Origin of the sequence: Bacillus sp. DHT2, from assembly GCF_026241455.1 — a bacterium.
Classification (GTDB): domain Bacteria; phylum Bacillota; class Bacilli; order Bacillales; family Bacillaceae_G; genus Bacillus_A; species Bacillus_A pseudomycoides.
In genome coordinates this window covers 1-57671 of sequence record NZ_JAPHWH010000007.1, presented here as the reverse complement: position 1 = coordinate 57671, position 57671 = coordinate 1, and the positions used below count along the sequence as shown (strand labels likewise).

Annotated in this window: 51 protein-coding genes and 1 pseudogene (1 of these 52 running past the window's edge); 41 read left to right on the top strand and 11 right to left on the bottom strand. The window is 37.9% G+C overall.

Features of this window, described 5'->3' with window-relative positions; genetic code table 11:
* The 10 genes from ORL93_RS17465 to chbG form a co-directional block, all read left to right on the top strand.
* A protein-coding gene (locus ORL93_RS17465; protein ID WP_003202011.1) for a PTS sugar transporter subunit IIB crosses the window boundary here: on the top strand, positions 1-256 show its 3' portion. It extends 47 nt beyond the left edge of the window; only the last 256 of its 303 coding nucleotides appear in the window; its start codon lies beyond the left edge, outside the window; it ends in the stop codon at positions 254-256.
* A 14-nt stretch (positions 257-270) separates the two neighbouring features.
* Complete coding sequence (gene celB, locus ORL93_RS17460; protein ID WP_265959320.1) at positions 271-1572, top strand: PTS cellobiose transporter subunit IIC; 1302 nt, start codon at positions 271-273, stop codon at positions 1570-1572.
* Between the two features lie 9 nt (positions 1573-1581).
* Positions 1582-1899 carry a PTS lactose/cellobiose transporter subunit IIA gene (locus ORL93_RS17455; RefSeq protein WP_018765139.1) on the top strand — a complete coding sequence of 106 codons (318 nt, stop codon included), beginning with the start codon at positions 1582-1584 and terminating at the stop codon, positions 1897-1899.
* Between the two features lie 133 nt (positions 1900-2032).
* Positions 2033-2482 carry a LytTR family DNA-binding domain-containing protein gene (locus ORL93_RS17450; RefSeq protein WP_018765138.1) on the top strand — a complete coding sequence of 150 codons (450 nt, stop codon included), beginning with the start codon at positions 2033-2035 and terminating at the stop codon, positions 2480-2482.
* Positions 2483-2486: 4 nt separating this feature from the next.
* Positions 2487-2900: a DUF3021 domain-containing protein gene (locus tag ORL93_RS17445; protein ID WP_265959319.1), complete on the top strand. Its 414-nt coding sequence runs from the start codon at positions 2487-2489 to the stop codon at positions 2898-2900.
* A 542-nt stretch (positions 2901-3442) separates the two neighbouring features.
* Positions 3443-3745, top strand: coding sequence for a PTS sugar transporter subunit IIB (locus ORL93_RS17440; RefSeq protein WP_018765137.1), 303 nt, complete (start codon positions 3443-3445; stop codon positions 3743-3745).
* Positions 3746-3762: 17 nt separating this feature from the next.
* Positions 3763-5070: a PTS cellobiose transporter subunit IIC gene (gene celB, locus ORL93_RS17435; protein ID WP_003202026.1), complete on the top strand. Its 1308-nt coding sequence runs from the start codon at positions 3763-3765 to the stop codon at positions 5068-5070.
* A 181-nt stretch (positions 5071-5251) separates the two neighbouring features.
* Positions 5252-5575: a PTS lactose/cellobiose transporter subunit IIA gene (locus ORL93_RS17430; RefSeq protein ID WP_003202028.1), complete on the top strand. Its 324-nt coding sequence runs from the start codon at positions 5252-5254 to the stop codon at positions 5573-5575.
* A gap of 3 nt (positions 5576-5578) precedes the next feature.
* Positions 5579-6904, top strand: a complete 1326-nt coding sequence (gene celF, locus ORL93_RS17425) for a 6-phospho-beta-glucosidase (RefSeq protein ID WP_018765136.1) — start codon at positions 5579-5581, stop codon at positions 6902-6904.
* A gap of 54 nt (positions 6905-6958) precedes the next feature.
* On the top strand, positions 6959-7663 hold the full coding sequence (gene chbG, locus ORL93_RS17420; RefSeq protein WP_018765135.1) for a chitin disaccharide deacetylase: 705 nt from the start codon (positions 6959-6961) through the stop codon (positions 7661-7663).
* Between the two features lie 210 nt (positions 7664-7873).
* Here the strand turns inward: chbG and ORL93_RS17415 are convergent, their stop codons facing one another.
* On the bottom strand, positions 7874-9034 hold the full coding sequence (locus ORL93_RS17415) for a chromate transporter (RefSeq protein ID WP_265959318.1): 1161 nt from the start codon (positions 9032-9034) through the stop codon (positions 7874-7876).
* Between the two features lie 225 nt (positions 9035-9259).
* Between ORL93_RS17415 and ORL93_RS17410 the strand changes: the two genes are divergently transcribed.
* Positions 9260-9685 (top strand): CHRD domain-containing protein, encoded by a 426-nt coding sequence (locus tag ORL93_RS17410; protein ID WP_018765133.1) that lies wholly within the window; start codon positions 9260-9262, stop codon positions 9683-9685.
* 43 nt (positions 9686-9728) lie between these two features.
* On the opposite strand, the gene ORL93_RS17405 is transcribed toward ORL93_RS17410, so the two are convergent.
* The 3 genes from ORL93_RS17405 to ORL93_RS17395 all read right to left on the bottom strand — a co-directional run bounded on the left by ORL93_RS17405 (position 9729) and on the right by ORL93_RS17395 (position 14511).
* Entirely contained in the window at positions 9729-12404 is a 2676-nt protein-coding gene (locus ORL93_RS17405; protein WP_265959317.1) for a sigma-54-dependent transcriptional regulator, read from the bottom strand.
* A gap of 102 nt (positions 12405-12506) precedes the next feature.
* Complete coding sequence (locus ORL93_RS17400) at positions 12507-13241, bottom strand: polysaccharide deacetylase family protein (protein ID WP_018781276.1); 735 nt, start codon at positions 13239-13241, stop codon at positions 12507-12509.
* A gap of 199 nt (positions 13242-13440) precedes the next feature.
* Positions 13441-14511, bottom strand: coding sequence for a glycosyltransferase family 4 protein (locus tag ORL93_RS17395; protein ID WP_003202041.1), 1071 nt, complete (start codon positions 14509-14511; stop codon positions 13441-13443).
* Positions 14512-15155: 644 nt separating this feature from the next.
* On the opposite strand from ORL93_RS17395, the gene ORL93_RS17390 reads away from it, so the two are divergent.
* Together ORL93_RS17390 and wecB are read left to right on the top strand one after the other, a co-directional pair.
* Entirely contained in the window at positions 15156-16481 is a 1326-nt protein-coding gene (locus ORL93_RS17390; RefSeq protein ID WP_018765130.1) for a UDP-glucose dehydrogenase family protein, read from the top strand.
* Positions 16482-16939: 458 nt separating this feature from the next.
* Positions 16940-18058: a non-hydrolyzing UDP-N-acetylglucosamine 2-epimerase gene (gene wecB / locus ORL93_RS17385; protein ID WP_265959316.1), complete on the top strand. Its 1119-nt coding sequence runs from the start codon at positions 16940-16942 to the stop codon at positions 18056-18058.
* Positions 18059-18127: 69 nt separating this feature from the next.
* Here wecB and ORL93_RS17380 read toward each other — a convergent pair whose 3' ends face one another.
* Together ORL93_RS17380 and ORL93_RS17375 are read right to left on the bottom strand one after the other, a co-directional pair.
* A complete protein-coding gene (locus tag ORL93_RS17380) occupies positions 18128-19234 on the bottom strand; it encodes an LCP family protein (RefSeq protein WP_265959315.1) in 1107 nt (368 codons plus the stop codon).
* Between the two features lie 27 nt (positions 19235-19261).
* A complete protein-coding gene (locus ORL93_RS17375; protein ID WP_097794518.1) occupies positions 19262-19903 on the bottom strand; it encodes a YigZ family protein in 642 nt (213 codons plus the stop codon).
* A 240-nt stretch (positions 19904-20143) separates the two neighbouring features.
* Here ORL93_RS17375 and ORL93_RS17370 point away from each other — a divergent pair, with 240 nt between their 5' ends.
* From ORL93_RS17370 to ORL93_RS17300, 15 genes are all read left to right on the top strand, one after another.
* On the top strand, positions 20144-20986 hold the full coding sequence (locus tag ORL93_RS17370) for a DegV family protein (RefSeq protein ID WP_006096565.1): 843 nt from the start codon (positions 20144-20146) through the stop codon (positions 20984-20986).
* A 380-nt stretch (positions 20987-21366) separates the two neighbouring features.
* Positions 21367-21681 carry a winged helix-turn-helix transcriptional regulator gene (locus ORL93_RS17365; protein ID WP_016112543.1) on the top strand — a complete coding sequence of 105 codons (315 nt, stop codon included), beginning with the start codon at positions 21367-21369 and terminating at the stop codon, positions 21679-21681.
* A 275-nt stretch (positions 21682-21956) separates the two neighbouring features.
* A complete protein-coding gene (locus ORL93_RS17360; RefSeq protein WP_265959314.1) occupies positions 21957-23276 on the top strand; it encodes a C40 family peptidase in 1320 nt (439 codons plus the stop codon).
* Between the two features lie 326 nt (positions 23277-23602).
* Positions 23603-24949: an ATP-dependent helicase ComFA gene (locus ORL93_RS17355; RefSeq protein ID WP_265959313.1), complete on the top strand. Its 1347-nt coding sequence runs from the start codon at positions 23603-23605 to the stop codon at positions 24947-24949.
* On the top strand, positions 24949-25653 hold the full coding sequence (locus ORL93_RS17350; RefSeq protein ID WP_265959312.1) for a ComFC family protein: 705 nt from the start codon (positions 24949-24951) through the stop codon (positions 25651-25653). Before ORL93_RS17355 ends, ORL93_RS17350 begins: the two co-directional genes overlap by 1 nt.
* Before the next feature lie 126 nt (positions 25654-25779).
* On the top strand, positions 25780-25977 hold the full coding sequence (cspC, locus tag ORL93_RS17345) for a cold shock protein CspC (RefSeq protein WP_265959311.1): 198 nt from the start codon (positions 25780-25782) through the stop codon (positions 25975-25977).
* A 661-nt stretch (positions 25978-26638) separates the two neighbouring features.
* On the top strand, positions 26639-27181 hold the full coding sequence (gene hpf, locus ORL93_RS17340; protein ID WP_003201824.1) for a ribosome hibernation-promoting factor, HPF/YfiA family: 543 nt from the start codon (positions 26639-26641) through the stop codon (positions 27179-27181).
* Positions 27182-27595: 414 nt separating this feature from the next.
* Positions 27596-30106, top strand: a complete 2511-nt coding sequence (gene secA / locus ORL93_RS17335; protein ID WP_006096559.1) for a preprotein translocase subunit SecA — start codon at positions 27596-27598, stop codon at positions 30104-30106.
* 334 nt (positions 30107-30440) lie between these two features.
* Positions 30441-31542 (top strand): peptide chain release factor 2 gene (prfB, locus tag ORL93_RS17330; protein WP_265959310.1). Its coding sequence is split into 2 segments (ribosomal slippage): positions 30441-30512 and positions 30514-31542, totalling 1101 coding nucleotides; the frame shifts between segments, so codons are not numbered across the junction.
* 454 nt (positions 31543-31996) lie between these two features.
* Entirely contained in the window at positions 31997-32320 is a 324-nt protein-coding gene (cccB, locus tag ORL93_RS17325; protein ID WP_097794512.1) for a cytochrome c551, read from the top strand.
* Between the two features lie 887 nt (positions 32321-33207).
* On the top strand, positions 33208-33894 hold the full coding sequence (gene ftsE / locus ORL93_RS17320; protein ID WP_003209063.1) for a cell division ATP-binding protein FtsE: 687 nt from the start codon (positions 33208-33210) through the stop codon (positions 33892-33894).
* Positions 33884-34777 (top strand): permease-like cell division protein FtsX, encoded by an 894-nt coding sequence (ftsX, locus tag ORL93_RS17315; RefSeq protein ID WP_018765117.1) that lies wholly within the window; start codon positions 33884-33886, stop codon positions 34775-34777. Before ftsE ends, ftsX begins: the two co-directional genes overlap by 11 nt.
* Positions 34778-34895: 118 nt before the next feature.
* Positions 34896-36332: a S41 family peptidase gene (locus ORL93_RS17310; RefSeq protein ID WP_445012672.1), complete on the top strand. Its 1437-nt coding sequence runs from the start codon at positions 34896-34898 to the stop codon at positions 36330-36332.
* 190 nt (positions 36333-36522) lie between these two features.
* Positions 36523-37707, top strand: a complete 1185-nt coding sequence (locus tag ORL93_RS17305; RefSeq protein ID WP_265959308.1) for a PDZ domain-containing protein — start codon at positions 36523-36525, stop codon at positions 37705-37707.
* A gap of 90 nt (positions 37708-37797) precedes the next feature.
* A complete protein-coding gene (locus ORL93_RS17300) occupies positions 37798-38109 on the top strand; it encodes a heavy metal-binding domain-containing protein (protein ID WP_265959307.1) in 312 nt (103 codons plus the stop codon).
* 342 nt (positions 38110-38451) lie between these two features.
* Here ORL93_RS17300 and ORL93_RS17295 read toward each other — a convergent pair.
* The 4 genes and pseudogenes from ORL93_RS17295 to ORL93_RS17280 all read right to left on the bottom strand — a co-directional run.
* Positions 38452-38802, bottom strand: a pseudogene (locus ORL93_RS17295) (ATP-binding cassette domain-containing protein); the annotation flags it as partial.
* Between the two features lie 283 nt (positions 38803-39085).
* A complete protein-coding gene (locus ORL93_RS17290) occupies positions 39086-39619 on the bottom strand; it encodes a flavodoxin family protein (RefSeq protein WP_265959306.1) in 534 nt (177 codons plus the stop codon).
* A 6-nt stretch (positions 39620-39625) separates the two neighbouring features.
* Positions 39626-39994 (bottom strand): MerR family transcriptional regulator, encoded by a 369-nt coding sequence (locus tag ORL93_RS17285; RefSeq protein WP_006096551.1) that lies wholly within the window; start codon positions 39992-39994, stop codon positions 39626-39628.
* Between the two features lie 51 nt (positions 39995-40045).
* The gene (locus ORL93_RS17280) at positions 40046-40939 is read right to left on the bottom strand and encodes a LysR family transcriptional regulator (protein WP_003201848.1); all 894 of its coding nucleotides are present in this window, start codon (positions 40937-40939) and stop codon (positions 40046-40048) included.
* A gap of 302 nt (positions 40940-41241) precedes the next feature.
* Between ORL93_RS17280 and ORL93_RS17275 the strand changes: the two genes are divergently transcribed.
* The 3 genes from ORL93_RS17275 (at position 41242) to ORL93_RS17265 (ending at position 43739) form a co-directional block, all read left to right on the top strand.
* Positions 41242-42264 carry a YeiH family protein gene (locus ORL93_RS17275; protein ID WP_003201850.1) on the top strand — a complete coding sequence of 341 codons (1023 nt, stop codon included), beginning with the start codon at positions 41242-41244 and terminating at the stop codon, positions 42262-42264.
* 105 nt (positions 42265-42369) lie between these two features.
* Positions 42370-43131 carry a MerR family transcriptional regulator gene (locus ORL93_RS17270; RefSeq protein WP_265959305.1) on the top strand — a complete coding sequence of 254 codons (762 nt, stop codon included), beginning with the start codon at positions 42370-42372 and terminating at the stop codon, positions 43129-43131.
* Positions 43128-43739 carry a hypothetical protein gene (locus ORL93_RS17265; RefSeq protein WP_265959304.1) on the top strand — a complete coding sequence of 204 codons (612 nt, stop codon included), beginning with the start codon at positions 43128-43130 and terminating at the stop codon, positions 43737-43739. Before ORL93_RS17270 ends, ORL93_RS17265 begins: the two co-directional genes overlap by 4 nt.
* A gap of 19 nt (positions 43740-43758) precedes the next feature.
* Here ORL93_RS17265 and bcaP read toward each other — a convergent pair whose 3' ends face one another.
* Positions 43759-45168, bottom strand: coding sequence for a branched-chain amino acid transporter BcaP (gene bcaP / locus ORL93_RS17260; RefSeq protein ID WP_018781292.1), 1410 nt, complete (start codon positions 45166-45168; stop codon positions 43759-43761).
* A 212-nt stretch (positions 45169-45380) separates the two neighbouring features.
* On the opposite strand from bcaP, the gene ORL93_RS17255 reads away from it, so the two are divergent.
* From ORL93_RS17255 to trxB, 10 genes are all read left to right on the top strand, one after another.
* On the top strand, positions 45381-45809 hold the full coding sequence (locus ORL93_RS17255; protein ID WP_265959303.1) for a DUF4362 domain-containing protein: 429 nt from the start codon (positions 45381-45383) through the stop codon (positions 45807-45809).
* Positions 45810-46105: 296 nt separating this feature from the next.
* Positions 46106-48082 (top strand): excinuclease ABC subunit B, encoded by a 1977-nt coding sequence (gene uvrB / locus ORL93_RS17250; protein WP_265959302.1) that lies wholly within the window; start codon positions 46106-46108, stop codon positions 48080-48082.
* Positions 48083-48087: 5 nt separating this feature from the next.
* On the top strand, positions 48088-50958 hold the full coding sequence (gene uvrA / locus ORL93_RS17245) for an excinuclease ABC subunit UvrA (protein ID WP_006096545.1): 2871 nt from the start codon (positions 48088-48090) through the stop codon (positions 50956-50958).
* 319 nt (positions 50959-51277) lie between these two features.
* A complete protein-coding gene (locus ORL93_RS17240) occupies positions 51278-51652 on the top strand; it encodes a phage holin family protein (RefSeq protein ID WP_018765105.1) in 375 nt (124 codons plus the stop codon).
* A gap of 162 nt (positions 51653-51814) precedes the next feature.
* Positions 51815-52744 (top strand): HPr(Ser) kinase/phosphatase, encoded by a 930-nt coding sequence (gene hprK, locus ORL93_RS17235; protein ID WP_016112515.1) that lies wholly within the window; start codon positions 51815-51817, stop codon positions 52742-52744.
* A gap of 23 nt (positions 52745-52767) precedes the next feature.
* The gene (gene lgt, locus ORL93_RS17230; RefSeq protein WP_003201869.1) at positions 52768-53580 is read left to right on the top strand and encodes a prolipoprotein diacylglyceryl transferase; all 813 of its coding nucleotides are present in this window, start codon (positions 52768-52770) and stop codon (positions 53578-53580) included.
* Between the two features lie 65 nt (positions 53581-53645).
* Positions 53646-54284, top strand: coding sequence for a pyrophosphatase PpaX (ppaX, locus tag ORL93_RS17225; protein WP_003201871.1), 639 nt, complete (start codon positions 53646-53648; stop codon positions 54282-54284).
* 21 nt (positions 54285-54305) lie between these two features.
* On the top strand, positions 54306-54827 hold the full coding sequence (locus tag ORL93_RS17220) for an acyltransferase (protein ID WP_003201873.1): 522 nt from the start codon (positions 54306-54308) through the stop codon (positions 54825-54827).
* Between the two features lie 131 nt (positions 54828-54958).
* Entirely contained in the window at positions 54959-56470 is a 1512-nt protein-coding gene (locus ORL93_RS17215) for a tetratricopeptide repeat protein (RefSeq protein WP_003201874.1), read from the top strand.
* A gap of 77 nt (positions 56471-56547) precedes the next feature.
* The gene (gene trxB / locus ORL93_RS17210; RefSeq protein WP_018781296.1) at positions 56548-57504 is read left to right on the top strand and encodes a thioredoxin-disulfide reductase; all 957 of its coding nucleotides are present in this window, start codon (positions 56548-56550) and stop codon (positions 57502-57504) included.
* Positions 57505-57671: the final 167 nt, after the last annotated feature.

Sequence of the window (57671 nt, the reverse complement as noted above, 5' to 3'; positions counted from 1 at the left end):
TGTAACGAAAATGGAGAAAGCGGCACAGGCAAAAGGGTTAGAAGTAAAAATTTGGGCTGTATCGGGTTCGGAAATACGGAATCATATTGATGAAGCGGATGTGCTCTTGCTTGGACCTCAAGTGCGTTATTTATTACCGAAGATGAAGGAAATGTGTGAAGAAAAAGGGATACCTGTTGATATTATTCACTCTGTACATTATGGGCTTTGTAACGGAGAAGCCGTATTAGAGGCAGCATTGTCAATGAGAGCATAAGGAGAGTGGAGTAGATGGTCCGGTTTTTAGAGAAATATGTTATGCCAGTAGCAGGGAGAATTGCGCAGCAGCGGCATTTACAAGCAATTCGTGATGGGATTATTTTAACGATGCCTTTCTTAATTATCGGTTCATTTTTTCTTATTATCAGCGCTTTACCAATACCTGGATATAACGATTTTATGGAAAGTTTATTTGGAGGGAATTGGCAGAAGGCGTTAGGGTATCCAGTTAGCGCAACATTTAATATAATGTCTTTAATAGCTACTTTTGGAATCGCTTACAGATTGGGAGAACAATATAAAGTAGATGCATTAGCAGCAGGAGCATTGTCACTTGTATCCTTTTTACTAGCAACTCCATTTCAAGTGACACATATTATACCTAGTACGAAGGAAAGTGTAGTAGTAGATGGGGTTATACCTGCTGCATTGATGGGGAGTCAAGGGCTATTCGTGGCGATGATTATAGCACTTATATCTACCGAAATTTACAGGTTTATTATCCAGAAGAAGATGATTATTAAAATGCCGGAAACGGTTCCACCAGCTGTAACACGTTCATTTACTGCACTCATTCCAGGTTTTATCGTTGTGACGGTTGTTTGGATTCTGCGCTTAATTTTGGAGCAAACCACTTTTGGTAGTATTCATAATATTGTAGGGCAGCTTCTGCAAGCTCCGCTTAGTGTACTTGGAGCAAGTCTTTTTGGCGCGGTGGCAGCGGTTATTGTTGTTCATGTGCTTTGGGCATGTGGGATTCACGGGGCCGCAATTGTAGGCGGTGTTATGAGCCCGGTTTGGTTATCATTAATGGATCAAAATCGTATTGCTTTTCAGGCGGGGCAAGATGTCCCAAACACGATAACAGCACAATTCTTTGATTTGTGGATCTACACAGGTGGATCTGGTGCAACGCTTGCACTTGTTGTAGCGATGTTATTATTTGCACGGAGTCAGCAATTAAAAAGTTTGGGTCGGCTATCAATCGCACCAGGTATTTTTAATATTAATGAAATGGTCACGTTTGGAATGCCAATTGTACTGAATCCACTTTTGCTCATTCCATTTATACTTGTTCCTGTCGCTATGACATTTGTTTCTTATTTTGCAATGGAATGGGGGCTTGTTGCTCGGCCAAGCGGTGCGGCAGTACCGTGGACTACACCAATTCTTTTTAGTGGATATTTAGGGTCGGGTGGGAAAATTTCAGGAGTTTTCTTGCAAATTGTTAACTTTATACTTGCATTTTTGATTTATTTACCGTTCTTGAAAATGTGGGATAAACAAAAAGTAGCCGAAGAAAAAGGGGAGTAGGCAATTAAGATGGATATATTAGAGACGCAAGCCTTTCATTTAATTTTACATGGGGGAAATGCGAGAAGTTGTGCGATGGAAGCCATTGATTATGCAAAGCGCGGAGAATTTCAAGAAGCGGAGGCGAAATTGCAGGAGGCCTTACAAGAACTACAAGAGGCACATCGTTTACAAACGAATTTAATACAGAGGGAAGCTGGGGGGGAAAAGACAGAGATTACACTGCTCATGGTTCATGCGCAAGATCATTTAATGAATGCGATTATGGTGAAGGAATTAGCGAGTGAATTTGTAGAGTTATATAAGAAAATGTTAGCGAAAGAATGAGGCCTTGCGTATGCAAGGTTTTTTTATGTTTGAAAAAGAGTCAGTTATGACGTAAAGAATACCACTTATGTACCAATCTATTTCTTTTTTTGAAATATATGTAACAATAAGGGCGTAAGGGAGGTGGAAGGCAGTGAAAATTCACCTTGAATTAAATCCATCACAAGATGAGATAGAGATTATTGTCAAAGCAAAAGAAGTGACAGATGAAGTTCAGCAACTTTTAAAAAGGATAGAAGGGGGGAATGTGAAGCAAATTGTTGGAGTATTGAAGCAACAATATTATTTGTTAGAGCCAAAAGATATTTATTGGTTTTATACAGAGGGGCGAAAGGTAATGGCTCAAACGATGAAAGGAAGTCTTGAAGTGAAATCTCGTTTGTATGAGTTAGAAACAAAATTACAGGGTGATCGCTTTGTACGATTTTCAAAGTCTACACTCGCTAACTTGCAACATGTAATAAACTTTGAAATGTCATTTAGCGGCAGTATGTGTGCACACTTTTCAAATGGAATGAAAGAATACGTTTCAAGAAAATATGTACCGTTTATTAAAGAAGCTTTGAATATGGGAGGAGGCTAGGAATATGGTTACTTTGTTTGATAGGATAGGTGCCAAGGTTATCGCAGGAATGGCGATGGCGATGCTTTATAGCTTATTGTTTTTAGGAATTGGTTATGTAAATGGAATGGATGTATTAGAGACAAAAACACTGCTTACTCACCTTGTAGCATCAAATATTGTAGGGCTGATTTTCTCGTTTGCTTCCTTTGTATTTGAGAAAGAAGAATGGGGCATTTTAAAGCAAACAATCATTCACTTCATCATTTTATTAGGCACATTTTTACCGACTGCAATTTGGGTTGGTTGGGTTCCAAATCATCTCGTTCCGCTTCTCATTTGCACAGGTAGCTTCATCGTTATTTACTTCATTATATGGTTTGCGATGACAATTTATTGGAAAAAGAAAATTGAGGGATTGAATAATAGCTTGAAATAAAGGAATCGAAATGAAGTAGGCCATTTAGTGAAAATCATATTGTTTTGGTGGAGTTCAATGATAAATCGAGAGTCGGTTTAATCACATTTAGTCTTGTATGAATCATAACAGTACCATCAGTGAATCCACTGATGGTACTGTTATGACTGAAAGTCCTCGTTTTTCATAGTTGACATACATGAGTTCTTTCCTCTTAATTTATCCTTTTGTATATTGAAAAATATAATTCCCATAAATTTTTTCTTATTACAAAGAAAATGAATGTTTTTTATAAAAATATTTTATTTTATGTTTTAAGCACAACTAGACAACTAAACACTAATCTATTTTCATACAGATATGTGTTACAAGCGTGTTGTTTTATAACACACTATCAATATTTTGGGTAACACACTTTTTGAAAGCGATAACACACAATGAAAACACAGAGAAAAACGTTAATTTTAGGCGGTTTAAAAAATTGGCACGGAATTTGCATTAATAAAAGGCGTAAAGAAAAACAAATAAACAAAAATAGTTTACATGCATAGGGGGACTAATTAATGAATATTTTACTTTGTTGTTCAGCAGGAATGTCTACAAGTTTACTAGTTACAAAAATGGAAGCAGCTGCAAAGGCTCGCGGGTTAGAAGGAAAGATTTGGGCTGTATCTGGGGATGCAGTAAAAAACAATATTGATGAAGCAGACGTATTATTACTAGGACCACAAGTTCGTTATATGCTGTCTTCGATGAAAGCGCTTGCTGATGAGAGGAACGTTGGTATCGATATTATTAATCCAATGCACTACGGTATGATGAATGGAGAAGCAGTTTTAGATCACGCTTTAACACTTAAAAAATAATTAGGGAGGGAAAGAAAATGCAAAAGTTTATCGCATTTATGGAAAAATATATTGTTCCAGTCGCTGGTAAAATCGGGTCACAACGTCATTTAGCTGCGATTCGTGATGGGTTTATCGCGGTTATGCCACTTATCTTAGTTGGTGCATTTGCATCACTTATTAATGGTTTTCCATCCGAGGCTTTCCAAAACTTTATGAAAGGTACATTCGGAGAAGTTTGGAAAGACGTCGGCGGTGGAATGTGGACAGGGTCTTTCGCAATTTTAGCACTAATTATAGCGTTTACAACAAGTTATAACTTAGCAAAATCTTACGGTGTTGATGGATTGTCAGCGGGTATTATTTCATTTGGTGCGTTAATTATTCTTACACCAACAACACCGAAAGAGGGCGGATTGAACTTAGCTTGGACAGGGTCACAAGGCTTATTCGTAGCAATCATTGTAGCGCTTCTTGTTACTGAAGCATTCCGCTTCTTTGTACAAAGAGAAATTACTTTCAAAATGCCAGACGGAGTACCGCCAGCAGTTTTAAGATCATTTGCAGCATTAGTTCCAGCGTTTGTTATTTTAACAGTAGTTGCGGGTATTCAATTAGCAGTGAAATTAGCAGGTACAAGTGTTCATGAATTTATCTTTAATACAATTCAATTACCATTACAAGGTTTAGCAGGTACATTACCAAGTGCGATTGTAATTGTAATTCTTGTTCACGTTCTTTGGTTCTTTGGTTTACATGGTCCAAACATTGTTGGTGGGATTATCGAGCCATTATACTTACCGGCATTAGAAAAAAACATCAAGATGTTCCAAGATGGTGTGTCTTCATTCGATGTTCCAAACATTATTACAAAACCATTCTTTGATACTTTCGTATATCTTGGTGGTTCTGGTGCAACATTAGCATTCTTAGTGGTTGTATTAATTGTGGCAAGAAGTGCGCAATTGCGCGGGGTATCCCGATTATCAATTGGACCTGGTGCGTTTAACATTAACGAACCAGTAATCTTTGGTACACCAATTATTTTAAACCCAATTTTATTCGTTCCGTTTATTGTGACACCAGTTGTATTAGTAATTACTTCTTACATGGCTATATCTCTTGGATTTGTTCCAAAAACAGTTGCGATGATTCCATGGGCAACACCACCAATCATTAGTGGTTACCTTGTAACAGGCGGACACATTTCCGGTGCAATTCTACAGTTATTCAACTTTGTAATCGCGATGGTGATTTACTATCCATTCGTTGTATTATGTGACCGTTCTATTGTTAAAACTGAAAAAGCAGCGGCACAAGGAAATAATCAATCTGTACCTATGTAATACATGATTGTTCTCACGGGTGAAACGAGCTCGTGAGAACAATAACTTTATATCTTGTTCAGAAAGATGGCACACATCTAGAAGAACACCAAAACCAATTTAAGAAAATAATATTTTCATAGACACGTTCAAACTGAAGGGGTATTTTAATCGGTTGAACTATATAGAGAGGGCGGTATTTATGATGACTACAGCAGAACAAATCCCATTCCAATTAATTTTACACAGCGGTAACGCAAGAAGCTATGCGATGGAAGCACTGCAATATGCAAAACAGGGGAAATTAGGGGAAGCGGATGAAGCGATGGCAAAAGCGAAAGAAGCGATTAATGAAGCACATCATTTCCAAACAGAACTCATACAATCAGAAGCAAGAGGAGAAAAAACAGAGATTAGTGTTCTTTTAATTCATGCACAAGATCATTTAATGAATTCAATGACTGTGAAAGAATTAGCAGCGGAATTTATCGACCTTTATAAAAAGCTTGATGCGAAAGGGGAATAAGGTATGAGCGGAATTAAAATTGCTACAATCGGTGGTGGCTCTAGTTATACACCGGAGTTAATTGAAGGGTTTATTAAGCGTTATGATGAGCTTCCTGTTCGTGAAATTTGGTTAGTAGATATTGAAGCGGGAAAAGAGAAGTTAGAAATCGTTGGTAACTTAGCAAAACGTATGGTGAAAAAAGCAGGTTTATCAATTGATATTCACTTAACACTTGATCGCCGCGCAGCATTAAAAGATGCTGACTTTGTAACAACGCAGCTTCGCGTTGGTTTATTAGAAGCGCGCGCGAAAGATGAAGCAATTCCATTAAAATATGATGTGATTGGTCAGGAAACGAATGGTCCTGGTGGTTTATTCAAAGCATTGAGAACGATTCCTGTTATTTTGGATATTTGTAAAGACATGGAAGAGCTTTGTCCGAATGCTTGGCTGATTAACTTTGCAAATCCAGCTGGTATGGTAACAGAGGCTGTACTGCGTTATACAAGTATCAAAAAAGTAGTTGGATTATGTAACGTTCCAATTGGTATTCGTATGGGACTTGCAAAGATTCTTGAAGTAGATGCGAGCCGTGTTCATGTTGACTTTGCTGGTTTAAATCACATGGTCTACGGATTAGATGTGTATTTAGATGGAGTAAGTGTGATGGACCGAGTGCTAGAACTTGTAACAGATCCGGAAAAACAAATTACGATGGAAAACATCGCTGCACTTAATTGGGAGCCAGATTTCATTCGCGGACTTCGTGCAATTCCATGTCCATACCATCGCTACTACTATAAAACACGTGAAATGCTAGAAGAAGAAAAACAAGCTTCTATTGAAAAAGGGACACGTGCAGAAGTGGTGAAAAAATTAGAAGATGACTTATTCGAGTTATATAAAGACCCGAATTTAGATAGTAAGCCACCACAATTAGAAAAGCGCGGCGGAGCTTACTACAGTGATGCAGCATGTAGTTTAATTACGTCTATTTATAATAATAAAGGTGATATCCAACCTGTTAATACAAGAAACAATGGTGCAATTGCAAGCTTGCCACATGATTCTGCTGTTGAAGTAAACTGTATTATTACGAAGGATGGTCCAAAGCCGATTGCAGTAGGTGATTTACCGGTTCCTGTTCGCGGTTTAGTTCAGCAAATTAAATCATTTGAGCGCACGTCAATTGAAGCTGCTGTTACAGGGGATTATCATAAAGCGCTGCTTGCTATGACAATTAATCCACTTGTACCATCAGATAAAGTAGCAAAACAAATTTTAGATGAAATGTTGGAAGCACATAAAGAATATCTTCCGCAGTTCTTCAAAAAAGTAGAAAAGTAAAAAGCGGCGCTGACTCAGCCTGCTTTTTTTCATTTTGCAGGAGGGAAAAAATCTATGATTCGATTAATTGTAAATGCAGATGATTTTGGTCTTACAGAAGGTACAAATTACGGCATTATTGAAGGACATGTAAACGGGATTGTGAATTCTACGACGATGATGATGAACATGCCAGGGACGGAGCATGCAGTACGCTTAGCAAAAGAATATAAGACATTAGGAGTAGGGGTGCATCTCGTCTTAACTGCGGGAAAACCTCTTCTTACAGATGTTCCGTCTCTTGTAGGTGAAGATGGATTGTTTCATAAGCAAAGTGTAGTAAGAGAAGGAAACATAAACCCTGAAGAAGTTGAAAGAGAGTGGACGGCTCAAATTGAAAAGTTTCTATCTTACGGATTAAAGCCAACACATTTAGATAGTCATCATCATGCACATGGTTTACCGATTTTGCACGATGTTCTTGAACGATTAGCAGATAAATATAATGTGCCAATCCGCCGCTGCGCAGAAGAGAGGGCGGTGCGTCCATTTTCTGATGTGTTTTATAGTGACTTCTATAGCGATGGCGTGCAGGAAGATTACTTTGTCAAATTAGTAGAGCGTGTACAGGGTGGAAAAACAGTAGAGGTTATGGTGCACCCTGCTTACATTGACCCAGAGCTTGTGAAGCGTTCTTCTTATGTAATGGATCGTGTGAAGGAGCTACGAATTTTAATGGAAAGTGTTTTACCAGAAGGGATAGAACTAGTGAGATTTTAATATATATGACGACATAAAACCTTTCTTTTTGGATGGGAGAGAGGATCCGGCCATGCATAGAAGCGGTCAGATCCTTTTTTAGTCCCATGCCAAGTGAAAACAAAGAGAGAAAATGAGTACAGGTCACTTTTTGATTTCCATGGCCGCGATTTAGACGTTTGAAAATCTATAGTAGAAAAGACGGTTTAGTAAGACCGTCTTTTTGTATGGCTAGATAATAGAAAGAATATAACCGCTTAAAGCACCAAGAACAACAACGATCCATGGAGGTGCTTTCCAAAATGCTAATAGACAAAATAAGAGAGAAGCGATAACAAAATCAGTTTTACTCATGATTGTGCTTGTCCAAATAGGGTCATAAAAAGCAGCTAGTAAAATACCGACGACGGCGGCATTAATGCCAAGGAGTGCCCCTTGTACATAAGACAAGCGTCTCACTTGATCCCAAAATGGTAATACACCAATGACAAGTAAGAATGCCGGGAGAAAGATAGCGATTGTCGCAATAGTAGCTCCTAGTGTCCCGTCTAGTACCGTTCCTATGTAAGATGCAAATGTAAAAAGAGGACCTGGAACTGCTTGTGTTAAGCCGTATCCTGCTAGAAACTGTTCTTTTGTCATCATGCCATTTAATACAAATTCATTTTCAAGAAGGGGAAGAACGACATGTCCTCCGCCAAACACGAGTGAGCCAGAGCGATAGAAACTATCAAACATGGCAATCCAGTGCGAAAATGGCCGTAATAGTGGTAACAAGAATAATAAACTAAAGAATAGTAAGAGACAAAGGACAGCTGTTATACGTGAAACAGGAATATGTGTTTTGCTAGCAGATGGGATTTCATGCTTACGATATAAGACCCAACCGAGAAGACCAGCAAGTAGAATAAGCGTGACTTGTGTCCAAGCGCTTGGAAATAATAACGCAATTGCAGCAGTAATAATTGCAATTGTTGCTCGGTTACGGTCCGGTGTTAATTTCTGCGCCATTCCCCATATTGCATGTGCGACAATCGCTACTGCTACAAGTTTTAATCCATGAATCCAGCCAGCTCCCACTACATGAAATTGCTGGAGTAGTGAAGCGAAAAAAACAAGAACGAGAACTGACGGGAGTGTAAAGCCAATCCAAGCGACTACAGCTCCAAGGAGCCCGCCTCGTGATAAACCGATGCCAATTCCAACTTGGCTGCTTGCAGGACCGGGTAGGAATTGACAGAGTGCCACTAAATCCCCATAGCTCCGCTCATCCATCCATTTTCGTTTTTGTACATATTCGTGATGAAAGTACCCAAGATGAGCCACGGGTCCTCCAAAAGAAGTAAGGCCTAACTTGAGTGCTACGAGAAAGATTTCTATTATTGTTTTCAAGAAGAACCTCCTAAAGAAATTTTAAATCTACGTGCATTATATAGTAATCAGTGTGCTGTCAGGAATGATTGTTATGTAATATTTTTGTAAATATTTCTTGAGTAGAATAACCATCATGAAAAAGCATTTCTGAAAGAGTCATAATTAATCGTGTCCCGGCAATAAATTAGTTAAAGAGATACCAGCTATTCAAATTGAAATTTATATAAGGAGAATGTTGCTAGTATGACAAAACATTTTGTTGCTAAGCTGAAAGGCGGTAATGAATTACCTCCTGTAAAATCGAAAGCCTATGGGGTCGCGGAGCTTATTTTTAATAGCGACTTTACGAAACTACATTATAGGGTGATATTGAAAAATATTGAGAAGGTAACATCCTGTCAAATTCATTTAGGGAAAGGAAATCAGACCGGGCCAGTAGTTGTGTTTTTATATGGACCTGTGAAGCATGGAATTAGCGTAAATGAAGGAACGATAACGGGTGTGGTGTCCACTGAAGATTTAGAGGGACCTTTGCAAGGGAAGACGTTTGAAAATCTTGTGCAGGCAATTGATGAAGCGAATGCATATGTAAATGTTTATACAAAAGCACATGCAAGCGGAGAAATTCGTGGGAAGGTAAAAGAATATATCAGGTCCATGAGCCGGTAAATAAACATGCCCATGAATTTTGAAGTTCACGGGCATGTTTACGTTACTCTCTTTTTTCTGGTTGATTCTTTATGAAGAAGTCCATTACATAAAAAACTTCATCATCTGGAATTTGTATTTCAAATGTGTTTTCAATTGGTTGCAATGCTTTTTTTACTTTCATATACATCCAATATTCATCTTGTCTACGTGCTTCTTTGTCAGGATAAGGGAGGAGCTTTTCTCCCTTTTGTAGCCGGTCAATCATACAGCTCATATGCAAAATAACTCCCATTAAACTATCGGGGTTTAACTGTAAGGAGATGAACTCTTGAATTGTATTGAGCGCGTACCGTATTGTTTTAATCATCAGTGCCCCATCATCGCGCTGCATTTGTTGCCCGAGAATATCAGCCATTTTTGCATATGTTTCTTCATAGGTAATTAATTCTTGAATCGGTTGAATGGCTTTGTAGTTTACAATATCTTGGAAATGATAAGTTAAACAGGGTACTTGTACATCAAAGTTTGTCACAATACAAATCATATTGCGTTCTTTCTTTATATTTTCGATCATTTTTGTTAAATCTTTTTCATGAACGATACTAATCGGAATAATTTCTATTAAATCTTTATCGAATCGTAAATAGTTTTCAAGCATTTTTTGAATGGCCAGTGCGCTTCCTTCTCCTGTTAAACAAGCTGTTAAAATGACTGATTTCATTGGAGCGAGTGGCTTTTTCTTTTCTTCTTGTACATTAAGGTAAAACGGTGTTAAGTTTTTCACGGTTTCGTATAATGCATCTAATGAGTACCCGAGCTGAGCTTTTCTTGCTGCTTCTAATGCGTGCGGCGTACTTGTCATCGAAAGAACGCGTACAGGGATATGAAATTCTGTCTCTAGTATATCCCCGATATAGGCGAGTGAACCCATATCGACAAGTAAGAGAAGACCATTTATATGTCCCAGTGTTTTCATGTACACTTTTACTCGTTCTAAGAAATCTTTCGGTGATTCATGAAGCGGCATATCAATTCCTGTTACTTCATCAATACCGAGGAGTTCATTCGCGACATTTGCCATTTCTGTTGCGATACCATTGCCGTGGGCTAAAATTAATACTTTTACTTCTGTTTGGGAAGCAGGAATGGGATCAACAACGAAAAACATCGTTAAGAATCCAGCTTCATCAATTGGCATCGTTACTTGTAATTCTTCTTCTAATAGTTGAATACATTGCATGGCAACTGAGAAAGCTTCTTTATATTTCGTACGAATTTGATTCAGCTGCGGATGATGAATTTGTTTCCCGCCCTGCAGTCGTTGTAAAGTTGTCTGTACATGTAAATTTAAAGCAAGAAAGACTTTTTCATCAAATGTCTTAGCTAAATGTTTTTCGGCTAGTTCAGCGATTTTTTCGCATACAGAAACAATATTGCGATCGACAATTTTAAAGACATTTTCATGACTTGTCTTTTGTGACATTTGATTAAAATACTGAACGAAAAAGCTTTGGAGATCATTGTCTATTAGTAATTCTAATTCTTCTTCTTCAATACCGCGTGCTTGTAATTCTTCATATTTATGATCAATGTAATCATAAATGGAAGAACGTGAATCTTCTGTTTTATGTTTGCTCCATCCTTCGTCACTCGTAAATACAAATGTTTCGTTTGGCACTTGATACAGATGACGGCTTTTTCTTTCAATAAACAAGCCTTCCTTCATGTACCATGGCAAGTCAGCACTTGAAACGCGGACATGGTCTCTTTTCTTTGTTACGAAATCAGAATAGGCTTTCGCACAGGCAATTTGTACATCGGTTTTTAATTGTCCGATATTGTTTGGACATTGATAAAAGACGAAAGCACGCATTGCGTTCGGACTGACATGAATTTTTTTTCGCAGACGAATTGCTTCATTTGTAAAAAAGAGTTGCAAGAGGGCGGAGCGTTCCTGATGCGTTCGCTCACGAAGTGGTGGAAGCGTTACGGTCATCGGAATCCGTCTTGTAAAGGTTTTGAGTAAAAAAGAGTTCGGTTCTTCTGTTGTTGCAGTAATAATTAATACGCGTGCTCGGCGCTCGTTCTCTGTTTCTCCAAGGCGACGATACACACCGCGGTCAATAAATGTGAATAACATTTCTTGACCTTCTGGCGGGAGGCGGTGCACCTCATCCAGGAAGAGAATTCCTTCGTGGGCTTTTTCGATTAACCCTTTTTGGTCACTTGCACCAGTGTAAGCCCCCTTTTTTATCCCGAAAAGTTGTCCAAGCAGGAGCTGTGGATTATTTGCGTAATCCGCACAGTTAAAAACGATAAACGGTGCATCTTTTGGGAGCTGAGTTACTTCAATTGCATACTCGTGCATTAAAGAGGCAAACATAGATTTCCCGACACCCGTTTCTCCAAGTAGTAATGTATGCATACCATTTGGAGGATAGAGTACAGCAGCCTTTGCTTTTTCAATCGCAATTTTGAGGCTTGTGTTTTTTCTTGCAAAGGCATCGAGTGAAGTGTTATTTTGTGAATGCGTTTCCACGTGGGAGTTGGCTCCTAAATAGAAACGGACAGGGCGTGTTCCCATTTTGGATAAACGACCATCTTTCACAAGTTTATTTAAATCGCTGCTTACATTTGCACGGTCTAGCTGTAGAAGTGTAGCGAGTTCAGATGCTGTTACACCTTCTGAGTAATTCCCTTTTTGCATTGCATTATAAATGAGGTCCATTCGTTTCATTTTTCTTCACCTCGAAACTTCGTCACTATTTAAAATTTTACACAAAAATGGGAAGTGTGGGAAGGGAAAAAGAATAAACAGCTCTAGTATATACTAAAGCTGTTACAATCTTGCGTCCTTCCAGAAATTCACTTCTGAATGAGAGGAAGGATTATAGGGAAGAAGTGTGTATCCTTTCGCCTTAAGGTAGTCAATTACCTTTGGAAGAATTTTCACTGTAACGCTAGAATCATGCATTAAAATAACTTCAACTTGTTCGTCGCTTTGGTTCATAACACGCTCTAATATAGCAGAAGGATTATGATAACTTTTCCAGTCATATGTATCGATTGTCCAATCCCACATTTTGTACTGAGCGGAAACAAGTGCATCACGATAATTCTTTTTTAAATAAGGCATACTACCATATGGAACGCGAACAAGGTGTGTATCTAAATTTGCTATATGGCGGACAATAGAGCGGGCCTGCTCCATTTCGGTAATTAAAACGGATGGATCACCAGTATATAAACGCTTTACGTCATGAGACATGCTATGAAGACCGATATAATGACCTTCTTGTATGAAACGTTTCATTGTTTGTGGATAATGTGAAGCCTTGCCACCAATTACAAAGAAGGTTGCCTTTCCCTGCTTTTGCTTTAAGATGTTTAAAATTTGTGATGTGTATTTGTTTGGCCCATCATCAAATGTTAAGTATGCAATTTTAGGCGGAAGGGCTGCGTTCTGAATCGTAGATTGATGTGTAAGTGGGGAGTTAGCGGCTGCTTCAGTATAAGATACCGAACATGTAGTAATACTTAAAAATATAATAATACATTGAAACATTTGCTTCATCAAAATACTCACCCTCAGTCTAACAGTCATGGAGAAGGAGTTAAGATTGTAGTCTCATTATCCTCTTTACATGTATATCTTTCTCCAATAGAAGAACTCTCAAACAAACTATATTTTGGAAATAAAAAATAGCACTCTTTCTTAAGAAGAAAGAGTGCTATTTGAATATTTTACACTAATAAAGGCTATACTACAGTTATTATTCGCGTTTTTTTACTTTTTTATAGAAGGAAATAATTGGTTTGTAACGTTCGTGCACAAGACCAATTACTTCTGCTACGATTTCAGTAAAGAAGATTAAAGCGAACAGAAGGATAATGGATAACCACAATGTTGCGCTAGTGAAAATAATTGCATTTACGCTAAAGAAAATACCAAATGCGTAAATGATAAGTACCGTCGTACGATGAGAAAAGCCCATTGCCAATAGACGATGATGTAAATGCGATTTATCTGGTGCAGAAATTGGTTTTTTATTCACAATTCGTCTGATAATTGCAAATGTGGTATCAAAGATAGGTACACCTAAAATGATAATAGGAACAAGGAAACTGAATAACGTTACACTTTTGTATAATCCCAGTAACGATATAACAGAAATACAATATCCTAAAAATAATGCACCTGTGTCTCCCATGAAAATTTTTGCTGGATGGAAGTTATAGAATAAAAATCCAAGTGTACTTGCAAGTGCAATGAGTGCTAGTGGCAGAATAATAACAGCACCAGTACCCATAGGGCTAGTAAAGGCCATATATGCTAATGTTGCAAGGACGATAGATGAAATCCCAGCGGATAATCCATCTAATCCATCAATTAAGTTAATGGCATTTGTAATACCTACAATCCAAAATACTGTAATTGGATATGCAAGGATACCAAGTTCAGTATCTCCTAAGATTGGAATATACAACACCTGTACTAATAATCCACTTTTTACAATAAGTACGGCAACTAACAGTTGTCCACCGAACTTTACCTTTGCTGATAATTCGTACATATCATCTAAAATACCGATGATGATAATGATAACAGCACCTATAGTAATCGACATCATTCTTTGTTCATATAATCCACTAACAAAGAACCCAACGGCTACACCAATGAAAATTGCCAGTCCACCTAGACGAGGCATAATTTTTTGGTGTACTTTACGTGCGTTTGGCTTATCAGTTGCTCCAATCTTAAATGCTAATTTGATAACGAAAGGAGTAACAACTAATACGGTAATGAAAGATGCCAAAACAGCATAAATCACTTGTGAGTCCATTAATACCCCACCTTTTATATTTTAACGTAATTTTTCGAACGAGTTATCTGAAAATTATGATGATTGTTTGCAGGCTCATAACATATGGTATCACAAAAAGATTAGAATTCAATCTTTTTTTCTATTCACTGTAATTGGAAATAGATAAAATATATGACAAGTTTATAATAAATACGATGTCGCACAAGAAGGTTATAATATATCTTATCATTAACTTGTATTGCATAGTTTTTAAATTGTGGTACAGATTTATGACATTTACATATAAGTCTGTTCCTAGTAGGGATGGTAGGATGTGACCGATTCTCTTTACTATAAGTGTTGCACGTTAAAATACGTACGTTTCGCGTTAAAATATGGAAATATGAAATGAGCCAGTAATAAAGCAGTTTGTAAAGAAAAATGTCCAATTGGAGGGCGTTATTTTACAAAATCTTAAAAAAGGAAAGGGCAGGTGTCTCATATAATAGGGAGTGAGGGCTTGCATGCTATCTCATTTTTATATATTTAAAAGCAACAACTTCATGTCTTAGTACGGGAAAAAGAGTGCCTTAAAGACATCGACATATATTCAGTTTTAGTATGAAAGGGGGAAGCCCAGAATATCTAAACTATAATCTTAGGTATTCTGGGCGGAACATCTAATGAAAATTACGGTGATAGGTACTGGATATGTAGGATTAATTACTGGAGTAGGATTAGCCACATTAGGTCATTCGGTTACTTGTTTTGATATAAATCAAGGGAAAATAGCGAAAATGAAGCAAGGGGAAATGCCAATTTATGAACCTGGTCTGGGGCAATTAGTAGATGCAGCAGTCCAAGAAAAACGATTAGCATTTACATCAAGTCAAACAGAGGCATTTAAACATTCAGATTTCATATTTGTAGCAGTAGGAACACCATCTTTACCGGATGGAACGGCAGATTTAACATATATTCGTAATAGTTGTTATGAAATTGGTATGTGTGCCAATTCAGATATAATTGTGGTTACAAAAAGTACGGTTCCTGTAGGTACGAACGATCAAATGAAAGAATGGATTCAGGAGAAGCTACAAGGGCGGCATATGATACATATGGTATCGAATCCGGAATTTTTACGTGAAGGTTCTGGTATACATGACTTTTTTCATGGTGATCGCATCGTCATAGGAGCGGAGACAGAAGAAATCGCGCAGAAGGTAGAGAGGCTATACAGTAAGCTGTTAATTGAAACGTTTGTTACAGATATCCGCAGTGCGGAGATGATTAAATATGCTTCAAATGCTTTTTTGGCTACGAAAATTAGCTTCATAAATGAAATTTCTAATATATGTGAGAAAGTGGGCGCAGATGTGTTAGAAGTAGCAGGTGGCATGGGAATAGATCGGCGAATCGGTCCCCATTTTTTACAGGCAGGTATCGGTTATGGGGGTTCATGTTTCCCAAAAGATACAAATGCTCTCGTTCAAATTGCAGGTAATGTTGCGCATGATTTTAGATTGTTAAAAGCAGTAATTGAAGTGAATAACAAACAACAGATGTTGCTTGTTCGGAAAGCTAGAAGCGTAATGGATATGAGGGGAAAGCAGGTTGCGGTGTTAGGAGCAGCCTTTAAGCCGAATACAGATGATATTAGGGAAGCACCGTCTCTTCTTATTATAAAAGAGTTATTAGAGATGGGAGCAAATGTAATTGTATACGACCCGCAAGCTATTTTGCATGTGCAGCAGTTGTTTGGAGAAGAAATAAAATATACAACTGATTTAGATGAGGCAATCACAGAAGTGGACGCGGCGTTTATTGTAACCGATTGGGAATGCATACGAACGTATCCATTAGAAAGGTATGTGCAACTTATGGGTGAACCTATTTTATTTGATGGGAGAAATTGTTATACTGGGAAAGATGTTGAGAAACATAGAATGGATTACTATTCCGTTGGCAGAAAGAGCATTCGTAATAGGAAAGTTTCTACCGTCTGTTAAGAACGCTTTTTTTGTCCTTTTATCTTCTCAATATATAATGGTGAGTGTAACAATACTATATAAATCCATGTTGATTAGCTGGCATATAAGTTGCGGTTATGAAAACAAAAGGCGATCTCCACTCGTTTTCTCCGTTTGTTTTCACATGGTATGGGGGCTAAAGGGTCTGACCGCTTCTATGCGTAGCTGGACGCTCTCTTCCACCTAAAAGAGAAGATTTTATGTTAGTTTTTCAATTTGTATTTATATAAATCCATGTTGATTAGCTGGTATATAAGTTGCGGCTATGAAAATAAAAGGAGATTTCCACTCGTTTTCTCCGTTTGTTTTCACATGGCATGGGAGCTAATGGGTCTGATCGCTTCTATGCATAGCCGGACGCTCTTTCCCACTCAAAAGGGGAGGTTTTATGTTAGTTTTTCATATATCGTAACTAGTGAAAGAAAAGAGGCATTGAAATGACTGAACGTTTAAAAGTAATGACGATTTTTGGAACACGTCCAGAAGCGATTAAAATGGCACCTCTTGTGTTAGAGTTGCAAAAACATCCTGAGAAAATTGAATCAATTGTAGCAGTGACAGCACAGCATCGCCAAATGTTAGATCAAGTATTGAATATCTTTGGTATTACGCCGGATTTTGATTTGAATATCATGAAAGACCGTCAAACATTAATTGATATTACAACACGTGGTTTAGAGGGCTTAGATAAAGTAATGAAGGAAGCAAAGCCACATATCGTTCTTGTACATGGTGATACAACAACTACTTTTATTGCGAGCCTTGCTGCTTTCTATAATCAAATTCCGGTTGGCCATGTTGAAGCTGGACTTCGTACATGGGATAAATATTCTCCATACCCGGAAGAAATGAACCGTCAATTAACAGGTGTAATGGCAGATCTTCATTTCTCGCCTACTGCAAAATCAGCAATGAACTTGCAACAAGAAAATAAAAATGAAGCACGTATTTTCGTAACAGGAAATACAGCGATTGATGCACTAAAAACAACAGTGAAAGAAGAATATAGTCATCCAGTACTAGAGAAGCTTGGAAATGACCGACTTGTACTTATGACAGCACATCGTCGTGAAAATTTAGGTGAACCAATGCGCAATATGTTCCGTGCAATTAAACGCCTTGTTGAAAAGTACGAAGATGTACAAGTTGTGTACCCAGTTCATATGAATCCTGTTGTTCGTGAAACAGCTAACGATATTTTAGGAGATCATAATCGTATTCACTTAATTGAACCACTAGATGTAATTGATTTCCATAATGTTGCAGCACGTTCATACTTAATGTTAACAGATTCTGGTGGTGTGCAGGAGGAAGCACCTTCTCTTGGCGTACCGGTTCTTGTTCTACGTGATACGACAGAACGTCCGGAAGGTATTGAAGCAGGTACATTAAAATTAGCAGGTACAGACGAAGAAACAATCTTTACACTTGCAGACGAATTATTATCTAATAAAGAAGCACATGATAAAATGGCGCAAGCATCTAATCCTTATGGTGATGGCCTTGCTTCAGAGCGTATTGTAGGAGCAATTTTACAATATTTTAATAAAAAATAAGTAGAAAAAAGAGCCGCTCCTCATATCTGTTGATATAAGAAGCGGCTCTTTTCTTTTAAGTAGTAATCTCTACTGATGATTTCGCATTAACCATTCCGCGTTAGCGTTCGTAGACGGAGGTTCCTGTTCTTTTTTCTTAGTAGATGAATTTGTAGAATTCGTATCAGAATCAGAATTAGAACTTGTATTGGTTGTAGAATTCGTGTCTGTTTTATCTTGTCCTAAGTTTTTCAAAATTTCATTACGAACATTTTGAACGCTCATTTCATCTGGAATAAAGTAATAGATATCATTTAGTTTTTTATCTTCACCTTCTAATTTAATCGTTTTTATGTTAGAAGGATCGAATCCAGATAACTTATTATATAAGGCAAGTCCATCGGATACAGGTATATCAGTTTTTACATATTTTCCAACAACCTCCGCTAAATCTTTAATCTTAAAGACTGTAGAAGCGGAATTTAGTTTATGGACAACCGCGGCAAGTACTTGTCGTTGTCTTGCAGCTCGGCCATAATCTCCATTTGGATCTTGCTTTCGCATACGGACATAAGCGAGTGCTTCTTCGCCATTTAATTCTTGCTGTCCTTGTTTAAATTGAATCAGCTTGTAGTAATCTATATCAGATCGTTCCTCGAAATTAAATGGAACATCGACTGTAATGCCACCAACGGCATCGACAATTCCTTTAAAGCCTTTGAAATCAATTTTTACGTAGTGGTCAACAGGCACACGTAAAAAATTCTCGACTGTGTCTAATGCCATTTTTTCTCCGCCGTAAGCATGCGCCGCGTTAATTTTATCTTTTTTATTTTTTCCAGCAATCGTAACACGTGAGTCACGCGGGATACTCATGAGTGAAACATTTTTTGTTTTTGGGTTAATTGTTGCGAACATAAGAGAATCTGTTCGTCCATTTTGTCCATCCGTTGCATAATCTTCAATTCCCATAATAAGGACGCTGAAAGGTTCTTTTGTAATTTCTACATCTACCGCACGTAATTTTGATTTATCACGAGTAAAGCCACTATACATCTCCATGAGTGAAGAGTAAGAGTTAAACATGTAAAGCCCTACACTACCAATTAAGGACATAAAAATGAGGTAGATAAACAATCTACGTCTGCGCTTTTTTTTCACTCTTCTTTTCTGGAGATGATGATAACGCTCTTCCATACATAAACTCCTTTTAATATATATATGTTATTGTTGCACAATGTCTTGTTCTAAATACAGCATGTCATCTTCTTGTATTGTACATTTCCCATTTGTTAGTTCAATCATCCACTCTGTGAAAGTTTGTTTTTGATCTTCTTCCACATAAGTGTCAAATGTCACATTTTCTAGGTAATGAATCTCTTTAATAGCATATTTTGAGTGGCGTAATTCATTTTCAATCTTTCCGAGTAGTGTATAATCAATTTCTGTCTTCATAACTCGCATTAATTTTCGTTCGACAACACCTACATAGTTAATTCCTTCACTTGTACATTTTCCATATGCACGAATTAAACCACCGGCACCAAGTTTAATGCCGCCAAAATATCGTGTGACAACAACAACGGTATCTTTCAATCCACGTTTTTTTAATACTTCTAGCATAGGTACACCAGCTGTACCGCTTGGTTCACCGTCATCATTTGCCTTTTGAATTTGATCTTGCTCCCCGATTAAATAGGCTGAGCAGTTGTGTGTTGCGTTCCAATGCTGCTTTTTTATCTTTTGAATAAATTCTTGTGCTTCTTCTTCTGTTTTCGCTCGACTTATATAGCAAATAAACCGTGACTTTTGAATGACAATTTCGTGCTCACCGTAGCCTTTGATTGTTAAATATTGTAATAACAATGATATACGCCCCTACCTTTCAATATTACTAGTACTTTTTATTGTAAAAGGGGGAGTTTTCAGATTCAAACATTTTTTGTAGGAAAATAGCAAATTCTATTATAAATTTAATATTTTTGTTGTAAATTGTCCAAGTGTTTATTATAATCTTACCCCGGCATTTTTCATACATTAATGCACCTTTTCCTATTTTCGTGTAAAATTAGGAAATAAAAACTTTTTTATAAGGCAGGTACGAAAATGAGAACAGCTATTGTTACTGATAGTACAGCATATATACCGAAGCATATTCGTGAAGAACTCAATATACATATGATTCCATTAAATGTGATTTTTGGAACGAATTCTTATCAAGAAGAAGCAGAAATTACAGCGGATGATTTTTATGTAAAAGTACGTGAACATGAAGAACTTCCAAAAACTTCTCAACCAGCAATTGGAAAATTTGTGGAGCTATTTGAAGAACTGGCAAAAGAATACGATGCGGTGATTTGTATCCATCTTTCAAGCGGAATTAGCGGTACATATCAAACAGCAACGACAGCTGGGCAAATGGTCGAAGGGATAAACGTATATACGTATGATTCTGAAATTAGTTGTGAAGTACAAGGGTTTTATGTGCGTGAAGGTGCAAGAATGGTAAGTGAAGGAAAGGCGCCAGAAGAGATTTTAGCTAGGTTTGATGAAATGAAGCAAACGATAGATGCTTATTTTGTTGTTGATGATCTCCATCATTTGCAACGCGGTGGTCGTTTAAATAGCGCGCAAGCATTTATCGGTAGCTTATTGCAAGTAAAGCCAGTTTTATATTTTAGAGATAAAGTTATTATCCCGTTTGAAAAAATTCGCACACGCAAAAAGGCACTAAAGCGTATCGTTGAAATTTTCGATGAACATGCGAGTAAAGGTATGCCGATGGAAGCTGTTATCATTCATGCAAATCGTGAAGAAGAAGCGAAAGAGTGGCAGCAAGAATTGGAGGAAAAGTACCCTCATGTTACAATCCGCATCAGTTATTTTGGTGCTGTAATTGGAACGCACTTAGGAGAGGGATCACTAGGTCTAGGGTGGTATACAAAATAATAAAAATGTAAAAGCTCTCTTTTTGTAGAGAGTTTTTTACGGATATACGCATGCCTATTTGACAAGTTAATATTTTGAAGTGATAAAATTTAATTTATATAAATACGGATTGAAAGACCGACATAAAGTGAAACTTTAATCAGTGGGGCTCCATCCCCCACTGATTATTAGCCCTTGCCAATCGGGCCTTTAGGGACAGTGCCTTTTTTAGCCCTATTCCATGTGAAAACAGAAGGAGAAAATGAGTGGGAGTCTCCTTGTGTTCTTCATAGTCGCAATTTATATGTTGGAAAATCAAAATGCATTTATAAAAAATAAGGAAAGTTTTATTACTTACTTTTTATAAGAAACTATTTTATAATAAAGGAGAGGTGAAACATATGGAGCATAATTCTTGTTTATGTCCAAAGTTTGAGTCGGCTTTTACACTTCTTAGTAAAAAGTGGACGGGTTTAATTATTAAATCTTTGTTAGAAGAGCCGAAGCGATTTAGAGAAATTGCGGATATTATCCCAAATATGAGTGATCGTATGTTGTCAGAGCGTTTAAAAGAATTAGAGAGCGAAGGTGTAGTCGTTCGTAATGTGTATCCAGAAGTACCTGTTAGAATCGAATACGGATTAACAGACAAGGGAAAAGCATTAGAAAGTGTTATGAATGAAGTCCAAAATTGGGCTGAAAAATGGGTGAAATAATAGATTGTTCGATGAATAGAGAGAAAAAAGCACAAGGAGTGTTCCTTGTGTTTTTTTTTATAACAAATGTATGACAATTGTACAAAAAAATAGCGCGATTCCCTTAAGATTCTACAAGAAAATACAGGATTAGAAGGAAAATGTCAGGAAATTACAAACGTAATATTACATTTATTTTACAAAATCGTAACATTGATAAAATATCTCCCGAAATATGGTATAAATTTAAATAGATTATATACGGAAAAGAAAAAAGAAAGCGGTGTAAAAACAAAATGAAAAAGCTAAAAATGGCATCTTGCGCATTGGCTGCAGGATTTATGATGTTTTCAGTGGTAACACCAAATGTATTTGCGGAAAAGATTGAGGATGTAAAAACACAAATTAACTCACAAAATGACACTTTACATAAACAACAACAAGAACGTGACGAGCTTCAAAAACAAATGAACGATTTAAATAAAACGGTTCAAGATTTAGATACGTCTGTTCAAGAAAATGCAGCAAAACTTGATGAAACAACGAAAAAAGTTGAAGAAACACAAGCATTAATCGAGAAGAAAAATCAAAACATTGCAGATTTACAAACGAAAATTGCAAAACGTGAAGAGTTATTAAGAAAGCGTTTAGTAGCGCTTCAAGAGCAACCAAATACAAACGTTGTAACAGAAGTTGTTGTAAACTCTAAAAACATTGCAGATTTAGTAGATCGTTTAACTTCTGTTTCGAAAATTCTTGAATCTGATGAAGATATCATGACAACACAACAACAAGATCAAGCAACTGTGAAAAAAGATGTTGAAACGGTAAAAGAAAAACAAAAAGAATTAAAAGAAGCGCAAGTGAAAATCGAAACTGCAAAGAAAGAACTTGATGCTGAAAAAGCGAAAAAACAAGAAGCAGTGAACGATTTAAGCGGTAAAATGGATACAGTTGTAAACAGCATGACAAGCACAGAAGGTCAATTAAAAGAGCTTGAAAAGCAAGCATTATACTTACAACAATTAGCTGAAAAAGAAGCACAAGAAAAAGCAGCACAAGAAGCTGCTGCGAAGAAACAAGCAGAGCAAGCTCAGCAACAAGCTCAGCAACAAGCTCAGCAACAAGCTCAGCAACCGGCACCTGCAAATAATGGTGGACAAGCTAAGAAAGAAGAAGCTGCACCAGCGCCTGCAAATAATGGTGGACAAGGTAAAAAAGAAGATGTTAAACCAGCACCGGCTCCAAAACCAGGTCCAGAACCGGGTGTAATTGGAAAAGCAAAAAGCTTAGTTGGTATGAAATATGTTTGGGGTAGTTCTTCACCATCAAATGGCGGTTTTGACTGCAGTGGATTAGTTTCTTATGTGTATGGTTTAGGGCATCAAACTACTTCTAGTTTATGGGGATCTGTACAAAAAATTAGCGCGTCTGAAGCGCAACCAGGTGACCTTATCTTCTTGCAAGGTACTTACAGAGCAGGTGTATCACACGTTGGTATTTACATTGGTAATGGCCAGATGATTCATGCTGCGGATGAGAGAACTGGTGTTACTTACGGTAGTGTAAATAGCAGTTATAACCAAGCTCATTTCTTAGGTTACGGTAGATTATAAGATTTTTAACTAAATAAAACATGTGTATAAAGTCGATAGCTTACTATTTTAAAAGTAGGTTATCGGCTTTTTTGAGTTTTTACGAGAGAAAGAGAAGGGATTATAGTAGAGCTATATAAATATAAATACGCATAGAAAGACCGACATAAAACCATTCCTTTTAGGTGGGAGAGAGCATCCGTTCATGGATAGGAGCGGTCAGTGCTTTTTTTAGCTCCATGCCAAGTGAAAACAGAAGGAGAAAATGAGTGGAGAACTTCTTTTGTTTTCATAACCGCGACTTATATGCTGAAAAATCAAAATGGATTTATATAGGAGGCGTTACTATGCTAGTAGGAAGACAAATGCTACGAGAAGAAATTTTGTTTTCAAAAGATGAATTAGACCGTTTGGAAAGACAAGGGGATATTTCTTTAGAAAAAGGTGTAATAAAGAAATCGTCACATTATGTATGTCAGCGCTGCGGAAATAGCGAGCAACGGTTATTTGCTTCGTTTTTATGTAAAAGGTGCAATCAAATGTGCACGTATTGCCGAAAGTGCATCACGATGGGGCGAGTAGGAGAATGTACAGTGCTCGTTCGAGATATACGAGATGTAGTATGGGAAAGCTTGCCGAATCCTTTACGGTGGGAGGGCCATTTATCAGTTGGGCAGGAGAGAGCAGCTAGCGGAGTAACAGAAGCAGTACGCCAAAAAGAATCTTTTTTTATATGGGCAGTATGTGGAGCTGGTAAGACAGAGATGCTTTTTTATGGTATAGATGAAGCTTTACAAAAAGGCGAGCGGGTTTGTATTGCAACGCCGCGGACTGATGTGGTGTTAGAGCTCGCACCCCGTTTGCAAACTGTTTTTCCAGATGTACCGATTGCTGCGTTATATGGTGGTAGTTTGGATCGTGAAAAGGAAGCAAGGCTCATCGTTTCTACAACGCACCAGTTGCTTCGTTATTATAGAGCATTTGATGTTATGATTGTGGATGAAATTGATGCTTTTCCATATGCGATGGATAAGATGCTTCATCATGCAGTAGAGCAAGCGAGTAAAGAGCGAGCTGCGCAAATTTATTTAACTGCAACTCCGGAAGAAACATGGAAGCGTAAGCTATGGAGTGGTAAACAAAAAGGTGTAATCATTCCGGGGCGTTATCATCGTCAGCCTTTGCCAGTCCCAAGGTTCCGGTGGTGCGGTAATTGGAAAAAGGCGTTAAAACGAAAAGAAATCCCGCATGTTGTTTTTGAATGGCTAAAGTATTATCTCCTTAAACAATCTCCTATTTTTCTATTTGTTCCTCACGTACGTTATATTGATGAAGTAAGTGTAGTATTAAAAAAATTAGATGATCGCATTGAAGGTGTTTATGCTGAGGATCCAAAGCGAAAAGAAAAGGTAGCTTCGTTCCGAAAAGGAAATATCCCATTATTAGTAACGACGACGATTTTGGAACGCGGCGTGACGGTAGAGAATTTACAAGTAGCGGTGTTAGGGGCGGAAGAGGTCATTTTTTCGGAAAGTGCACTTGTACAAATTGCTGGCAGGGCCGGCAGAAGTCATCGCAGGCCAGATGGTGATATTCTTTATTTTCATTATGGAAAAACAGAAGCAATGATACGCGCAAAAAAACACATTCAATTTATGAATAAAAAGGCAAAGCAAGAAGGGTTGATACATTAATGCATTGTCTACTTTGTCATGATTTTATTTCAGAAAGCGTTAGCTGGTATTCTTTTTTTATTCAGTCTGACAGGCGGTGTATATGTGAGCGATGTGAACGGAAACTTTCCTATATTATAGGAGAAATTTGTGATGACTGCGGCAGACCATTTGAGTCTCTGTCAGAGGAGTATAGAGAAGGTAACCTTTGCAAGGATTGCGTAAGATGGCAGGAAGAGAGAAAGTTTCTACCTATAAAAAATCGATCTGTGTACGTCTATAATGATTGGATGAAGGAAGTATTAGCTCAGTTTAAATTTCGTGGGGATGCTGAGCTTGTTCGTATTTTTCATGCGCACTTTGTAGCTACATTTCGTAAGTATTTTTCAGACTGTCATGCGATGATTCCGATTCCGCTTAGTAAGGAGCGAGAATACGAGCGTGGTTTTAATCAAGCGGAATTGTTAGCATCTTGTTTACCACTTAGTTTTCTACAAACATCCTTAAGTAGAAAAGACACGGAAAAGCAAAGTGAAAAGAAACGTATAGAGAGGCTTTCAGTAGCGAATCCCTTTTATTTTCACAAAGAAGAAATGTTTATTGGGCAGCATCTTTTACTCATTGATGATGTGTATACGACAGGAATTACGGTTAGGCAAGTTGCAAAGTGCCTGTATGATGCAGGTGCTCGAAAAATTTCTAGCCTTACTCTTTGCCGTGGGTAATATATGTATGTCGAAAGATACAATAAAAAGGCGACAAGACTTCTTTGACTTGATATGTTGTCATTCGTTATAGTCAAATTATGGGGTAAATGCCCTTATTTTTAGAGTGAAGGGAATGGAACGAACATGCAAGGAAGAGTAAAGTGGTTTAATGGAGAAAAAGGATTTGGGTTTATCGAGCGTGAAGACGGTGATGATGTTTTTGTTCATTTTTCTGCAATTCAACAGGATGGGTATAAGTCGTTAGAAGAGGGACAAAAAGTAGAATTTGACATTGTAGATGGTGCGCGTGGACCACAAGCAGCGAATGTTGTGAAATTATAATTTCGAACGAAGAGTTTTGTGAGAAACATAGAGCTGGGGTTGTGGCAACGGTTTATATATATTCAATTTGATCTTCCAAAATATAAATTGCGGCTATGAAGAACAGAAGGAGACTTTCACCTATTGTCCCCTTCTGTCTTTTTTGCGTGGCATGGGGAAAAAGTCCTGTCCGCTCTTATGCAAAGACGGACGCTCGTTCTCACCAAAAAGAAATGGTTGTATATGGTTCTTTCAATTTATAACTTTAATTTGATTTCACGGCACATAAATTACGGTTATGAAAGACAAACAGAGACTTCCGCCCATTGTCTCCTTGTGTTCTTACATGGCACGGGGCTAAAAAAAGTCCCTGCCCGCTACTAGCCATGGGCGGATGCTCCCTCCCACCTAAAAGAGATGGTTGTGTTTTCGGTCGGTCTTTCCATTCAAATGATAAAAATGTTGTCAAAAAGTTGTTTCTTTTCTGTAACGAATTGTCCATACTTATATTCGTTATTTACGATGTTAATAGGGTAAAATGTAAATAGAAACGATGCATCTTTTCTTTTCAACAAAAAACGATAAAAAATTTCAATTTCCCTAACTTTTTCAAAAAAGTTAGCAGGATTTTTTAAGCCATTGTCGAAATTGTATACATAGGCTTGAAAGGAGGAATTCATCTATGAAATTCAACATTCGTGGTGAAAATATTGAAGTAACTCCAGCATTAAAGGAATATGTAGAGAAAAAACTTAGCAAATTAGAGCGTTATTTTGATACATTCCCAGAGGTTAAAGTTAATTTAAAAGTATACTCTGACAAGCAACGTGTCGAGGTAACAATCCCATTTACAGATTTATTACTTCGTGCAGAAGAAACTCATAGCGATATGTACGCTGCAATTGATTTAGTGGTTGATAAAGTTGAGCGACAAATTCGTAAACATAAAACAAAAGTAAATCGTAAATTACGTGAAAAAGGTTCTCCGAAAACTGCATTTATCCTTACAGAGCCAGCGGCAACGTTGGAGGAAGTGAAAGAGGATGAATTAGAGCTTGTACGTACAAAACGATTTGATTTAAAACCAATGGATGTTGAAGAAGCCATTTTACAAATGGATATGTTAGGTCATAACTTCTTCGTCTTCACAAATGCGGATACAAATGAAACTAATGTTGTCTATGGCCGCAAAGATGGAAAATATGGATTAATTGAAACAAAATAATAAGTAAAGAACGCAGCTGTAAAAGGCTGCGTTTTTTTTATTGTTTATAAAATGTTTTACGTGTAGACCGATGAAACATATGAAAGTCTTTGAGTTTTCACTCTGTTATTTTTGGGAAGACATACCGCTGTCTCAGAATGGGACAGGAAACAAAGAAGTTTAGTAAAGGATGAAATCGCTATAAAACGCCTATTAATCAAAATTTCAGCTAATTTAGGCTATGCGTTTGGCCAGTTGTTGTCATAGCTATAAAACAAGTGTTACAATTATCATTAGGTTTATACTTTTTTTGTTTTTTTAAGTAGGAGAGAAAATGCTAGAAAATAAATTTGCGTTTTATAACGACTGATTAGTGAGCAGAAATATAGAGCACGATCGGAAGTTTTATTTTAATAAAAGAGGAGCGTATTTCCTATGATCGGTATTTTAAAAAAGGTGTTTGATGTAAACCAGCGCCAAATTAAACGTATGCAGAAATCTGTGGATCAAATAGAAGGGTTTGAATCATCGATTCAATCGTTAACTGACGAACAATTAAAAGGGAAAACAATTGAATTTAAAGAGCGTCTTACGAAAGGCGAGACAGTAGACGATTTATTACCAGAAGCTTTTGCGGTTGTTCGTGAAGCAGCGACACGCGTTCTTGGTATGCGCCCCTATCCTGTGCAATTAATGGGTGGTATTGCCTTACATGAAGGGAATATTTCTGAGATGAAAACAGGGGAAGGTAAAACATTAACTTCTACTTTACCGGTTTATTTGAATGCTTTAACAGGTAAAGGTGTTCATGTTGTTACAGTCAATGAATATTTAGCGCAGCGTGACGCAGGGGAAATGGGACAACTACATGAGTTCCTTGGCTTAACAGTAGGAATTAACTTGAATAGCATGTCACGTGAAGAAAAGCAAGCTGCTTACGCTGCTGATATCACATATAGTACAAACAACGAGCTTGGTTTTGACTATTTGCGTGATAACATGGTGCTATATAAAGAGCAACGTGTTCAGCGTCCGCTTCATTTCGCAATCATTGATGAAGTCGATTCCATTTTAGTTGATGAAGCGCGTACGCCGCTTATCATTTCTGGACAAGCACAAAAATCAACAGAACTATATATCTTTGCAAATGCATTTATTCGTACGTTAGAAAATGAAAAAGATTACTCATTTGACGTGAAAACGAAAAATGTCATGTTAACAGAAGACGGGATTACGAGAGCAGAGAAAGCTTTCCATATTGAAAACTTATTTGATTTAAAACACGTTGCACTTCTTCACCATATTAATCAGGCGCTTCGTGCACACGTTGTAATGCACCGCGATACAGATTATGTTGTACAAGAAGGCGAAATTGTAATTGTAGACCAATTCACTGGTCGTCTTATGAAAGGCCGCCGCTATAGTGAAGGTTTACACCAAGCGATTGAAGCAAAAGAAGGCGTAGAAATTCAAAATGAAAGTATGACATTAGCAACCATTACATTCCAAAACTACTTCCGTATGTACGAAAAGTTATCAGGTATGACTGGTACAGCGAAAACGGAAGAAGAGGAATTCCGTAACATTTATAATATGAATGTTATCGTGATACCAACAAACAGACCAGTTGTTCGTGATGACCGTGCCGATTTAATTTTCAAAACGATGGAAGGAAAATTCAATGCGGTTGTTGAGGATATTGTAAAACGCCATAAGCAAGGGCAACCAGTTCTTGTTGGTACAGTTGCAATTGAAACATCTGAACTTATTTCAAACATGTTAACACGTAAAGGTGTACGTCATAACGTCTTGAATGCGAAAAACCATGCGCGTGAAGCGGATATTATTACAGAAGCAGGATTTAAAGGCTCTGTAACGATTGCGACAAACATGGCTGGTCGTGGTACGGATATTAAACTAGGCGAAGGTGTAAAAGAAGCTGGTGGCCTAGCGGTTATCGGTACAGAACGTCATGAAAGTCGTCGTATTGATAATCAGTTACGTGGTCGTTCTGGTCGTCAAGGAGACCCTGGTGTGACGCAGTTCTACTTATCAATGGAAGATGAATTAATGCGCCGCTTCGGTGCAGATAATATGAAAGCGATGATGGATCGCCTTGGTATGGATGATTCACAGCCAATCGAAAGTAAAATGGTATCTCGTGCTGTAGAATCTGCGCAAAAACGTGTAGAAGGAAACAACTACGATGCACGTAAACAGCTCTTGCAGTATGACGATGTACTTCGCCAACAACGTGAAGTAATTTATAAACAACGTCAAGAAGTAATGGAATCTGAAAACTTACGAGGCATTATCGAAGGTATGATGAAATCTACTGTAGAACGTGCTGTTGCCCTTCATACGCAAGAGGAAATTGAAGAGGATTGGAACATTAAAGGTCTGATTGACTACTTAAATACAAACCTTCTTGAGGAAGGTGATGTTAAGGAAGAAGAATTACGTCGTCTTGCACCAGAAGAAATGAGCGAGCCAATCATTGCAAAATTAATAGAGCGTTATGATGAAAAAGAAAAACTTCTACCAGAAGAACAAATGCGTGAATTTGAAAAGGTTGTTGTATTCCGCGTTGTAGATACGAAATGGATGGATCATATCGATGCGATGGATCATCTTCGTGAAGGTATTCATTTACGTGCCTACGGTCAAATTGACCCGCTTCGTGAATACCAAATGGAAGGATTCGCAATGTTTGAATCCATGATCGCTTCCATTGAAGAAGAGGTTTCTCGTTACATTATGAAAGCAGAAATCGAACAAAACTTAGAGCGCCAAGAAGTAGCTCAAGGTGAAGCAGTTCATCCGAAAGATGACGGTGAAGAAGTGAAAAAGAAACCAGTTGTAAAAGGTGAACAAGTAGGACGTAACAACCTATGCAAATGTGGCAGTGGTAAGAAATATAAAAACTGCTGTGGTATTGGGAAATAAGGAAAAGTGGCGCCGACTGTTCAGCCCCGTTGGCTAAGGTTCTTTCTTGTGCGGAAGGTTCTTAGACATGAGGGGCTAGGAGGCAGAATTGGATCAAAAGAAAAGCGGAAGCGGCTCGTTCAGAATGTGAGAAGGATGGAGCTCCTGACAGAGAGGCGTAGTTTGCCTCGCAGGGAGGCGCTCCAAATCGACCTTACACGAAATTTTATTTTCAAAATGGAAAAGTTTTAAAAATATCCATATAATAAAAAGGGACAAACTCTCTCTGTAATAAGCGGAGGGAGTTTCCCTTGTTTTATATAAAAGCGATAGTAATTACATAGAGGTGAAGAGCATGGAATTAGTAGAAATTAGGCAAGAATTAGAGAAAATGGCTAAGAGATTAGCGGCTTTTAGGGGGTCTCTTTGACCTTCCTATAAAGGAAAAACGCATTGCAGAATTAGAAGAAACAATGATGGGTGCAGGCTTTTGGGATGATCAACAAGGCGCACAAACTGTAATTAATGAAGCGAATGCGTTAAAAGAAATGGTTGGGAAGTTTCGTCAGTTAGATGAAACATTCGAAAATTTAGAAGTGACACATGAACTTTTAAAAGAAGAATATGATGAAGATTTACATGAGGAATTAGAATCTGAAGTGAAATCTTTAGTTCGAGAAATGAATGAGTACGAGCTTCAGCTATTATTAAGCGATCCTTATGATAAAAATAATGCGATTTTAGAACTACATCCAGGTGCTGGTGGAACAGAATCACAAGACTGGGGTTCTATGCTATTACGTATGTATACACGCTGGGCTGAAAAACGCGGGTTTAAAGTAGATACAGTCGATTATTTACCAGGCGATGAAGCAGGAATCAAAAGTGTAACATTGTTAATTAAAGGTCATAACGCTTACGGTTACTTGAAAGCAGAGAAAGGTGTACATCGTCTTGTACGTATTTCACCGTTTGACTCTTCAGGCCGTCGTCATACATCGTTCGTATCTTGTGAAGTTGTACCTGAATTTAATGATGATATCGAGATTGAAGTGCGTACGGAAGATTTAAAAATAGATACGTACCGTGCAAGTGGTGCGGGTGGACAGCACATTAATACGACGGATTCCGCGGTTCGTATTACACATACGCCAACGAATACGGTTGTAACATGTCAATCCGAGCGTTCGCAAATTAAAAACCGTGAACATGCGATGAAAATGTTAAAGGCGAAATTATATCAAAAGAAATTAGAAGAACAGCAAGCGCAGTTAAATGAAATTCGTGGTGAACAAAAAGAAATTGGCTGGGGTAGCCAAATTCGTTCTTACGTATTCCACCCATACTCTCTAGTGAAAGACCACCGTACAAATACGGAAGTTGGTAATGTACAAGCGGTTATGGATGGAGAAATTGATCCGTTTATTGATGCGTATTTACGCTCTCGTATTTCTTAAGAAAAAAAGCCAACGGACTGTTGGCCTATCGTTGAGGAGATAGAGAGGAATAATGAGGTACATCTTGTCTGTATTGATAAGAGAAGGAGGAAGAGGAGTTGGGTGACAACTTCTCTTTTTGATGAGCTTGGTTTTATGATACAAGGTCGTATATTGTTTTGTAAAAAGTAAAAAATATTAAGAAGCAAGCTATAAATGATAAGGAAGCCGTATAGAATTTTTCCTTTTCTGTTTTGTAAAAACAGTATCTTTATAGTAATTTGCATTTGTTCACAGAATTGAAACAATTGGTGAAAGCTTTATATGAGTAGGGTTCTCATCCCTTTTGTAAAAAATATCCTATTGAGGTTGGTTTTTCTATAAGGGGATAATTATTATAATGGCAAGTGAGAGCTATGTGAAAGTATGGCTATATCAATAATAAGAAGGATATCAACAATGGGGAGCGATATAAGTGAAAAAGAAATTGTTGGCTATTGCATTAGGAACATCATTAGCTTTTACTATAGGAGCATGTGGAAAGAAAGAAGAAAATAAATCTTCTAATCAATCTGCAAGTACAGATAGTGCAGAGCAAATTTCCAAAAAAAGTTGTGCAGGTTGTCATGCTAGCGACTTATCTGGTGCAACTGGACCTGATTTACGAAAAGTAGGCGGTAAATACGACGCGGCGGAGATTGAAAATATTATCAAAAAAGGACGCGGTTCAATGCCAGCGGAACTTATTCAAGGTGAGGATGCAAAAAAAGTATCAGAGTGGTTAGCAGAACATAAGTAAGAAAAGAGGAAGTGGCTTGTTTAAAATCGTAGGACGTTGGAACCCCCGACAGAGAGGCATTTTTTGTCTCGTCCGAGGGAGTGAAACGGCCGGAGATTTTAGCCACTGCAGCTAGACAAAAGAAAAGAGGAAGTGGCTTGTTTAGAATAGAAGGAAGAAGCAAAGCCACTGAGCATTCTAGCCGCTAAAGCTAGAACGTAAAAAAAGTGGAGCTGACTGTTTAGCAGTGTTGGCTAAGGGGCTTTTTTGTGTGGAAGGTTCTTAGACATGATGGGCTAAACAGTCAGTTTTTTGGGCTATTTTATAAAAAGCTAGACTTATAAGATGATTCATAAAATGATATAGACTTGTTTATGATATATATGTATCTATTTTGATTTTAAAATAGATAAACTGCTGCTATGAAGAACAAAAGGTGACCTGTACTCGTTTTCTCTCTTTGTTTTAACTTGGCATTGGGTAGGAAAAGGATCTGACTGCTTCTATGCATGGCCTGATGATCTCTCCCATCTAAAAAAGAAAGGGTTTATGTTTGTTTTTTCAATTTGTACTTATATAGTTAGGAATTAACCTTTTATCGAGGAAAGGGAGCTTTGAATAACTGCTTTTTCTTGTTTTTTTTTGCGCTGTAACATAACTGTAACAAAATTGTATCCGAATTGGAAACCTAATGATGTTACAATGTAGTTTGTAGAATTTTGCTGAAACATGTACATAAGCAACAGTGATAGACTGAAACTGCTGTTACTGTTATTTGAAACAACAGAAATACTTTAATAGGTTTGTAGTACAGCAGAGTGTAAGTAAGAGCGGGAGCTTTTGCTTTCATATTCAGATAGACAGAAAAAGTATGTCGAAAAAAATCATTAAGTATTGGGTGATAAATAATGATAAAAATGACGAATGTTTATAAGGAGTATCCAAATGGTATGAAAGCCATCGATGGACTCACAGTTAGCATTAAGCAGGGTGAATTTGTATACGTAGTTGGACCGAGTGGAGCCGGAAAATCTACATTTATTAAGATGATGTATCGTGAAGAAAAACCAACAACAGGATCTATCAATGTGAATGGACTTGTAATTGAAACGTTAGCAGAGCGAGATGTACCATATTTTCGCCGTCAGCTAGGCGTAATTTTCCAAGACTTTAAATTGCTACCTAAATTAACGGTATATGAGAATGTAGCGTTTGCTTTAGAAGTAATTGAAGAAGAGCCTGATGCAATTCGTGAGCGTGTTACTGAAGTACTGGGTCTTGTAAGCCTTGAAGATCGTGCGGACGCACTTCCAACTGAACTTTCAGGTGGAGAACAACAGCGTGTGGCGATTGCAAGGGCGATTGTAAATAAGCCAAAAGTTGTGATTGCCGATGAGCCGACAGGAAACTTAGATATTGATACAGCACTTGATATTATGAGTATCTTTAAACGTATTAATGAGCGCGGTACAACAATTGTTATGGCAACACATAACGCAGATATCGTAAATACAATTCGTCATCGCGTAATTGCGATTGAAGGCGGAAAAATTGTTCGAGATGAGATTGAGGGAGGATACGGATATGAAGACTAAAACCCTTAGTCGGCATTTACGAGAAGGTGTAAAAAATCTATCCCGTAACGGATGGATGACGTTTGCTTCTGTAAGTGCAGTAACAGTTACATTATTACTTGTAGGTGTCTTTTTAACAGCGATTATGAATATGAACCACTTTGCAACGAAAGTGGAGCAAGATGTAGAAATTCGTGTACACATTGATCCAGCGGCGAAAGAAGCGGATCAAAAGAAATTGGAAAAAGATCTTAGCAAAATTGCAAAAGTGGATTCTGTTAAATATTCTTCTAAAGAAGAAGAGTTAAAACGTTTGATTAAAAGCTTAGGTGACAGCGGAAAAACGTTTGAGTTATTTGAGCAAGATAATCCACTTAAAAATGTATTTATTGTAAAGGCGAAAGAACCAACAGATACAGCTACAATTGCGAAAAAAGTTGAAAAAATGCAGTTTGTAAGTACAGTTCAATATGGTAAAGGCCAAGTTGAAAAATTATTTGATACAGTGAACACAGGCCGTAATATTGGGATTTTGTTAATTGCTGGTCTATTATTCACAGCAATGTTCTTAATCTCTAATACAATCAAAATTACAATTTATGCACGAAGCACGGAGATTGAAATTATGAAACTTGTAGGTGCGACAAACTGGTTTATCCGTTGGCCGTTCTTATTAGAAGGTTTATTCTTAGGTGTACTTGGTTCAATTCTCCCAATTGTTGTAATTTTATCTACTTATAATTCGCTTCAAGGTATGTTTAACCAGAAGCTTGGAGGAACGATTTTCGAACTTCTTCCATATAGTCCGTTTGTATTCCAACTTTCCGGTTTATTAGTGTTAATTGGTGCATTAATCGGTATGTGGGGAAGCGTAATGTCAATTCGTCGCTTCTTAAAAGTATAAAAAGTTGCAAACATAATTCGTACAAGCTTATCATATAGTAGAAATAGGTAAAGGCATCACACAATGTGTGATGCCTTTTGCTACACCACCTGTGTGTTCTGGAAAGGGGAATTCCGCATTGAAACGTAGAGTTGCGATTATTGGAATGATTGTTGCATTTTTAATTGGTGCTGGCGGAATGTTTGCAGGTATGTATATGTTTGGAATCAATCCATCATATATGGCGCAAACAATTACAGGCGATAGTGCCAGCACGAAACAAGGGGATTTAGCTAAAATTAATGAGGCGTATGCACTGATTGATTCGCGTTATGTGGAAGACGTGAAGGATGAAAAGCTTGTTGAGGGTGCGATACAGGGTATGTTGTCGACGCTGAAGGACCCTTATTCCACGTATATGGATAAGGAAACAGCGAAGCAATTTACAGAGTCGCTTGATCCGGAGCTTGAAGGTATTGGTGCTGAGGTGAACAAAACGGATGGAAAACTGATCATTGTCTCTCCGATTAAAGGGTCACCAGCAGAAAAAGCAGGCATTAAGCCAAATGATCAAATTTTATCAGTAAATGGAAACAGTGTAAAAGATTTATCACGTGAAGAAGCGGTCTTAAAGATTCGTGGTAAACAAGGAACGGACGTTACGCTTGAGATAAAGCGTTCAGGAGTAGCAGATCCACTAGAATTTAAAATTAAACGTGAAAAAATTCCGATTTTTACTGTGTTTAGTTCTGTAAAGAAAGAGAAGGAGAAAAATATTGGTTATATCCAAATTACATCTTTCTCTGAAAATACAGCGAAAGAATTTAAAGATCAATTAAAAGAACTTGAAAAGAAAGATATAAAAGGCCTTGTCATTGATGTACGTGGTAATCCAGGAGGTTACTTAAATAGCGTACAAGATATTTTAGGATTAATTATGACGGACAAAAAGCCAATGATGCAAGTTGAACAACGAAATGGTGAGAAAAAGAAATTCTCAACTGCATTAAAAGAGAGAAAATCATATCCGATTTCAGTATTAATTGATAAAGGAAGTGCATCGGCTTCAGAAATTTTAGCAGGTGCATTAAAAGAAGGCGAAGGATATGATTTAGTTGGTGAAAAAACATTTGGAAAAGGTACTGTTCAGCAAGCTGTTCCGTTTAAAGATGGCAGCAATATTAAACTGACAATGTTTAAATGGCTTACACCAGATGGCAATTGGATTCATAAGAAAGGAATTGCCCCAACGGTGGAAGTGAAACAGCCAGATTATTATCATGCAACGCCAATTCAAATTGAGAAAACACTTTCTTATAATTCAAATGATGTACAAGTGAAGCATGCGCAAGAAATGCTGAAAAGTTTAGGATATGTACCTGGACGTGAGGATGGATACTTTAGTAAGGAAACAGAGTCGGCTTTAAAAGCATTCCAAAATGCAAATGAAATGGAAATGACAGGTCAGCTTGATAAAAAGACAGCTGAAGCGATTCAAAATAAAATCATTGAAAAGATTCGCTCTGGTGAAAATGATCTGCAATTGCAGGCAGCATTAAAGATAATGGCAAAATAAGGAAAAATACAGGCATATTATTGCCTGTATTTTTTTGTGTGTTTATCCCGCTACTTATGAACGGTAACACTCCTATCTCAAAATTTAGAAAAAGAAAAGAAGGTAGATGGGGGATGGAGAAAACGCCACTGATTAAAGTTTCACTTTATGATAAGATAAAAAGAAAGAATAAATGGTGGTGAAGTGATTCGTGGAGGCGTGGTCTTTTGAGATAATGCGAGCAGTTGGGCGTTTTTTCTTACACCCTGCTGTCTATGTATTTTTGATAAGTAGCATTTTTGTTGGATACTTACGTATATTACGAGAACGAAAAGATTTTTCTTTTAAAGTATATGATATTTGGTTTGAACTACGAACATCCTTATTTTCAGGAGTTGGATATGGATTCGTTGTATCCATCATAACAGTTGGAGCCGGACTAGTTATGTCGCAAGCAAGTATATGGATGATTTTAATTTGGACACTAGTATTTGGACTAGCTGCTCAATATAGATATTTATCTTCTGCTTACACATTTGGCGTGGCGATTGTAGTAGCTTTATTATCTTCTAAACTTCCAATCTCTTTCTTACAGCTTGGAGAAGGAGAAGAGAGTACCATTGCATCACTTGCCATTTTACTTGGCTTGATGTTAGTAGTAGAAGGATTATTAATTTCGAAAAATGCGGTGCGGCATTCAACGCCTAAAATGCGTAAAGGAAAGCGCGGTTTAAATATTGGACTACATGAATCAAAGCGTTTATGGCTCGTTCCGATTTTTATTCTTGTGCCGGGAGATGCTGTTACACAATTTGTTTCGTGGTGGCCGGTCATTTCTGTTGGTTCACAAACGTATTCCTTATTCCTTGTACCGTTTTTACTTGGCTTTATGCGAACAATTAGAAGTGAGGAACCGACAGAAGCATTATTATTTACAGGAAGACGTATATTTGGTTTAGCGACCCTTGTTCTTGTTTTAGGAGTGGTCAGTTATTGGTGGCCTGTTGTAGCTATTCTTGCGATGGGGGTCGCGATGCTTGGTCGCTTTACTATTGCGATGCGGGAACGTATAGCTGATGAAACGTGCCCAGCATATTTTGCAGCGCGCGACGATGGATTAGTTGTATTAGGTATAATTCCGAATACAGTCGGTGTAGAAATGAATCTGAAGCCCGGAGAGGTTATTACGAAAGTAAACGGTGTAATTCCTAAAAGTGCAGAAGAGTTTTATGATGCGCTTCAGTCCAAGACGACAGGGGCATTTTGTAAGTTAGAAGTACTTGATACAAAAGGCGAGCTCCGCCTTGCTCAAACGGCACTATATGCAGATGGACATCATGAATTGGGACTTGTGTTTGTAGAACAGAATCATAAGTGGGATACGGAAGCAGTGTAATTTAAAAGACCTTGTATATGTAATTTTAACAGAATTAGCGTACCATATAGGTAGGTAAGAAAAAGATACATATATAGGAGGCTGTAAAAAATGATCGTAACAACAACTTCTGTTATTCAAGGGAAAGAAATTATCGAGTACATTGATATCGTAAACGGTGAAGCAATTATGGGTGCAAATATCGTCCGCGACTTATTTGCTTCTGTTCGTGACATTGTCGGTGGCCGTTCTGCTGCATATGAAAGTAAATTAAAAGAAGCACGTGATATTGCGATGGAAGAGATGAAATCTCTTGCGAAGCAAAAAGGTGCAAACGCGATTGTTGGCATTGACGTAGACTATGAGGTAGTTCGCGAAGGGATGTTAATGGTTGCGGTAAGTGGAACAGCTGTCCGTGTGTAGAATATAAAGAAAGAAGCCGTGCTTAATGCACGGCTTTTTGTATGCTTACTTATGTCGTATATTGTCGAAGTGCCGATATACTTGGAGCATCCTAGCATGTCGAATCATCGATATTTCTTGGGAAATGGCAGCGGCCTCGTCGAGATATAGGGAAGACATTAGAGTGCTTCCTTACAATTCCTGATTTTCTCCAATAACTGTTCATATTCTTGTTCAAGAATTGTAACATCATCCTGTCGATCAGGCATCGAAATCCGGCTGATGATTTCTGTTAATTTTGTTTGCAATCGTAACAGTTCTTGCTCGGTAGTGTTTACAGAAGTTTGTTCTGTTCGATTCATATATGGAAGCTTCCTGCTCAAGAGCATGAGCGATCTTTAAGCGCATTCGTTCACCGCCACTCATTGCATCTGAAACGTTTGAAATGTTCCACTTTCCTTTTGCAAAAGTGGAAGTATCCTCCAATGTTTCCTCGCTAAATTGAGGGATAATGGCGATCGAACCATAATGTGAGACAGAACCTTCGTCCGGCTCTATTTCTTTGTTTAATATTTGTAGTAGCGTAGATTTTCCGGCTCCATTGACTCCGACAATGCCGATGCGGTCATTTCCTTGAATTTCAAGCGATTGTACTGTAAATATAGTGCGGTCACCAAAGTTTTTTTCAATATTGCGTGCGAATAAAATGGTTATAAAAAACCTCCCTAGTTTCACTAGAGAGGATAGACGTCACCCATAGATGTAAAAAAGTGTGCAGAAATAAGCGATGCACATATTTTTACACGATCGCGATAAAAGAAAGTATCGACAAATGGATAGACTAATCCTCTTCTAGTTTTCATCATTTTGTTTCACTATGCGTGATGGATGAATAAATAAGAGAATTAGAACTTCATTGGCCGGGTTACCTTCTTTTCATAATGTTATTTTTATTGTATGCGTATACAAAGAGATTTGGCAAACTAGTTTCTGGTTATTATTTCCGGAATTGTTCATTGTATAGTTTCGCTTTTGCTAATACTTCTTTATCGTTTGAAATTTCATCCGGTGCATTAGCATCACCGATAATGTAGCCTTCAAAAGAAGAACCGATAAAATCAAAGATGTATTGAAATTGTGTGATAAGTGGTAATGCTTTTAACTTTGGATTATCTCCACCAACAATGACAACGTACATCTTTTTTTCTTTCATCTTTTCTTTAAAATGAAGGGATCTATCACGTAAACTTTGTGACCAGCGATCAACAAAGTTTTTCATTTGTCCGCTCATCCCATACCAATATAGAGGTGTAGCGAAAATAATTGTGTCGTGTTCTAGCATTTGCTCAATTAGGTTTTGGTAATCATCATCTACTGGTTGAAATCCTTCTGCTTCATGACGTTGGTCTGTAATAGGATGAACGGTATGATCACGTAAATAAACTTGTTCTGCATCGATACCATCAATCATCATGTGTGTAAGGGCTTCTGTATTTCCATTTGAACGGGAGCTTCCGTGTATAACGAACATATGCAATCATTCCTTTTCCTTCGTTTTTTTTAGGAGTGAAACATGCTTCTGTATATTCGCTTGAATATTGGAGAGCAGTGAAATTTGCTTTGTTACCTCAGCCAGCTTTTCTTCGTAAAGTGTAAGAATACTACTGCATGGATTTTCGTATAATTGTGGTTCAATTTCTAAGCAGCGCAGCATTCTTGCAGTTTCTTCTAAATTTAAGCCGAGCTGTAAGTACATCTGAATGAGTTCAACTTTTCTGGTGGCACTTGCCTCAAAATCACGATAGCCATTTGTAAGGCGTTTCGAAGGAAGCAACCCTTTTTCTTCATAATGCCTTAATGAACGTTCACTGACGCCAGTTCGCTTTGATAATTCTCCAATTCGCACTGCATTTCACTCCTTTCGTATATATTGTAAACCTTCACACTAATGTGAAGGTCAACTCTGTTTTTGTGCAAATGAATGAACGTGGTCTAAAAAGACTTGAATGGCTTTGGAAGGAATAAAGTATTTGCCACGAACGATAGAGAAAGGACGGATGAGTTTTTCGTTTGGAACTTCGACATGGAAAAGTTCTTTTGCTTGTAGCTCTTTCCTTACGGTCCAGTCAGAAAGGATTGCAATGCCGAGCCCAGCAGCAACGGCTTCTTTTACGCTTTGAATGCTGCTAAATGTAAAGAAACGCTTCATTTTTAAATGGTGCTGATGGATAAAACGATCGCTATAGGCGCGTGTTCCAGATCCCATCTCCCTGAGAATCCATACTTGATCTTGAAGTGAAGCTTCGTTAATTGCATGTGCACCCAGAAGAGGATGTTTTGGTGGAACGACTAGTTTCATTTCATCTTTCATAAAAGTCTCTACATCTATATCAGTGTATACGACTTGACCCTCTACTAAGCCAATATCGATTTGGTTGGAACGAATGCTTTGGAGAACTTCTTCTGTGTTGGAGATAAACGTGTGTACTTCCACACGCGGATTTTCATTGGCGTAGCGTGCTAATATTTTTGGGAGTAAATATTCACCAATTGTAAAACTTGCCCCAATGCGCAGTGTACCTGTAACAACGTTATGTAGTTCGTTAATTTCTTGTTTTGCTTCTTCATAAAGGGATAGCATTTGCTTCGCATGTATGTATAGAATATTGCCAGCTTCCGTAACTTGGACGTGTTTTGGAGAACGCTGAATGAGCGTAGTGCCAAATTCGTTTTCTAAATTGCGAATATGCATGCTGACGCCAGGCTGAGAGAGATTGAGCAATTCTGCCGCACGAGAGAAATGTTTTTGTTCTACGACGGTCACAAATATTTTTAAAATATCGACGTTCATGATGTTTGCTCCTTTGCTCTTTTGTTATTGATCTAGAGATTAGTTTCCGCTTTTCTATTGTCTAGCTCCGGCAGCTAAAATCTACGGTTGTTTCGTCCCCTCGGACGAGGCAAAAAGTGCCTCGTCCGAGGGGGCTCCAACGCCCTGCGATTTTGAACGAGCCGCCTCCATTTTTTTAGTTTATCATAAGTTTTTCTGATGGTTGAGATTGAATATTGGTATTAAACTTATTATTGGAATGCTTTTATAATGGAAGTATAAGAAACATGCATGTTTTAATACGATTATTGGAGTGATCCAAAGTGGAACAAACACTTGTTATACAAAAGAAGAAGCGTCTCGGTTTTTCACAGGGGATTGGGATTACATTGTTGATTGCGATTAGCGCGAAATATTTAGCGGAGCTTCCATTTTTAAATATTATGGGCCAATTAGTTATCGCTATTCTAATTGGAATGATTTGGAGAGCTACAATTGGTGTTCCAAGCGAAGCGATAGCGGGAACGAATTTTGCGAGTAAGAAGTTACTTCGCTTCGGAATTATTTTGCTAGGTATGCGATTAAATCTTGTTGATATTGCAAAGGCTGGGCCAAAGGTGCTAGTTATTGCAGCGATTGTCATTGCTTTTACACTTGTTGTTGTATACGCATTAACACGTGTTTTTAAAGTAGATAAAACACTTGGGATTTTAACAGCATGCGGGACGGCAATTTGCGGCGCGGCCGCGGTCGTGGCAATTGCACCGCAAGTGAAAGCGAAGGACGATGAAACAGCGGTCGGTGCAGCGATTATTGCTATTTTAGGTACAATTTTTACGTTGATTTATACTTTATTATACCCAGTTCTTGGATTATCCCCGTATGGTTACGGTGTATTTTCTGGAGCGACGCTGCATGAGATTGCACATGTCATCGCTGCTGCGGCGCCAGGTGGAAGCGCGTCTGTTGATATTGCGGTTATTGTAAAATTAACGCGTGTTGCCATGCTTGTACCAGTAGCGATTTTAATTGGCTTATGGTTTAAGCGTAGTGAGGGAAATGGGCAAAAAGGCTCTTGGCGTGATATTCCGATTCCGTGGTTTATCTTAGGGTTCTTGGCAATGAGTGCATTTCATTCATTAGGTGTTATACCGGAAGTGGTAGCAGGCTATATCGTAATCCTTGCTTATATGCTCATTGCGATGGCAATGGCGGGACTTGGTTTAAATGTAGAATTTACGACATTCCGTAAATTAGGAAGTAGAGCATTTGTAGCTGGATTGGTAGGATCTGTTTGCCTTTCTGTTCTTGGGTATATTCTCGTATATGCGTTAGGCTTTATGTAAGGTAACCAAAAGAGACATAGTGAATATGTCTCTTTTTTGAATTTTTTTACAAAAACACTTGAAAGTTACGTTACGTCATCTTTTATAATGAAAGAGGAAAGGGTGATGGAAATGATCTCGATTCAAGAACTTACAAAGGAAACAGAAGTTACGGTAAGAACACTTCGTTATTATGATCAAATTGATTTATTGAAACCAAGCGGGAAAACAGAAGGTGGACACCGTTTATATAGTGAAGGGGACGTCATTCGTTTGCAACAAATTTTATTTTTAAAAGAAATGAGTTTCTCGTTAAAAGAGATTATGAATATACTAATGACAGATGAATTTAGCTTAAGAGAATCATTGGAAAAACAGCTTGAGTTTGTACAAGAAGAGCAGAAAAAGTTTAATCGGATGGAACGGATTTTACAAGCTGTTGTGTATTCGGCTGAGTTAGAGGGAGAGTTAGATTGGAGAATTATGTTCGAACTTATTCAACTTTCGAGGCAGTCTCCTCGTATACGTGAAATATTTCAAAAGCAAGTGTTTTCAGAGGGTGAGCAAAAACTTCTTCGCAATTTGCCAAATATGAGCGAGGAGGATGAGAATGTTCAAGAATGGGTAGATGTGTTAAAACAGTTACGCAGCTTTATGAAAGAAGGGAAGGATGCATCTCATGATGCCGTGCAAGAAACTATAAAAAAGCTAATGGCTAAGTGTTTGGAGATGGCAAATGGGGATGAAGCATTTCTAGATAAATTATGGGAAGTACGAAAGTCAAAAGAAGACTCGCAGAAGATGAATATGTATCCAATTGAAGAGGAGCTTCTAGTGTATATGGATGAGGCTTTTCGTATATATGATGAGAAGGAGCGCGGAAAATGAGTATACTTGCAGAGTATCGTTGGCATTTCTTAATTGGTGCAGAAATTGTGTTTTGGATATCAGCAATTGGTTTCTTTTTACTTCGTTACGGATTTCGATTACGGAAGGCTAGTTTCATTGCTGGCATTGTGTTACTTCTCAATGAAGTCTTTATTTTAGCTTTAGGTGTCATGGATTATTATGAAACTGGTAAGTTTTCTAACTTTCAAATCATTACATTAGTGATATTGCTATATGCACTCTTTTATGGGAAAAAAGATTTAAAGAAATTAGATATACGTGTACAGAAACTCGTTGCAAGGTGGCGGAATGAACCACTTACACATATAGAAGAACCACTAGAGCTAACAGGCTGGGCTTACACAAAGCAGGAGATTGGAGAATGGAGTTTACATCTCGTTTTGTTTATCGTTGTTCATATTGTCTTTTTCTTTATGTATGGATTCGTGCCGATTGAACAGTGGGGAAATTGGCTTGAAAAAGGAATTGTGTTAAATGAGGCAGCCAGCCGTGTGAGTCAAGTTTGGGGAATTGTATTTTTAGTTGATACGGTAATTACATTTTCATATGTGTTTTTTCCAAAAAAAGAAAAAAAGCTGCTGTCCTAATGGGACAACAGCTTTTTCATTATGCAACGTCTTCTTTTTGTTTATTTTGTAGCGTACTATTTTTGTAACCGTAACTGAAGTAGACAACAAGTCCAATTACAAGCCATACTGCAAAGCCAATCCATGTTGTTGCTGGGAGCTGCAATGCTAGATATCCACAGAATAGAACAGCTAAAGCAGGAATCCATGGTACTAATGGTACTTTAAAAGCACGTGGTAGTTCTGGTTGTTTTTTGCGTAAGATGATTACCCCAATGGATACAACGATGAATGCGAATAGTGTACCGATATTTGTTAATTCTGCTAGTTTGTTTAAAGGAATGAAACCAGCAAAGAAAGCAACCATAGTTGCAGTAATCCAACTATTGATAACAGGTGTTTTTGTTTTCTTGTTCACACGAGAAAGTACTTTTGGTAGTAAGCCATCGCGGCTAATTGCGTAAAATAAACGTGTTTGTCCATATAACATAACGAGTAATACAGTTGTAATTCCAGTAATTGCTCCTAAAGAAATGAAACCTGCGATCCAATCTTGTTGGATGTATTGTAGTGCAAATGCAACAGGGTTTTTAACACCTAACTGATCGTAAGGCACAATTCCAGTTAAAATTAATGAAACAACGATATATAAAATTGTACAGATTGTTAAAGAAGCAATAATGCCGATTGGCATGTTACGCTGTGGGTTTTTCACTTCTTCAGCAGCTGTTGATACAGCGTCAAATCCGATGTAAGCAAAGAATACAGTTGCAGCTCCAGTTGTTACGCCAGAGAAGCCGAACGGCATAAATGGTGTCCAGTTTTCAGGTTTGACATAGAAAGCGCCAACACCGATAAATAGTAAGACAACAAAGAGTTTGATAGCTACCATGATCGCATTAAAGCGAGCTGATTTTTTTGCTCCTCTTGTTAACAACAATGTCATTAGAAAGATAATACAGATTGCCGGTAAGTCTACGTATGTTCCAGCTTCAGGATTATATGCGCTTGTTAAAGCGGTAGGTAATGTAATCCCGAATCCACTTAATAATCCTTGGAAATATCCTGACCAACCAGAGGCAACAGCTGAGGAAGCTAAGCCGTATTCTAAAATTAAATCCCACCCTAAAATCCAGGCGATTAATTCTCCAAATGTTGCATAGCTATAAGTGTATGCACTACCAGATACCGGTACAGTTGATGCGAATTCAGAATAACATAGTGCTGCAAATACACAGGCTAAACCGGATAAAATAAACGATAGAATAAGTGCTGGTCCTGCGTGTTCTGCTGCGGCAACACCAGTAAGAACGAAAATGCCTGTTCCAATAATGGCGCCGACCCCGAGCATTGTGAGATCAAATGCACCGAGTTCTTTCTTTAAAGATGCCCCTTTTTGTTCTGCCTGTGCTAATAATGCTGAAATGGATTTTTTCCGAAATAGATTCATATAGATCCCTCACTCCTTAGTTGTTATAATATTCTGAAAAATATTCCCGTTTTGTCGTATCGTGTCGAATCTTTGTAGTTTGTATTCTAAAGTAAAATAATATTTTTGTAAATATTTATTTTTTAGAAAATTCTACCTATTAATATTGTTCTTCTAGTTAATCTCGTGTTGAATGATAGTATAAAGCCAAAACAAGCTGGAGAGGATTTAATATGAGAAAAGGAATTGCCTTATTGAGTTTTCTATTTTGTATTGGAAGCTTAGTAGCATGTTCACAATCGGGCGGTAAAATTGATGAGAATAATGATGTGATTGCAAAAGGACATAAAATTTCTAATTTACATAAATTCGAGAAGTTCTTCATGAATGTTGAAAAAGGTAGAGCGGATAAAATATGCATTGTGAATTATACACATGAAGGAGATCCAATCTTTCAAACCCTAGAATATGTTGGGAGAGAAATCAGCTATAAGGTAGATAATTCTTATGATAAATTTGCTGGTAAAGATAAAGGGATTTACTCCGATACTTGTAAAAAGATAATGAAAGATACTCGTGAAGATATAAGGTATACGCTACATGATTGTGTGAAAGAAACAGGTCATAATGGATATGACCTGTTACGTATATCGGCAAAATAAATGGGATTAAAAAAGGAAGGGGCTTATAAAAAGAAGAAACCTTCCTTTTGCTATGTTTATCCCGCATTAATGGGCAGTAAGCCTCCGATCTCAAGATTCAGAGAGAAACGAGGAACAACTGCCCGTAAAAGACAGATTTATTAACCATCAGTGGAGATGAAGAAAACCCCTACTGATGGAAGTTTCACTTTATATTGTCGAAAACTTTACCGAATATCTGTTCGTTTTCTTGGTTTTTTCATGGGCATTCGTGGTAAAATGAGAATACAGATTTTTTACGAGGAGGTCGGTTTTGTTTGGAACATCAATTTGAGATTGTCTCAGAATATTCCCCGCAAGGTGATCAGCCAAGAGCGATACAGCAGCTGGTAGCGGGGATTAATAATGGTAAGAAACATCAAGTGTTGCTTGGAGCGACAGGAACGGGAAAGACATTTACGATTTCGAATGTTATTAAAGAAGTGAAGAAGCCAACGCTTGTAATGGCTCATAATAAAACATTAGCAGGACAACTGTATAGTGAACTCAAAGATTTCTTTCCGAACAATGCTGTTGAGTATTTTGTGAGTTATTACGATTATTATCAACCGGAAGCGTATGTACCACAAACCGATACGTTTATTGAAAAAGATGCACAAATCAATGATGAGATTGATAAATTACGTCACTCAGCGACATCAGCTTTATTTGAACGAGATGATGTCATTATTGTAGCAAGTGTTTCTTGTATTTACGGCTTAGGTTCGCCAGAAGAATACCGTGAACTTGTGGTTTCTTTGCGCGTTGGTATGGAAAAGGACCGTAATCAATTGCTTCGTGAACTTGTTGATGTGCAGTACGGTCGTAATGATATTGATTTTAAACGCGGAACATTTCGAGTGCGCGGAGATGTAGTTGAGATTTTCCCAGCATCGCTTGATGAACATTGTATTCGGATTGAGTTTTTTGGCGATGAGATTGATCGTATCCGTGAAGTGAATGCCTTAACAGGTGAAGTATTAGCAGAACGTGAACATGTAGCAATCTTTCCGGCATCTCACTTCGTTACACGTGAAGAAAAAATGAAAGTTGCCATTGAAAATATTGAAAAAGAATTAGAAGAACGTTTAAAAGAATTAAATGATAACGGTAAATTGTTAGAAGCCCAGCGTATTGAGCAGCGAACTCGTTACGATTTAGAAATGATGCGAGAGATGGGATTTTGTTCGGGGATTGAAAACTACTCCCGTCATTTGACGCTCCGTCCAGCTGGTTCAACACCATATACATTAATAGATTATTTCCCTAAAGATTTCCTAATTGTTATGGATGAGTCGCATGTAACAGTGCCACAAGTAAGAGCGATGTATAATGGGGACCAAGCGCGTAAACAAGTGCTTGTTGACCATGGATTTCGCTTGCCGTCAGCGATGGATAATAGACCGCTTATGTTTGAAGAGTTTGAAGAGAAAACGAATCAAGTTGTGTATGTATCAGCAACACCGGGTCCATATGAACTAGAGCTTACACCGGAAGTTGTGGAGCAAATTATCCGTCCAACGGGGCTTTTAGATCCGCAAATTGATGTAAGACCAATTGAAGGGCAAATAGATGATTTATTAGGAGAAATCCATGACCGCATTGCGAAAAATGAGCGTGTATTGATTACGACATTAACAAAGAAAATGTCAGAGGATTTAACAGATTATTTAAAAGATGTTGGTATTAAAGTAAACTACTTACATTCTGAAATTAAAACGCTAGAGCGGATTGAAATTATTCGAGATCTTCGCCTTGGTAAATTTGATGTGCTTATTGGTATTAACTTGTTGCGAGAAGGGCTTGATATTCCAGAAGTATCACTCGTAGCGATTTTAGATGCGGACAAAGAAGGGTTCCTACGTTCAGAGCGATCATTGATTCAGACAATTGGTCGTGCCGCGCGTAATGAACACGGTCATGTAATCATGTACGCAGATCGCATAACGAGATCGATGGGAATTGCAATTGAAGAGACGAAACGCCGTCGTCAAAAGCAAGAAGCTTACAACGAGGAACATGGCATTACACCGAAAACAATTCAAAAAGAAGTACGTGACGTGATTCGTGCAACAACAGCTGCAGAAGAAACAGAAGTGTATGAAGCTGGGCCGGCTAAGAAAATGACGAAGAAAGAACGAGAAAAAACAATCGCGAAGATGGAAGCAGAAATGAAGGAAGCGGCAAAGGTACTAGACTTCGAGCGTGCAGCTGAGCTGAGAGATTTACTGCTAGAATTAAAAGCGGAAGGGTGAAAATAGTGAGCAAAGATTTTATCGTTGTAAAAGGTGCGAGGGCGCATAACTTGAAAAATATTGATGTAACCATTCCGAGAAATCAGCTCGTTGTTGTGACAGGTCTGTCTGGTTCAGGGAAATCATCATTAGCATTTGATACGATTTATGCCGAAGGGCAGCGCAGATACGTGGAGTCTTTATCCGCGTATGCGCGCCAATTTTTAGGGCAAATGGATAAACCGGATGTGGATACAATTGAAGGGTTATCACCAGCAATTTCAATTGATCAAAAAACGACGAGTCGTAACCCGCGTTCAACAGTCGGAACGGTGACAGAGATTTATGATTATTTACGCCTATTATTTGCGCGTATTGGGACACCAATCTGTCCGAACCACGGGATTGAAATTACATCACAAACGGTAGAACAAATGGTAGACCGTGTTTTGGAATATCCAGAGCGCACGAAATTACAAGTGTTAGCACCGATTGTATCAGGTCGTAAAGGTGCACACGTGAAAGTATTAGAGGATATAAAGAAACAAGGTTATGTTCGCGTTCGTGTTGATGGAGAAATGCTTGATGTGTCTGAAGAAATTACGTTAGATAAAAACAAGAAGCATTCTATTGAAGTCGTAATTGACCGTATCGTTGTGAAAGAAGGGGTTGCAAGCCGCCTTGCAGATTCTCTTGAAAGTGCATTGAAACTAGGTGGAGGTCGTGTATTAATCGATGTGATTGGAGAAGAGGAACTTTTATTTAGTGAGCATCATGCTTGCCCGCATTGTGGTTTTTCGATCGGTGAATTAGAACCTCGTATGTTCTCTTTCAATAGCCCATTTGGTGCGTGTCCGTCTTGTGATGGGCTTGGCTCAAAATTAGAGGTAGATTTAGAACTTGTAATTCCAAATTGGGATTTATCGTTAAATGGGCATGCGATTGCCCCTTGGGAACCGACTAGTTCGCAATATTATCCGCAATTGCTGCAATCTGTGTGTAATCATTACGGTATTGATATGGATATGCCTGTGAAGGATATACCGAAAGAGTTATTTGATAAAGTGTTGTACGGAAGTGGAGAAGAGAAGGTTTATTTCCGTTATGTGAATGACTTTGGACAAGTGAAAGAAAGTGATATTTTATTTGAAGGAGTTATTCCAAATATTGAACGTCGCTACCGTGAAACAAGTTCTGATTACATTCGTGAACAAATGGAGAAGTATATGGCGGAGCAGGCGTGTCCGAAATGTAAGGGCGGCCGCTTGAAGCCAGAAAGCTTAGCTGTTTTTGTTGGCGGAAAAACGATTGCGGATGTAACGAAGTACTCTGTTCAAGAAGTTTATGATTTCTTCGAGGGCATTGAACTGACAGAAAAACAAGAAAAGATTGCTCGTTTAATTTTACGTGAAATTAAAGAGCGCGTAAGTTTCTTAATTAACGTTGGACTTGATTATTTAACATTAAGCCGTGCAGCAGGAACATTATCAGGTGGGGAAGCACAGCGTATTCGTCTTGCAACGCAAATTGGTTCTCGTTTAACTGGCGTATTGTATATTCTTGATGAACCTTCTATCGGTTTACATCAGCGTGACAATGATCGCCTGATTCGTACACTACAGGAAATGCGTGATTTAGGAAATACGCTAATCGTTGTTGAACATGATGAAGATACAATGATGGCGGCCGATTATTTACTTGATATTGGCCCTGGCGCAGGAATTCATGGTGGGCAAGTTGTGTCATCTGGCTCGCCAGATGAAGTGATGAATGATGATAATTCATTAACAGGGCAATATTTAAGCGGTAAGAAATTTATTCCGGTCCCACTTGAGAGACGTAAAGGGGATGGGCGTAAGGTCGAGATTATTGGTGCAAAAGAAAATAACTTAAAAAATGCGAAGATGTCATTCCCGCTTGGGACATTTGTAGCAGTAACCGGCGTATCTGGATCAGGAAAAAGTACGATGATCAATGAAGTTCTATATAAATCGTTAGCACAGAAATTATATAAAGCGAAAAGTAAGCCAGGAGCTCATAAGGAAATTAAAGGCCTTGAGCATTTAGATAAAGTTATTGATATTGATCAATCACCAATCGGACGTACACCGCGCTCGAATCCAGCAACATACACAGGCGTTTTCGATGATATCCGTGATGTGTTTGCGCAAACGAATGAAGCAAAAGTACGTGGGTATCAAAAGGGACGTTTTAGTTTTAACGTGAAAGGTGGCCGTTGTGAGGCTTGCCGCGGTGATGGGATTATTAAAATTGAAATGCATTTCTTACCGGATGTATATGTTCCATGTGAAGTATGTCATGGAAAACGTTATAATCGTGAAACGTTAGAAGTGAAATATAAAGATAAGAACATTTCTGAAGTACTAGGAATGACGATTGAAGATGGGGTAGAATTCTTTGCCAACATCCCGAAAATTAAACGGAAGTTGCAGACGCTTGTAGATGTAGGGCTAGGCTATATGAAATTAGGGCAGCCGGCTACTACATTATCGGGTGGTGAAGCGCAGCGTGTGAAACTTGCATCTGAATTACATCGCCGTTCTACAGGTCGTACGTTATATATTTTAGATGAGCCGACAACCGGCTTACATGCACATGATATTGCACGACTTCTAGAAGTATTACAGCGCCTTGTTGAAAGTGGGGAAACTGTGCTTGTTATCGAGCATAACCTAGATGTAATTAAGACAGCAGATTACATTGTTGACCTTGGTCCAGAAGGCGGAGACAAAGGTGGTCAAATCATTGCGTCAGGTACGCCGGAGCAAGTTGTAAAAGAAGAGCGTTCCTATACAGGAAAGTATTTAAAAGAGATTTTAGAGCGTGATACGGCTCGTATGAAAGAGAAGATGAATGAGGTTGAGGTAGGGAGCTAAGCCAATTGGCTAGCTCCTTGTTTTTGTTTGGGAGAGGATTTAGCGTGACAGGTATACAAGTATAAGGGCTGGAATAAGTTGTTATATAAACTCATTTCGATTTTCAGCATACAAATCACGGCTACGAAGCCAAAAGGAGACTCCTACTCATTTCCTCCCTCTGTTTTCACATGGCATGGGGCGAACCTCCTATGCATGGGTGGATGCTCTCTTCCCAAAAAAAAAGAAAGGTTTTCCCTCGCTTTTTTTTATGGTTACTTGGCGTTTGCTATCCATTAGCGTATGATTAAGTATATATATCAAAAGGATGTGTAAGAAAATGAGATGGATTCTATCACTTCTTGTGAATAGCGTCGTATTAATTGTTGTATCAGGTCTTCTAAAGGGAATTGCACCAGACGCATTTTACATAGAAAACATACAAACCGCGATTATCGCGAGCGTTATTTTGTCGATTTTAAATGTATTTGTAAAACCGTTATTAATTTTAATTACGTTACCGATTACTGTTTTAACATTTGGTTTCTTCCTAATTGTAATTAATGCAATTACATTAGAGATGACAGATTCTTTGTTAGGTGATGCTTTTAACATATCAGGATTTGGTGTAGCAATTCTTGCGGCAATTTGTATTTCTATTTTAAATATGCTGATTGATAAAGTAATTGTCGAGCCATTATCTGAGAAAAAATAGAAAAATGACAAAAAGAAAAACATTTCATGAATCTCATGAAATGTTTTTTTCTATTTAGTAGAAACCATATTTCTTGTTTTCAGAAAAAAATGGTACAATATCGGTTAGAATGGAATTTTAAATCAAATGAGAATGAACCCGCAGCGGAGTGGAGGTTTACATATGCCGAAAGTAAGGACAAAAGATTTAATTGAGCAATTTCAATTGGAATTAGTAAGTGGTGAGGAAGGAATTCATCGTCCAATTGATACAAGTGATTTATCGCGACCTGGAATTGAAATGGCAGGATTCTTTACATATTATCCAGCAGATCGCGTACAGCTTCTTGGAAAAACGGAGCTTACTTTTTTTGATACATTAACAACTGAGCAAAAGCAAGAAAGAATGACAGCTCTTTGTACAGAAGAAACGCCGTGTATTATCGTAACGCGTAGTCAAGATGTACCTGGAGAATTATTGCAAGCATCACGTGAGTTTGGTGTGCCTCTTTTACGCTCTTCCCAAACGACGACAAGACTATCAAGTCGTTTAACAAATTATTTGGAAGGTAAGTTAGCACCAACAACTGCCGTTCACGGTGTATTAGTAGATATTTACGGCGTTGGTGTTTTAATTACAGGTCAAAGTGGCGTCGGGAAAAGTGAAACAGCACTTGAACTTGTTAAACGCGGTCACCGCTTAGTTGCGGATGATAGCGTAGAAATTCGTCAAGAAGATGAAGATACGTTAGTAGGAAGCTCGCCAGATTTAATTGAGCATTTACTAGAAATTCGTGGTCTAGGTATCATTAACGTCATGACGTTATTTGGTGCAGGGGCTGTGCGAAACTACAAGCGTATTACACTTGTGATTAATCTTGAGATTTGGGATCAAAAGAAAAACTATGATCGTCTAGGTCTTGATGAAGAGAAAATGAAAATTATAGATACAGAACTTACGAAGATTACACTTCCAGTTCGTCCTGGCCGAAACTTGGCTGTTATTATTGAAGTAGCAGCAATGAACTTCAGATTAAAACGAATGGGAGTCAATGCAGCACAACAATTTTCTGAGCGCTTAATGAGTGCGATTGAACTAGGAAATCAAGAATAAATTAGGAGAGAGAGGTCATACATATGCTGTTAGGTTCTGTACCACAGCTAGATCGTGTAGCGATTCAACTTGGGCCGTTCCCAGTCTATTGGTATGGGATTATTATTGGGACAGGTGTTTTGCTTGGACTTTGGCTAGCTACGCGCGAGGGTGAACGATTAGGTATTCCAAAAGATACTTTTGTCGATCTTGTTTTAATTGCGGTACCAATCGCGATTATTTGCGCACGCGCATACTATGTTATTTTTGAGTGGGAATATTATGTACAAGACCCAAGGCAAATTATTAATATTCGTCAAGGTGGATTGGCGATTCATGGTGGTTTAATCGGAGCGGTGATTACGGGGATTTTCTTTGCGAAAAAACGCGGTATTTCCTTCTGGAAGCTGGCTGATATTGCAGCACCAAGTATTCTTCTTGGACAAGCAATTGGCCGATGGGGGAACTTTATGAACCAAGAGGCTCACGGCGGTGAAGTAACAAGACAGTTTTTAGAAGGCTTACATTTACCAGAGTTTATTGTGAATCAAATGTATATTGATGGTGTATATTATCATCCAACGTTCTTATATGAATCATTATGGAATTTTGCAGGTGTAATTCTATTATTGTTATTACGCAAAGCGAATTTACGCCGTGGTGAATTATTCTTTACGTATTTAATTTGGTATTCAGTTGGACGTTTCTTTGTGGAAGGCTTACGTACGGATAGCTTAATGTTAGGACCGCTTCGCATTGCGCAAGTGATGTCCATCGGGCTTGTTGTTATTTCTATCATTTTCATTATTGTGAGACGTATAATGGGGCAAGCTGATAAAAGATATTCAGAAAACTAGAGAAAAGTAGCATCTTATATGAGATGCTGCTTCTTTCATATTCAGGCAGTGAAAGGATCGAGCATATGAAAATAAATACAGTGTTATTTGATTTAGATGGAACATTAATAAATACAAATGAACTTATTATTTCTTCTTTTTTACACACGTTAAATAAGTACTATCCAGATCAGTATAAGCGCGAAGATATATTGCCATTTATCGGTCCATCTTTGCATGAGACGTTTCGTTCAATGGATGAGGGCAAGGTAGATGAGATGATTCAGTGCTATCGTCAGTTTAATCATGACCATCATGATGAACTAGTGGAAGAATATGAAACTGTCTATGAAACCGTTCAGGAATTAAAGAAACAAGGTTATAAAATTGGAATTGTGACCACGAAGGCGAGACAAACAGTAGAAATGGGTTTAAAGCTTTCAAAATTAAAGGAGTTCTTTGATGTTGTTGTAACAATTGATGATGTAGAACACGTGAAACCACATCCAGAACCTATTCAAAAAGCATTGAAACTATTGGATGCAAAACCGGAAGAAACATTAATGGTTGGTGATAACCATCATGATATAGTAGGCGGACAAAACGCAGGTACGAAAACAGCGGCAGTGGCATGGACGATTAAAGGTAGAGAGTATTTAGAATCGTATAAGCCGGATTATGTACTAGATAGAATGAGTGATTTATTATCCATTTTGTCTGAATAGTAGATAAGGGGAGAGAGCAAAGTGCGACGGACAACGCGCTACCCTGTTTCAGGAGCAAATTCATTATGGAATGTGTATAAAACAGTATCCTTCTTTAAGGTAATGAAAAATTTTATTGTTATTCAAATTGCACGCTATACGCCATTTTTATCCGTGAAGAACTGGTTGTATCGCACGTTTTTACGGATGAAAGTCGGAGAGCAAACATCATTTGCACTTATGGCTATGCCTGATACTATGTTTCCAGAAAAGATTACAGTTGGAGCAAATTCAATAATTGGCTACAATACAACGATTTTAGCTCACGAATATTTAATTACGGAATATCGTCTTGGAGAAGTAATCATAGGGAATGAAGTGATGATTGGAGCAAATTCCACTGTATTGCCAGGTGTGAAGATTGGGGACGGTGCTATTGTTTCAGCAGGTACGCTTGTTCACCGTGATGTACCAAGCGGTGCTTTTGTAGGTGGAAATCCAATGCGTATCATTTATACGAAGGAAGAGATGGCAGAGAGGAGAAAGTCAATGTTAAAAATGTAACATTTCCCTTCTCTTTTTATGAATAAAAAGGAAATAATTGATTATAATATACTGTTTTGTTTTTTACGGAATCGTTTATACTTATAAATAGAAGAAGGTATGAACGAAGAAAACAAAAAACTGGAGGATATATGGGGAAAAATCAAAGAATATTTAAGGAGAACGGACAAGTTATCTCTTTTAATCAATTAGCTGATTTCTTTTATAAAAAAGGGATGAAGTCTTATCGCAATCATAAATTACAAGATGCGATTAAATATTTTCGAAGAGCGGCACAAAGTGAGAAAGAGCCGTTTATTTTATGTCAATTAGCTACGGTATTATCGGAAGTCGGTGAGTATCAAGAATCAAATCAAATTTTCTTGAAACTGATTCGTTCAAATTCTAATATTGAACAGTGCTATTATTTTGTAGCAAATAATTACGCATATCTTGGCTTGTTTCAGCAGGCGAAGAAGTATGCGGAGCAATATTTAGAGATAGCTACAGAGAAGGAATTTGTGGAAGAGACGTTAGAATTGCTTGAAATTATGGAAGAAGAATCAATGGATGCGGAAGAGTTTGAAGATGAAGATGAGTTAATTGTCATGCAGGAACAAGCGAACCGTTATATTCGCAACGGACAATTAGAAGAAGCAATTGCTACACTTGAAGTTGTTACGAAAGATTATCCGGAATTTTGGTCGGGTTATAATAATTTAGCAATTGCTCATTTTCAGTTAGGAAATGTAGATAAAGCATTAAAGTTAACAGAGATGATTTTAGAGAAAAATCCTGGTAATATGCATGCGTTATGTAATACGCTTATTTTTCTATATTCAATTGGAGAGCATAAGCAAGTAGAAGCGTTAGCGAAGCAACTAGAATCCGTATATCCAATGTCATTTGAGCATCGATTAAAGCTAGGAACAACATTCGCGACAATTGGTCACTTTGCATCGGCATATAAATGGTTAAGGTTATTAAAGCGTCAAGGTTATGAAGGAGATGTCAGCTTTTACTATTGGTTTGCATACTCTGCTTATATGATAAAAGATCAACAGACAGCGGAAAAGATGTGGCAATCTGTTGTAGAATTACACCCTGATAAAAAAGGGAAAGAGCCGTGGAATGCCCTGCATTTAGCTGATGAAGGACAGAATGTTTTGTTTGAAGAGCTGAGGAAATCCTTCCAGCAAAGTACAACGTTAGAAGAGCAAATGTTAGCACTGTATTTAATGAATGAATTAACAACACCTGAGAAGATTGGCTTTTTCTTTGATGTGACGCAGGCGAAAAATCGTGTGCCAATTGTTTCGCAACTGGCAAAATATTTCTTTTTAATGAGCAGTCATAAGAGTATTCCGAGCGAGTTACAACCGTTTGAACAATGTATTCGGATTGCGGATGCCTTATATAACTATACAAATAAAGAAGATGAATTGATTGAAGAGTGCTTACATTTTTGGTTTTGTACTTTTATACGCCTATATACATCTGGGACGGTATTTACAAACGTGTTTGGTTGGTCTGCGGCAATCGAGTATATTGTGCGCGGAGAACAGAGAAATAAAATGACACAGGCCGAACTTGGAAATATATATAATGTATCTGTGGCAACTGTGAGAAAATATGTGCAAGTAGTAAAGCGTACTCACGCGTAGGCAAATCATTGGGAAAAAACAGATGCTAACAGTATAATGAGGGTAAGTTATGGTAGGAATGAATAGGAGTGAATAGTGTGTCAGAAGAAAAAATTTATGATGTCATTATTATTGGTGCTGGGCCAGCTGGGATGACAGCTGCAGTGTATACGTCTCGTGCAAATTTAAGCACGCTTATGCTTGAACGTGGTATTCCAGGCGGACAAATGGCAAACACAGAAGATGTAGAAAACTATCCAGGTTATGAATCTATTTTAGGACCCGATTTATCAAATAAAATGTTCGAGCATGCGAAAAAATTCGGTGCTGAATATGCATATGGTGATGTGAAAGAAGTCATCGATGGCAAAGAATACAAAACAGTTGTAGCTGGTAAAAAAGAATACAAAACACGCGCAATTATCGTTGCAAGTGGTGCAGAGTATAAAAAGATCGGTGTACCAGGTGAAAAAGAACTTGGCGGCCGTGGTGTATCATATTGCGCGGTATGTGACGGCGCTTTCTTTAAAGGGAAAGAACTTGTTGTTATTGGCGGCGGAGATTCTGCTGTTGAAGAAGGTGTGTATTTAACACGTTTCGCATCAAAAGTAACAATCGTTCACCGTCGTGATGCTCTTCGCGCACAGAAAATTCTTCAAGACCGTGCTTTCCAAAATGAGAAAGTGGACTTCATTTGGAATCATACTGTAAAAGAAATTAACGAAGAGAATGGTAAAGTAGGTAGTGTAACACTTGTAGATGTTAACACTGGTGAAGAACAAGAATTTAAAGCAGACGGTGCTTTTATCTATATCGGAATGTTACCATTATCAAAACCATTTACTGAGCTTGGCATTACAAATGAAAATGGTTATATTGAAACAAATGAACGTATGGAAACGAAAGTTCCTGGTATTTTCGCAGCTGGTGATATTCGCGAAAAAATGCTTCGTCAAATTGTAACAGCAACTGGCGATGGCAGTATTGCAGCACAAAGTGCACAGCACTACGTAGAAGAGCTGTTAGAGGAATTAAAAACTGTAACAGAAAAATAAGGATGTAAATCCTTTTCGAAGAAGAAAGCTACCTTCGTATTGATATGATCCCCTTATAGTAGACAGTAAAAAGAAAGCACATTAATCTGTTTACTATGGAGGGGATTTTTTCTATGGGTAAAATTAGAGTAACTTACGATATAGAATTTAAGAAAAAAGCAGTAGAT

Bases quoted from the DNA above. Each gene is read 5' to 3' on its own strand.
- ORL93_RS17370 (WP_006096565.1), top strand. From the start codon at position 20,144: ATGAGAACAGCTATTGTTACTGATAGTACAGCATATATACCGAAGCAT.
- chbG (WP_018765135.1), top strand. From the start codon at position 6,959: ATGATTCGATTAATTGTAAATGCAGATGATTTTGGTCTTACAGAAGGT.
- ORL93_RS17280 (WP_003201848.1), bottom strand. From the start codon at position 40,939: ATGAACGTCGATATTTTAAAAATATTTGTGACCGTCGTAGAACAAAAA.
- ORL93_RS17300 (WP_265959307.1), top strand. From the start codon at position 37,798: ATGATCGTAACAACAACTTCTGTTATTCAAGGGAAAGAAATTATCGAG.
- celB (WP_003202026.1), top strand. From the start codon at position 3,763: ATGCAAAAGTTTATCGCATTTATGGAAAAATATATTGTTCCAGTCGCT.
- ORL93_RS17410 (WP_018765133.1), top strand. From the start codon at position 9,260: ATGACAAAACATTTTGTTGCTAAGCTGAAAGGCGGTAATGAATTACCT.
- ORL93_RS17240 (WP_018765105.1), top strand. From the start codon at position 51,278: ATGAGATGGATTCTATCACTTCTTGTGAATAGCGTCGTATTAATTGTT.
- wecB (WP_265959316.1), top strand. From the start codon at position 16,940: ATGACTGAACGTTTAAAAGTAATGACGATTTTTGGAACACGTCCAGAA.
- ftsE (WP_003209063.1), top strand. From the start codon at position 33,208: ATGATAAAAATGACGAATGTTTATAAGGAGTATCCAAATGGTATGAAA.
- ORL93_RS17265 (WP_265959304.1), top strand. From the start codon at position 43,128: ATGAGTATACTTGCAGAGTATCGTTGGCATTTCTTAATTGGTGCAGAA.
- ORL93_RS17270 (WP_265959305.1), top strand. From the start codon at position 42,370: ATGGAAATGATCTCGATTCAAGAACTTACAAAGGAAACAGAAGTTACG.
- ORL93_RS17255 (WP_265959303.1), top strand. From the start codon at position 45,381: ATGAGAAAAGGAATTGCCTTATTGAGTTTTCTATTTTGTATTGGAAGC.
- lgt (WP_003201869.1), top strand. From the start codon at position 52,768: ATGCTGTTAGGTTCTGTACCACAGCTAGATCGTGTAGCGATTCAACTT.
- ORL93_RS17360 (WP_265959314.1), top strand. From the start codon at position 21,957: ATGAAAAAGCTAAAAATGGCATCTTGCGCATTGGCTGCAGGATTTATG.
- hpf (WP_003201824.1), top strand. From the start codon at position 26,639: ATGAAATTCAACATTCGTGGTGAAAATATTGAAGTAACTCCAGCATTA.
- ORL93_RS17405 (WP_265959317.1), bottom strand. From the start codon at position 12,404: ATGAAACGAATGGACCTCATTTATAATGCAATGCAAAAAGGGAATTAC.
- ORL93_RS17390 (WP_018765130.1), top strand. From the start codon at position 15,156: ATGAAAATTACGGTGATAGGTACTGGATATGTAGGATTAATTACTGGA.
- ORL93_RS17290 (WP_265959306.1), bottom strand. From the start codon at position 39,619: ATGTTCGTTATACACGGAAGCTCCCGTTCAAATGGAAATACAGAAGCC.
- bcaP (WP_018781292.1), bottom strand. From the start codon at position 45,168: ATGAATCTATTTCGGAAAAAATCCATTTCAGCATTATTAGCACAGGCA.
- secA (WP_006096559.1), top strand. From the start codon at position 27,596: ATGATCGGTATTTTAAAAAAGGTGTTTGATGTAAACCAGCGCCAAATT.
- ORL93_RS17215 (WP_003201874.1), top strand. From the start codon at position 54,959: ATGGGGAAAAATCAAAGAATATTTAAGGAGAACGGACAAGTTATCTCT.
- ORL93_RS17400 (WP_018781276.1), bottom strand. From the start codon at position 13,241: ATGAAGCAAATGTTTCAATGTATTATTATATTTTTAAGTATTACTACA.
- ORL93_RS17445 (WP_265959319.1), top strand. From the start codon at position 2,487: ATGGTTACTTTGTTTGATAGGATAGGTGCCAAGGTTATCGCAGGAATG.
- ppaX (WP_003201871.1), top strand. From the start codon at position 53,646: ATGAAAATAAATACAGTGTTATTTGATTTAGATGGAACATTAATAAAT.
- ORL93_RS17430 (WP_003202028.1), top strand. From the start codon at position 5,252: ATGATGACTACAGCAGAACAAATCCCATTCCAATTAATTTTACACAGC.
- celF (WP_018765136.1), top strand. From the start codon at position 5,579: ATGAGCGGAATTAAAATTGCTACAATCGGTGGTGGCTCTAGTTATACA.
- ORL93_RS17440 (WP_018765137.1), top strand. From the start codon at position 3,443: ATGAATATTTTACTTTGTTGTTCAGCAGGAATGTCTACAAGTTTACTA.
- ORL93_RS17455 (WP_018765139.1), top strand. From the start codon at position 1,582: ATGGATATATTAGAGACGCAAGCCTTTCATTTAATTTTACATGGGGGA.
- celB (WP_265959320.1), top strand. From the start codon at position 271: ATGGTCCGGTTTTTAGAGAAATATGTTATGCCAGTAGCAGGGAGAATT.
- ORL93_RS17395 (WP_003202041.1), bottom strand. From the start codon at position 14,511: ATGGACTCACAAGTGATTTATGCTGTTTTGGCATCTTTCATTACCGTA.
- hprK (WP_016112515.1), top strand. From the start codon at position 51,815: ATGCCGAAAGTAAGGACAAAAGATTTAATTGAGCAATTTCAATTGGAA.
- cspC (WP_265959311.1), top strand. From the start codon at position 25,780: ATGCAAGGAAGAGTAAAGTGGTTTAATGGAGAAAAAGGATTTGGGTTT.
- ftsX (WP_018765117.1), top strand. From the start codon at position 33,884: ATGAAGACTAAAACCCTTAGTCGGCATTTACGAGAAGGTGTAAAAAAT.
- ORL93_RS17380 (WP_265959315.1), bottom strand. From the start codon at position 19,234: ATGGAAGAGCGTTATCATCATCTCCAGAAAAGAAGAGTGAAAAAAAAG.
- ORL93_RS17350 (WP_265959312.1), top strand. From the start codon at position 24,949: ATGCATTGTCTACTTTGTCATGATTTTATTTCAGAAAGCGTTAGCTGG.
- ORL93_RS17355 (WP_265959313.1), top strand. From the start codon at position 23,603: ATGCTAGTAGGAAGACAAATGCTACGAGAAGAAATTTTGTTTTCAAAA.
- ORL93_RS17365 (WP_016112543.1), top strand. From the start codon at position 21,367: ATGGAGCATAATTCTTGTTTATGTCCAAAGTTTGAGTCGGCTTTTACA.